Raw genomic sequence first — 57,671 nt, 5'->3', positions numbered from 1 at the left:
TGCTGTTACTGCTACCTGGTTCGTCGCTAAGTCCCCTAGCAACGCCTTTAAGTTTAGGATGGGCATTGTTGACGGCGGTAGTAACTGCTACTTTCGCAACCTTAGCAGAGGCAGTCTCGCCCCACGGCACAGATAACCTCAGCGTACCTCTAACAGCGGCGGGAGTAGCTTGGATTTTCATGCAGGGTTTTTAAGGCACTCCAATTACCTCGTATTTGTGCTGTTTATTCTGGTATTTCCCATTGATTTTTTGGATGCAGTGTCATACACAGATACCACAAGTTACTCTATTTTTTGTATCTTCTGACCTGCTGCTCTAAGCCGTATTAGGGGGTAAAACCCCCTATTGACCATCTGTATCCTTTAAGAAGTCGGGGTTCTTTTGCTCATTGGATATTAATTTTCCACTTGTTTGAGTTTTTGAAAAATTTCATCAAGTGGGGACTCAGATTCATCAGGACAAAATTCTAAAGCAAGTCTCACTTTTCCTTTTTTCCATCCTAAAGTACTAAACTGTAAAACTTCACAATTTAATCCTTGGGTATACAAATTTACTTCATCTGTTTCTTCTGCTCCAACATATTCTTTAATTGCTGTAATCAAATCACGGACTTTAAAGGTTTTAGCAATATTTAACTTATTAAATGTGTCTGGTTCTATAGACACAACTTCATCGTGATTTAGTCTCTCGAATCCATCTTCCATAAAAATCTCCATCAATAAATCTATATTTTCTAGAGATATAACAGTTCATCCGAAATAAAATAATGATTTTATAGATTTAGTGCTGCTCAAATAAAAATTCGGTAATAATTTCATCTCTGGTAAATTAGCCTATAATTCTCGCTTTACCCCTGCCCAACCCTCCCCTTGGTAAGGGGCTACGGTATATACAAAAGTCAAGTTACCCCCCTTAATCCCGCGGTTTATTGGGGGAAAAGAAATCTAGTTCCCTCCCCTTTCCAAGGCTACGGTGTACACACAAGTCAAATTACCCCCTTAATCCCGCCGTTTATTGGGGGGAAAAAGAAATCTAGTTCCCTCCCCAATACATACGCGGAGGGTTAGGGTGGGGTAAAACTGACGCAAAAAAGCAGCTGAGTAAACTATTTCAGACTTGTGTATACACCGTAGTTGGCAAGGGGAGAGTGCGCGGCAGCGCGGGTGGGGTAGTTTTATTTAAACGATTCTTAGAAAAACCAACCGTAAGAATGCAAACCTTTACCTAAAAGATTCACACCGAGATAGCAAACCCAAACCACAAGCAAGCCGGTGGCGGCTAAAATTGCGGGACGACGCCCTTGCCAACCGCGAGTAATTCTGGCGTGAAGGTAGGCAGCGAACACTAACCAGGTAATTAATGCCCAAGTTTCTTTCGGGTCCCAACTCCAGTAGGAACCCCAGGCTTCGTTAGCCCAAACGCCACCAGCAATAATGCCAATTGTCAGCAGGGGAAATCCTAGTCCGATGATGCGATAGCTGATGTTGTCGAGGGTTTCAGCAAGGCTAAGGCGCTGGGGTGAAAGAGGTTCAGCAGATGCTATGGCTTGAGATTCAGGAGTAGTTACTAAATTCAAAACAGCGGTGTTACCGTTACCGTTGCCGTTGCTACTACTTTCAAAACGGGCAAAGCCGTTATTTTCGACAGCAGGGGTTGGTGGTTGAGAAATTAGTTCAGTGGCTTTGTGCAAGCGATAGCCGTTGCTGCGATAGCCACCATTACCTACAGAACTGCCTTGGAGTTGAATATTTTGACCGCGAGTGACTATTAAGAAAGCGATCGCTAATAACGAACCCACCATCAAAGCAGAATAACTCAGCATCATAACGCTGACGTGCATCATTAGCCAATTTGACTTCAAGGCAGGTACTAAGGGTTCTGACGCTTGCATTTGCGATGGTAGTGTCATAGTAGCAAAAGCTGCGATCGCCATTGCCACCGGGGCTGTCGCAACTCCTACTAAGCGGCTACGGCTACTATTTTCCGCAATCAGATGGACGGCGGTTATTCCCCAAGTTAAGAAAAACAGGGATTCATAGAGATTACTTAAGGGAAAGTAACCAGCTTCGATCCATCGTGCCCCTAGTAGAGTAGCTATACACAAATTTGCGATCGCCATCCCAGCTGTCCCCAAAGCGGCTAGATAAGGCAGATTTGGAAAAGCCGCTCCTCCCCAATACACCAGCATTGTTAGGAATAATATGGCAAAGGACGCATTGTCCAGCCAGTTTTGGAGTACAACCAAATTCATAAAGTCTTCTCTCCGTGGATGATTTAAAATATCGATTCTGACTGTTTTGATCCTATATGTTAAGAGGGGAATCGGGAATGGGGCATTAGGAGTGCTGAGTGCTGAGTGCTGAGTTAGGAGTTAAGAGTTAAGAGTTAAGAGTTTTGTTTATCTCCTTGTCCCCTCATCTCCCTCATCTCCCTGCTCCCCTGCACCCCTGCCCCTCTGCTCCCCTGCCCACTCGCTATCTAACAGAGTTACTCTTACCCCCTTCTGGACTAGGCAATGTAGTCGCGTTAGTAACTTTTTTGAGTTCGACAAAAATATCGTAACGGTTACTGCGATTGTCGCTGATAGCAGATGTCATACCAATTGAGCGCGTTGCATCTAGCAAAATTTGTTGATTGGGAATTAGAGTTGGTAAAGGGAAATTTTTCACAGTTCGTTCCACATCCAGGAAAAATTGACCATTGGTTGGATTGGGTTCTGTAGGAACTGTTTGTTGGAAGGGAAGAGTGCCAGCTAGTGTGTAGTTAGGTTTGGGAACAATTTTATCGGTGATGGGAGCGCCCACTACCAAGAAGGCGACATCTCCATCTAACCAACCGCGGGTAGCAGTTAACGTACCATAAGGTGATACCCAGTTAACAACAGATTGACCTGCGACTTTCCCTGGTTGCACTTGAAACTGGTATTGATTTTTCATAACTTCATCCAGCTTACTGATGGATGCCTCAGCTGATTTGCGTAGGCTTTGCCCGCCGTAGGCATCGCTTGTCTGTACCATGAACAGCAAACCCGCACGAAAATCATTTGGTGAACCTTCTTTTGGAGTAGCAGGAATTACTGATAACGAAAACTCCCCTTTCATCCAACTAAGCAAATCCTTCTCTAAATCAAGATCGGTAAGGGATTTTATCCCACCTCGAATCTGTTCTGGTGCGATCGGTGACAAAGGATTTCCCTGAGATGTTAAAACATAGTCTCTCCACAATCTCTGTAAATTACCACCAGTAAGCATCATTAAGGTTTCTGCTGGTATGCGGCTTTGCATTTTCCCAGCTTTGTTTTCCACCACCAGCACACGTTGACTATTAGGGTTTAACCAAGAAACGCCCTTGAAGCGGATTCCTTCTGACTCTAAGGTTATTGTCCCGGCTAAACCTTGGTTATTTTGCAGTTGAGCTAAAACTTGAGCAGGTAAAGGGCGGTTTGGAGAAGCTGCGGCTATTTTCGCTGCTGTTGGCACATTTACATAAAACTGGGCAAAGGGTTGGTAATTGGCAATTTTCGGGAAATTCTCAGTAAAGCCTCCTGTTGTGGCTAGAGATGTTTTATTTTTATAAGCATCGATCGCTCGCTCTGTAGCTTTGGGACTATCAGTTATGACTAAAAAACGCCCATCTAGTAATGCAGTCGAGAAGTTTTGCCCTGCTTGTCCCTCACCTTCTTTGATGGCGATCCCTTGATAAGTACGGTCAATCCATTTGCCTTGTTTAAGGGTTTTGGGTTGTGCCAAAATGCTTTTGGCGATTTCTGAATTTTTTACTGGCAATACCATTACCATCGACTGCTGATCGCTAGCAGCACTTTCATTGGTGGTAACTGGTTTGGGTGCGGGTTTCTTCCCTATTGTTGGGGCAAGAATTGCGATCGTCACATCGTTGCCTACCCAAGGAGCGATATCTTTTTGGAAGTCGTAACCATTATTAGTCAGAAAGCGATCGCGTAACTGGACTAAATTTTTGTCCAGTTCTGTTTGAGTTTCTTTTGTCCCAAACTGCCGCAATTTCTGCCATTGCTGCGGATCTGTTGTTAAAGAAACCGCAAACAAGGCATCACCAGGAATAATATTTGCACCTACTAGCAAATCGCTAGAAGATATTTGTCTCTGAGCTAACAACCAGTAAGCTACGCTCCCCGCACCAATCAATAACCCAGCAGCCGAGAGCGTCAGCACCAGAGACGGTTTCTTATTTTTCTTCATCGGAACAGACACAAGAGGCGGTGCCATTGAAACCTATACCTCATATTTCCAAACTCATTACTTGCTGAATTGGTTAAGTCAACCAAAAAGTTTCTTGCGATCTAGGTAGTTAATTTCATAAATTTCTCCACCATAGACATTGATAATATTTCCGTAATCAACCTTCTCTACTGTTTCAAAGCGGTGTTTTAGTGGTTAGTTACCTTTTTTAACATGCTTTGTTAAATTTCGCAGGACACTTCCTTTAAAGGGCTGTCTTTTTCGGAAAGTCTCCGAAAGTTAACATCCTTGATTTCAAGCACTTTGAGGATATAACTAACTTGAAAAAGCTGCAAGTAATCTGTAACCCAGACTACCTTTTATTTATAGAGCCTCCATTTGTGGTGTTGACTTGATCTAAGCAAGATCAATTCAGTGTCCGGGATTTTACATAGATTACTCATCTTCAAAGTCATTAATGCAAAATTCCCATGCTCTGGGGCGCACTGTAAAAGATGAAAAACTTTTAAATAATACTATGCCTCAGCATTAACAGCACTCAACTGCATAGGCCCCAAATATTTAGTTAAATAAGGTGAAAAAACTTCATAAATTAATGTCAGTGGTTGTCCATGATGCCAAAACAAGTAGTGGCGACCCCAAAAAGGCCCAGTTATACCAAAACCGGACTCTAGTGCCAATGAGTCACCGTAGTAAATTCCTCGAACATCCCGATACAATTCTGTGCGAAGACGAGCTAAACTTGCCCAAATTGGTAATGAACGGTTTTGTAAATACTCATCGACATGACTGGCTTCCCACCACGAAGTAGCATAGGCTAATCTTTGACCAGAAGCGGTACGCAGCCATACTTGTCGCCGTAATCGCGGTTCTGGGACAGCTTGGATTAACTCAGGAGCAGCATCCAAGTCCATGCCAATCAATGACATATCAATAACATCTACTTCTATAGCCTCACCTGTGAGCAATTCTAAGTGACGTGTTGGAGAGCCGTCACCCAAAAGCATTAGCTGCCATGCAGGCGCTAGCTGAGTGTGAGGTAAACTTTGTTGAATTATTTCCTCCCCTCCTTGCCAAATCGGAGTGAGGCGATGCCAAGCTGGTGGCAGTGTTAGGTTGTTTGTTGGCGGAAAAGAAATAGTCAATGCTTTTTACAAAACTTCACCTATTTCTATAAAAGCATAAAGGACTAGTACTTTGACAAGGCAACTTTACTTAATATCTAGTAAGCACTGAAGTGCTGCGGAAGCAAACTTAATATTTAAGGGTCAACAGTCTAAGGTTTTTTGACCTGTGACTATTGACCCTATGCTTAAACAAGCAAAAATGCGGGTGGGGAGACTCGAACTCCCAAGGCAAAGCCACACGCACCTCAAGCGTGCGCGTATACCAATTCCGCCACATCCGCATGGTTTGTCTAAGAATAGACTATAGCATAAGAAAATAATTATAGTAAGGTGATATCTAAATTCAGTTGCTCAAAAATATAAATTTTCTCAAGGCGGTATCAGACTGACAGAAATTGAGCAGCTGTACAAGGGATATTGAAAAGGGTAGAGCTACTGTGTGTGTTTGGCGGGGTGCAATGGGGTATGCGTCTGCTGTAGGCGATATCTAGGAAGGGCTACGCCTATGCAAAAGTCCAGCTTGGTAGTCTAGCCAAGACTTACAGCAGCAATGTTGTTAGTGTAGTAAGACCCGTAGAGGCAGCAAGCCTGCACATCTTGCGTTTGCTTAGAATCAGGGTGGTGAATATCCTGCAATAATTTGAAATAATGTGGAAGCATTGTTTCAAGTTGGATCAGAGAAAATGTCAATCTACTGGTAATGATATCGAAACTAAAAAATGAAGTTTGACAAAATATTAATTGCCAATCGGGGAGAAATCGCCCTTCGCATTCTCCGCGCCTGTGAAGAAATGGGAATTGCCACAGTTGCGGTTCACTCCACCGTTGACCGTAATGCTCTCCACGTCCAACTTGCTGATGAAGCAGTTTGCATTGGCGAACCTGCTAGCGGTAAAAGTTATTTGAATATTCCCAATATTATTGCTGCTGCACTGACGCGCAATGCTACTGCCATTCATCCAGGCTATGGTTTTTTGGCAGAAAATGCCCGGTTTGCGGAAATCTGTGCCGACCATCATATTGCTTTTATCGGCCCAACTCCAGAAGCTATGAGACGGATGGGCGATAAATCCACTGCCAAAGAAACCATGCAAAAAGCTGGAGTACCGACGGTACCAGGTACTGAGGGATTGGTAGAATCCGAGCAAGAAGGATTAGGATTCGCCAAGGATATCGGCTATCCAGTGATGATCAAAGCTACAGCAGGTGGCGGTGGACGGGGTATGCGCCTAGTTCGTTCTGAAGACGAATTTGTTAAACTTTTTCTCGCAGCCCAAGGCGAAGCAGGAGCAGCTTTTGGGAATTCTGGCGTTTACATAGAAAAATTTATTGAACGTCCCCGCCACATTGAATTTCAAATTTTGGCGGATAACTACGGTAATGTAATCCACTTGGGTGAACGGGATTGCTCAATTCAGCGCCGGAATCAAAAGCTGTTAGAAGAAGCTCCTAGTCCGGCTCTCGATCAAGACCTACGTGAAAAAATGGGACAAGCTGCTGTCAAAGCTGCCCAATTCATTAACTACAGTGGGGCGGGTACTATTGAGTTTCTCCTGGATAGATCCGGTAAATTCTACTTTATGGAAATGAACACCCGGATTCAAGTAGAACATCCTGTAACAGAGATGATTACTGGGATAGATTTAGTTGCCGAACAAATTCGCATTGCCCAAGGGGAAAGACTCAGGCTTACCCAAGAGCAAGTAGTATTACGAGGTCATGCGATCGAATGCCGAATCAATGCTGAAGATCCCGACCATGACTTTCGCCCTTCTCCTGGACGAATCAGTAGCTATCTGCCCCCCGGAGGCCCTGGTGTGCGGATTGATTCCCACGTTTACACAGATTACCAAATCCCGCCCTACTACGATTCCTTAATCGGCAAGTTAATTGTTTGGGCACCAGACCGACCCACTGCTATTAACCGGATGAAACGCGCGCTGCGGGAATGTGCCATTACTGGATTACCTACCACCATCGGGTTTCATCAAAAAATTATGGAAACTCCACAGTTTTTACAGGGTAATGTCTATACAAATTTTGTGCAGGAAATGAACGGCTAGTACCGCAAGTCAAAAGTCAAGGCTTCGGCTTCGTTCAGCCTTGACTCTGAGCGACTTGCCTTGAGTGCAGTCGAAAGGAGTCGAAGGGTCAAAAGTCAAAAGTCAAAAGTCACGCCTGCTTTAATTTTGGGCTTTCTGGCTGTAATGAAATGGTAGGTTTATTCTGCCGACTTGTACTAGGGGGTAGGGAGCGGGCAGTAAGGAGTGGGGAGTGGGAGAAGATGAGGGAGATGGAGGGGAACCAGTGCCCTATGCCCCATGCCCCATCTCTAATTCACACGAGATAGCATAGTCAGCAATCCTTGTTGACCTAGTAATATTTCTCGCAGCAGGCTGAAGATACCAACCCAAATAATAGGTGTAATGTCCACTCCGCCTATAGGTTGTACCAGTTTTCGCAATGGCACTAAAAATGGTTCGGTAGGCCAAGCTATTAAATTAAAGGGCAAACGATTCAGATTCACTTGCGGATACCAAGTGAGAATGATCCGAAATATAAATAAAAATGTCATCACCCCTAACACAGGGCCAAGAATCCAAGCAGTCAGGTCAACACCAGTCATCGGTTTAAGGTAATATCTATCGTAAAGAAAGAAAAACTTAGGCGAACGGCAAGCCGCGCTTCGCTAACGCTGCAAAATTTGAAGCTTTGTAAAGCACTCTCATCATCATTTTAACTAAATGCTGCCATTTCCTTCTGGAATACAAAAGCAAACTTCCTCACAGCAGTTACCAAGTTTGGCTGTTCAGAGTTAAAGGCTTCTCAAGAAAGTAATACACTATTAAAATTAGGATGAAGTGTGTAAAAAAAGGTTTAGAAGTATGACGCCTTCTTTAGCAAATTTTCTTTGGAGTCTGCTATGGGGTACTGCAATTGTTGTAATCCCCGCCACAGTTGGTCTAATTTTCATTAGCCAGAAAGATAAAATTCAGCGTTCATAATGCTTATGAGAGTTAATTCAACTCTCATAATCGATTGTATGTCAGCTATCTAGTTAATTGCATCAAAAGCAGCAGTTTTTGCCGCTGGTAGCAGTTATAGCTGACAGACATAGGTTTTTTAATTTTTCGGTGAACAGCTTCAGAGCTTCTTTGCCAGAAGCTTTGAAGCTTCAATATGTTGTGACTAATTACAGTAGTGATTTTAATTGTGAGTCGCTAACATAGATTTGATATTGGGAAAACAGCAATGATAAATTTTGGGCTGAACTCAGCCAGTTTTCTGGCTCAGGTAAATTTTGGGGCAAACTCAGCCAGTATTCTAGGAATTTTTCTGGCTGTGGCTGGGGCAGCACTGTATTTTCTCCGCACTGTGCGTCCAGAATTGTCACGGGATCAAGATATCTTTTTTGCAGCAGTCGGCTTGCTTTGCGGTTTCATTCTTGTCTTTCAAGGATGGCGGCTTGACCCGATTTTACAATTTGGTCAATTGCTTTTAGTAGGCACAACTGTGTTTTTTGCAGTTGAAAGTATTCGCTTGCGGAGTATAGCTACCCAGCAAGCAAAGCGCAATACTCCGATTGTGGACGAAGATCGACCGATTAGCGATCGCTATTCGTACAATGATCGCAGAAAGTATCAAGCTGAAATGGATGCAGATTTAGAGCCACTGCCTTATGAAGACGAGGAGGAACGCCCAGTGCGTCCCCGGATTCGGGGTAGCAGGGATGAGATTTCCACTCGTGATAACTACTACGAGGAGCAACCTCCCCGTCGTTCAGAACGCCGCAACAGCAGCAGTAGTGAAAGACAGGCTCCATCTGATAGAACGCGTCGGCGGAATTCTGGTCGTCCTGTGAATCGCCCTTCTGAAAGCTCTGAAGATGAAAATTGGGGTTCTTCATCTAGGCAAGTTGATGATTGGGAAAGTTCTGGTGGGGAAGTCAGAAAACCTTCTCGCCGTAGTAATAACGGGCCCCAGCGTCCCGAAAATCGTGAAGATGATATTTCTTCCAGACCGAGAAGGCGTCGTCCACCCACTGACTCAACTCCTCGAAGACCGCGCGAAGATGATGATGCGATCCCAACTGATTATGTACCATACAGCCCAATGGAAAAACCAAATGAGGGGCTAGATAATTTGACCGATTTTGATGACGATGTTTAAAACAGTTGGCGTGTAAGTAGGTTTAAAGGCAACGGAAAACAGTTGAGGTGGAAAAATTTACGCCTACATTTTGGCTCCAAAGACCAATTCATTGGAGCCTGGTTTTTGGTTTAACAAGTTTGCTTGTATCTTGTGGTACTAACGATATTCCTATAGGGCCTACTTCTCTTAACAGTCGCTACACCGAGGAGCAACCTGCTTTGAGCGGAAATGGGCGCTTTTTAGCGTTTGTATCTAATCGGAATGGTAATCAGCAGCTACTAGTGTACGATTTGGAGAGGCAACTGTTTATTAGCACTCCGGGGATAAACCGACAGGAGACAATTGCCGAAAGTCCAAGTTTGAGCTACACCGGGCGTTATATTTCTTATCTTACTAGCGATCAAGGTAGACCAGTGGTGGCACTTTATGATCGCGCTACGCAACAGTCGCAAATTGTTACACCAATTTATCGCGGCTGGGTCAGAAAACCAAATATCAGCCCAGATGGACGTTATGTTGTTTTTGAAACCGCCACTCGTGGTCAGTGGGATATTGAAGTCCTAGACCGGGGGCCAAATATTGAGTTAGATATTCCCAATGGTGCAACCGTAGGTTCACCTCCATAGGAGTTAAAAGTCATTCAATTTTAGATTTGGGATTTTAGATTGATGGAGAAATCTAAAATCTAAAATTGGCAGAGTTAGGAGTTATGAGACTATTAACTAATGACTTATGACTAATTTATATGAAACGTGTTTTTTTTATACCTGTATTTTTTTGCTTTTTATTGACTGGATGTTTTGGCTACCCTCGGATTTTGAATTATCCGTTTGATCCGGGGGGTCGAAGTCTCAATAGTTTAGCGTCGGAATTAAACCCCCAAATTTCTGGGAGATACATTGTTTTTATTACTGACCGACGCGGTAGCCAAGATGTTTATATGTTTGATACGGTAACTCGTGATTTGGTTGATTTGCCAGGTTTAAACTCCTTTGATGCGATCGCAAATCATCCTAGTGTTTCACAAGATGGTCGTTATATTGTGTTTGCTGCTAGCCGTCAGGGGCGATCGGCAATTTTTCTCTACGACCGAGAAACACGCCAATCACGGAATTTGACTAATAACCTGCAAGCGGAAGTTCGTAACCCTGCAATTAGCGCTGATGGTAGTAGGATTGCTTTTGAGTCTAGTAACAATGGTCAGTGGGATGTTTTAGTATATGACCGTTTTGGACGACCGTTGAATATACCTCAAGAACCGCGTTGAACTACAGTTAATAAGTTAGGAGTTAGGAGTGAGGAGTTAAAATTCCTAACTCCTAACTCCTCACTTTTAACTTTTGTTTTCTACTTGCTGTACAGATTCAATGAGCGATCGCACTTGTTCTGTCCCTTCTGAAGGTTCAAATGATAGGGGAAACTTACCCCGAACAATCATCCGCAAACCGAGGGGTGCAAGACCAAGTAATCCTCTTAAATCTCGAAAATAATTACCGACTACTTGTAAACCAAATTGACGTTCATCAATCCAACCGCCTTCTTTGACTAAATCCACCAATACTTTTCGGTGACGAATTGAGCGAGTATCACTGGCTTGTTTTTGGGTGAGAATTTCTTGTTTAACTTTGGTAATTTGTTCTAATGGTGCAACTTCCATTGGACAAACTGAATCGCAGTACAAACAACGGGTGCAACCCCATACGCCTTTAGTGCCTTCGTTATAGCTTGCTAAACGATTTTCGGTATCGCTATCGCGGGAGTCTGCTACCATTCGGTAAGCTTTGGCAAGGGCATGGGGACCTACAAAGTCTGGATTAACTTCACGAGCGTTGCATTCAGAGTAACAAGCGCCGCACATAATACAGTTACCAGTTTGATCGAGCCGCGATCGCTCTTGTGGTGTTTGCAAAAACTCTCTTTCTGGTACTTGTCGTGCTGCCGTACTCACATAAGGGGCAACTGCCTCTAGATTATTCCAAAAGCTGCTCATATCTACAACCAAATCTTTAATCACGGGCATATTGCCAAGAGGTGCGATCGTGATTTCACCAATAGCATTTACTTTACTTGGGGATGATGGTATTTGTTGTAATCTGGCAAGTTCACTGCCAACATTTTCCTTACAAGCTAAAGCCGAACGCCCATTAATTCGCATAGCACAGCTACCACAAATAGTATTGCGACAATTTTTGCGAAACGCCAAAGTTCCATCTTGCTCCCACTTAATATGATTGAGGCAATCCAAGATTGTATTACCTGCTTCGGCTTCCACAAGGTAGGTTTGCACAACAGGGGAGGAATTTTGTTGCTGTCGAATGACCTTAAAAATAACTTCCATAACTACTAACCAAAATTTTAAAATTGTTTCACCAGCCTCAACAATCATGAGTTAAAGCAGGTACTTGCGAAGTGAGTTATACTTTTTCGCCCCTAATTCAAACCCTGGTGTTAACAGGCTGACGATTAAAGGGCGACTGATTCTAGTTTAAGGATAACCATTAAAATTTTACTTGTAGTAAGGTTGTAGGCAAGATTTTTGTCAAATTCTGAGTTAAAAAGCCAAAAATGTAATCACAGCTTTGCATTGAATTGACCTGTTTAGGAATGTAAAGGAAAGAGGGTTTGCTTAAAAAGTAACTTAAGTTGATCTTTGACCTAGCGATCGTATCCAAATGAAATACATATGAAGTTAGCAACATGTCTTGATGTCAACTTGAGTCAAGCAGTCCTGACAGTAAAATTCCGCCTTCGCTACCACTTGAGAGAATTTTTTGATTATATAGAAGTGTGAAAGCCCATGTTTAATATATAGTAGTGGCAATCAAGCACTAGGCAGATGTTAAGAGATTTCTTCTTCCTATAGACAGACGTGCAAAATCCTCTGACCGCTTTTGACCTGAAGATAATAAACCGAAGAAAAAACCTCACCACTTTCAAAGAAAAGTTAGAGCACCGCGAAACGCGGATGTGCGAGACTTTTCGCTTTTTGGCTTGCTCTCAATCAAGAAAATATGGGATTGAACTCATTGGTCAAAACTGCTCGTATCAATTATATAAATTTTTATAAAAGCCAGATAGCAATGCTCACGCTTGCAATAAAGGGTTAAGAAAATCGTCACTGCTTTTTTCAACTTTCAAGTCCAGGAATTTAAATAAAAATTTACCAGCAACTTTAATTCAAAATTAAACAACTATTTTGCTATTATTAGTCCATGCTAGTATTTAATATAAAATTACGAAGTAGCAAAACCAGAATCAATAGCCGTATCAGCGCGGTTACTACTGCTTTGTTAATTCGTAATGTAGAGACAAGAAAATTCGCGTCTCTACTGGTGGGACAAAAGGGTGTATGCCCGTAGGACTCTATTGAAATACTATGCTGTCCTAAGCTTGAAAGGACGAGTAGAGAAAACTCTACTTGCGCTTTAGCAAGAAAGGCAAGCACTGAAAGTGAAAAACCTGCAATTTTTTGGGTCTACGATTTATTTGCAGTAGAACCTAACCCCATTTGTAAAGGTGGCTGAAAGTTACACCGCTACAGTAGCGCCAAAGAAGAAAATAGTTTTCTTTCTGATGGCGAATAATGGTTAAAAATGCCGTAATATCACCAAAATTAATGTCTGTGGCAACTATGGCCTCTAATTGGTTGTGGACAACCATATATAGAAGTGCCTTTGGCTCCTATCGGCAGGAATTCACCCGTTACACTAGGGTCTTCAGTAGCTCTATGCAAATGCTAAAAAATCAAATGCTGGCATGAGACTACATTGTTTATCAGTTTGGAGAGAGTAAGGAAAATTTGAGCATAATGACTGAAACTGCAACCGCGCCATTAACTGGAAAAGCACTACTTGCTAAAGTAAAAGAACTTTCCACATTACCACGCCGAGAAAGAGCTAAACAGTGTGGCTATTACACTGTTACTAAGAATAATCAAGTTCGTGTGAATCTCACCGATTTTTATGACGCTTTGCTATCTGCTAGGGGAATTCCTCTAAGTCCAGAAGCACCTAAAGATGGTCGTGGTCGTGAACCGACATATCGGGTTAGTGTCCATCAAAATGGTCAGATTGTAATTGGTGCTACATATACCAAAGCAATGGGCTTGAAGGCTGGAGATGAGTTTGAAATTAGGCTGGGATACAAACATATTCACCTGATTCAACTAGGTGAAAGCGATAAAAAACTAACCTCACAAGATATAGATTCTGACGAATCAGACGAAGATTTGGAAGACGAAGAGTAAATTTGCTGATGGTAAGGATAAGTTTCAGGTGATGATAACTTGTCCTTACCCTGACAGCAAACTGGTAGCTAAGTAAAAAATACGATAAGACCCCTTGCAGAAGTCACGAAATTTAGTAGAGTCTTGATTAATCAGCAAGAAATCTATAATGCAAGAAGTCTATCGTGTTTTTTTGTTTATTTTGATAACTTTCTTTGAGTCTTCGGTCAACGTCTTACTGGCGTTTATAGAAAATGCACCGCCACTAGTTATAGTGACGGCATTTTTTGTTTGCTGGATAGTTTGCTGGTTGCCAGTAGCAACAGTATCAGCAATATTGCTTAATTGGCAACCTCCTAAACCTTTACAGCCAGAGCAAAAAATGCCGTTATTGGTGTCACTTTACCTATTAGCTCCCCTGATCTTGTGGGGAGTTGTTTGGTTGGCTAATAAATCTTTTTCAAATTACGGCTTTGTTGGCAATTTTTCAACTCTTGGTTTTTTAGCACTAGGTTTTAGTTTGGGAGTGCTGAGTCTAGCTATTGTATTTGGTGGGCAATTCGGATTAGGTTGGTGTTCTTTTGAAAAGTCTAATTTCAAGTTACTACTACCCATATTGCTACCGATTTTCTTGATAGCGTTATTAGTCGGTGGGATAGAAGAGTTAGTTTTTCGCGGTTTCCTGTTCACAGAATTAGCGCAGGATTACCCCGTTTGGGTAGCAGCAGCAATTTCTAGCTTGATTTTTGCCTTGTTACATCTGGTTTGGGAGCAACGCGAAACCGCACCCCAACTTCCTGGATTGTGGCTGATGGGAATGGTGTTGGTGTTAGCACGGTTTGCTACAAGTGGTAATTTGGGTTTAGCTTGGGGATTGCACGCGGGATGGGTATGGGCGATCGCTACCATAGAGACAGCAGAACTAATTACTTACACTGGTATTGTCTCTAACTGGTTCACAGGTAAGAACAAAAAACCCTTAGCTGGCTTGGCGGGAATTATTTGTGTATTGGGAACAGGAGTAATTATCTGGTTATTCTCTAGGTATTTTAATTTTTCATAGAAGATTTACGTTAACGTAGTTTTAAAAGTGCTGAGTGAGATTCCTTACTCAGCACCGTGATTAATCTTTATGTAGTCTTACGGAACCTGCAACCTCAGATATATATAGTGCATTAGGTAAATCAGCGCACTATATATAACTTCACTCAAAACTACTCAGACCTTTTCATTCTGTCGATTTCTCGTTGTAATTCTTCAATTTGACGGCGTAAAATTTCTGTTTCATTTGCGGAAGATTCTGCTGCAACATTTACCGATCCGGAAGCAGGCGATCGCTGATAATTTCCTCGGCGAATTTGCTGATATTCTTCGGATACTGCCCACGACCGTAAGTAATGCAAGCGTTCAACAGGGAAAGGATGGCTCAACATCATACCCTGAGCGCCATTGTAGATTAAGAATTTATATATCTGATTCAGTCCATCTTCATCCAGTGCCTGATAATTTTCTGACTGCTTAATAAACTCTTGTAAACTACATTCATTGGCATATTTGTTACTACCGCCAGAGAGTTTCATCATCGTTGACATCACAGGATTCAAGTCATCCATTACTAGTAGTGCAGCGCGATCTGACGATAACTCGGCTTTTCGCCGCCACTCAAAAAAGGCGTAAATCAAGCCTTGGGTGACAATATTACCGATACCGAAGGTCAATTCTCCCAAGGCAGAAGCAGCACTCATCGCCCACATCGCCATTTGAATTAAAATAGTATGACCACATTTAATATGCCCCAGTTCATGGGCTAGCACCGTCCTCATCTCGGCTTCGTCTAGTAAGTCTAGTATCCCTGTATTTATGACTATGTAAGGATTCTCTTGCCCCAGCGCATAGCTATTTGCTTGGGGATTTTGCGAGACAAACAGTGTTGGTTCTGGGTAAATGTCCAAATCTCGGACGCATTCCCGAAACATCTGGTAAATAGTGGAATATTGACGCGGCCCGACTTGGATGCTGTTACCCATTAGATAGACTAATTGAGGGCGTTCGTAGATAAATTCCACAAATTTACGAGCGATTAAATCAAATCCTGGTAAATTTCGTAAAGCTTGCTCGGCTTGACGATCTAGTGGATGCCTAAAGGCTTCGCTAGATATTCCTGTGTAAGTTGGCATAATTATAGGGTATTGGGTGATTGGTCATTGGTCATTGTCACTTGTACTGAGTTTCGACTGCCTCAACTACCGCGTAGTAATTGCCGCAGCTTCTCCAAGAGTTGTATTGGTCATTAGTTTTAGATCAATGGCAAAGGACAAAGGACAAAGGACAAAGGACAAATGACAAATAACAAGATAATAGAAATGGGGCAATTGGAAGTAAAAGTCACTTTGTATGGAATTGAAAGCGTGTGATTGAGGCAGAAGTTCATTTGTCACTACATAACTTTTTGCGATCGCAAGCGGGGTTCCCTTCCTGGCCCCATCATTTGACGATGGCACGGTTGGTAGCACGCGCCTTGCGCTTGGGACGTAGCGCCCTAATTCAAGTAGGGGCAGTTAGTGGCTATCAAGGGCGGTATCGTACTAGTTTCGTAGCATCAGCCCTAATGTGGCATGGCCCTGTAATTATTGTTGCTCAAGAAACTGTGCAGCAACTTCTACTGCGGGTGGAAATTCCCCGGCTACAGCAGTGGCTACCAACCAATAAATCGATTAGGACAGGTGATGCTTGGCCTGATGCTGAGTTCCAAGGGCTACTCTTAACTTCCCCAGAAGCTTGGTTAAAAGGACAATTGGCTGGTAGCTCACGCTTCCCCCAAGGCATTCCCACAATTATTGATGGAGTAGACGATCTCGAAGATTGGGTGCGTCATCAACTTACCCAAGAGATTCAACCCGATGATTGGGATCAACTCATGCTGGCTTGTCCCAATCAAGCTGAGGCAATTCGTGAAGCACGGATACAACTAACACACGAACTTTTTCAGCATCCTGTTAATCCATATCAGTGCTATCTAATTTCTCAGCCAGAAATAGAAATTTTGAGTCGCCTGTATTTGGCTTTAGATGGAGTAAATCTCCCAAATCAGTGGAAAAATTTCTGGCAACAATTTCAAACCCTTGATGAAAATCTGTCCCCCTCTGCTTCCCCTGCTCCTCCTCTTTTCTGGGCAACTATTGCCCATAGACAAGGTTTATTTTCTTTGCACTACGCCCCAATGGAATTAGGGGAAATACTCTCGCCGATTTGGCAGCGACAACCAGTAGTTTTAATTGGCAGCGCTATCGAACCGGAAACTGAAGCTCCCCTTTTTCGCCAGCGCTTGGGTTTAGAAGATTTAACTTGCCTGAAGTTCTCTTCGGAGAGCCAAGCAGAAGCAATTCAACTGTATGTACCCTATAAGTTACCTCTACCCAACACACCAGAATTTCAAGCGGCATTTATTCACAAAGTCCGCACACTAGTTTGTCTAAGTGCGACAGCACCAGGGTTAACGGTTGTCTTGGTGGGAGATGTACCACTCAAATCTCAAGTGGCAGCAATTCTGGCTTCAGAGTTTGGTTCGCGGGTGCAAGTAGAAAAAACTTGTTTAGATGAAAATGGTATTTTGATTAGCGGTTGGGAATTTTGGCGAGAACATCAACGAGTCCTGCCAGCACCCCATCTGTTAATCATTGCGACTTTACCCCTACCATCTTTAGAAAATCCTCTGGTAGCTGGTAGGGTAGCTCTTTATAAACGATCGCATCAAGATTGGTTCCGTTTATACTTGTTGCCATCTGCTTTAAATGAATTACAACGGGCGATCGCTCCAGTACGAGAAAGTCAAGGGATTGTGGCTTTGCTTGATAGTCGTGTAGTTAACCGCAGCTACGGCGCTCAAATTCTCGCAGCTTTAAGTCCACTGGCACGTATTAACTATCTCGATCCCAGCCTGTTTTCCCATACTGATGAGGAAAATTCCGCCTAAAATTCAGTTACCAGTGACGCCACTTGCTCTACTTGGGGAAACCCCAAGTAGAGCAAGTGGCTCCCCAATGCCCGATTTAAATTTTGTCAACCAAAGCGCGATCGCAAAGAAGCAAGAACTATTATCAGCTTATGGAAGGTGATGCTATTCATCGCCTCTGGAGTAGGCATGATTTCTGGCAAGATAAATTTAGAACCTAAGTAGAATTTGAGTTGCTGATTATGGGTGAAGCAAAACGTCGTAAAACCACACTAGGGGAAACATACGGTAAAGAGGCTCGGATCTTGCCTTGGATTCCGATCACAAAAACTCAAGGCGAACAATTTGTCACTTGGACTACTCGTGGTGCTTGGATAGGTATTGGTCTGATGATTGTAGGATGGGCAACAATTCGTTTTATTGGCCCAGCTTTTGGTTGGTGGCAAGTAGTCTATTAATTCTTAATTCATAATTGAATTAGTTGGAGCCTAGATATCCAACTAATTCAAGACCACTAAAAAAGACAATAGACCTCTTGCAGAAATATATTTTTGCACTCTTAGGGAAAAGGGAAAAGGTTATAGGGAAAGGATTTTGAGTTTTTTTACCCTTTTCACCTTCCCCTTTACCCCGACAAATGCCAAGAAGTCTAATGACGCATAAGCATTTTGCCAATAGTTACGAATTACGTTAGGGCAATGGTAGCGAGTTTGCCTACTCTATGGGAAAGCAAGCTAGGCACAGCCTCTTGTAGAAAGCGTTATGACGAATTACGAATTAGTTAACTGAACTATTAATAAAAAATAATTACTTTCTTTGGATAGATAATCGAAATATATTATATATTTATTAAATTTGGCAAAACCAAATTAAGATAATAATCCTTCTAAATTACCGTGCTTTGGTTCATACAACTTTTTGAGAATAATCCAAAAATACCTGGAAATATTGCCTAAATGGCAACATTACTCTGCTGCGTTTAGGTATTGTCAGTGTTAAGTTTTTCCATTGTGGATTCTACACTCACATTTGTCTACTAACTACGTTTCACCTGTATAATTTGTTGCATTTACTTTCTGGCACCTACTGGATTTATCATTTTCCCTGTCATCTGCTTAACTTTATATATCTAGGAGGAAGGAATTTGGTATAACTAATCATTTGTCTATACCAAAATCTACGTTAGAAAGAGAACAGACTAAACATCTATGCAAGAGACAGTATAACGATGTAAAACTACACTATGGTATCTAATAGCTGTGTATTTGACTGCACATAGCAAATAAAAGCCAAATATGTAGCTTTTTTGTAGTTGACTAGTGCTAGATTTAAGTTACTCTTAAAGCGGATCGCTTACTGTAGGAATGTACTCTGACAGAAGTGTATAAAGATATAGTTAAATTTAGCAATTCTGTCCGAAATTTTGAATTTGCAAACTGAATAGTTTGATACGGCTCTCAAAACTTCGATCCACTACCCTAAACAAGGTAGTCAATTAACGACTCAATATCATCTGTCTGATAATTGTAATGAATAGTTTACAATACCAATGGGTGAGAAAATCTAAAGAAAATATAAAAGAAACTCAAATTACTGTGGTGTCTGGAGGACAAAAGTGTTTCTGAGACTAGCACATCAACATCGACAATTCGTTCAAGACTTAGTAATGAACCTGCAAGCCTTGGCGATTGTATTAGAGCGTCGTGGGTATCCAGCATCCTGCTATACCTGTGGCGACCAAATGAATAGTGCATCGTTTATGGTTAGCTTGGGTGATAACCATCTGATTAGATTTTTAGTGTCCGATTACGGCATTACTTGGACAGAAATGCGCGATGACCGCGAATTAATGAAGCTAGAGGGTGCAGAGGCAATTAGCCAATTAGACGAATTGGCCGATCTTGTCAAGCAATCTATGCAAAGTGATACAGGCTCTAAAACTCTTGCCAAGAAGTATTAAGGTTTCAAAGGTCGGTAGCAAATTATAAATTGATTATCGGTAACTGTTAATCGTTAATAGTCAGTTAGTTAACGATCGCTCCTACCCGTTATCTCAATTACCATTAAGTGATTGGCCATAGCTAGCCCATCGCATATTTTTTGTAACTGCCAAAATCTCATGAGCCGGATTTTCAGCCTACTGCTGCGGTCAAAATCACGTGATTGCACGTTACTAAAATGTCAGATGGTGAATCTGGGCAGTAACAGCAATTATACTGTCAGATACGATACACCTAAAGTCCATTGCCAATTAAAATAAAGGGTGCCCAATAGTACGGATGACTAAAGTCATTAACTGCTGCTACGGGTGCGTTGTGACTTATTTCCTTCCAGTTTCCAGTAATTAATGAGACTTGAGCTTGACGTAAAGCTTCAGTTTTACTCAGCTTTTCAGTAGAGAAGATACTATAAAAAGCACTCATGAGTGCTTGCGTACCACCATCATCTACAGACCATAAAGAGGCGATCGCGGCTCTAGCACCGGTTTGTTGCATCTGATAGCCGAAGCCCAAAATTTCTTCACCATTACCTAACTTGCCTCCCAAGCCGGTTTCACAGGCGCTCAACACTACTAAATCTACATTCGGGAGTGACCAAGTGGCGACATTTCTAAAATTAACGCGATCGCCATTCCCGAATAAAATAAATGAATCTTCTGGTTTACCCATCACAAAGGCTGCATGAGTCGCAAAATGGACAATTGTATAATCATCCATTTGGGGTACAGCGACTCTGGGGGTAAAGGCATCGTCTAAAAGCTTTGTAGTTTCAGGAACCGCAGCGGCTAGACTTTCCACCTCCCGCGTTGCAAAGGGTAAACCAGCGAAAGCAACCTGTCGATTCCCAACTTTGATTTCATAATTACCTTTAGTAAAAGCACCTGCTAAAACCCGCAAAGTAGATTGTTTTGGGGTGTTTAAGTTAGTCAGGCTAGCCGATGTAATGTGATTCACATTGAAGCGCTGCACTAGCCATTGTTTGCCATCATATAAAGCAGTTAAAGGAATGTAGCGCAACCGATCGTCTGGAGCATAAATCAGAGTTTGCGTATCTGATAGCTTCAAGTCTTTCTCTATCGGTTTAATTAGCCAGTCATACAATTGGCGTGCAGGTGCTTTGATATTTCGACTGGGATTGATTAAAGCTTGGCGGAAAGCATCAATTGTTTGATGGAGGTTTTCGCGCTTGACAGCAACGGTGCGATGAATTGGTGGGGATTCAGGAGTTACCAATACCAATTCCAAACTATCTTTTAAAATCAGTGGGTAGAGTAGTGCCGATTTTTGCGGTAATCGCGCTAAATTATCTCGAAGTTCGTTGAGACTTTCCAAATCCAAATTTTGCCGCCTAGCTGTACGGCTAATTTGCTCTACCTGTGCTTTCACTGAAGGACTATTGATAAATTCGTTAAATCCATCTAGAAGTTGCTGTTGATTTAAGACTAGTTGCTCGATACGTTGTTTCTGTTCGAGCGATCGCTGTTGGGGAGAAATTTTCCGTAGTGTTGTCAGTTCTTTACCCAGCACAACAGCATTATCCACACTTTGATCCAGCTTTTGTTTAATTGGTTTTTCTGTTGCCGCTATATTAATACCTTTGACAGTACGTTGATTACCCGGCACATTCTGAAGATATTCCTCTAGTTCTTCAACTTTGAGTAAATCCATTGTCCTTTGTGCTTCAGCAACACGTCCCTGTTTCAGCAATCGTTCACCCAAAATGCGATATGTTTGTCTAACAGTTATGTTGTAAGCATCTGGTTGCCGCGCACTCAGTACTGATGGATTCAAGCGAGCTTTCTCACGATTAATCAAGCAATGCTTGTAGAAAAAAATTGCTAACTCTGATTTGTTTTGGATATCGAATAAGTAACCTATATTACTGTAAGTTTTGCCAAGTCGAACCAAATCCCCAAGTTCTTTGTTAATTAATAAGGCTTGCTGATAGGATTGAAGTGCTTCAGAATACTTTTTTTGATTTTGGTAGATTCTGCCGATGTTGTTGAATGTTACTGCTTCCCAAGAGCGCTCTCCAAGTTCTCTGCTGATGGCTAATGCTTTCTGTAATCTCTGCAACGCTTCTTGCAATTGACCTTGGCGAGATTCTTTGATAGCTTCTTCGTTGAGCCTTGCAATTTCTGAAAGTTGATTATTCTTAGGTAAAGCTTGAGCTTTTTCTCCAGATTCGTACCTCAACCTTGCATTTGTATTTACCTGATTGTTGTCTGGATACACCATCCCAAAACCTAGTAAGCTAAGTAGAGATAAAGTAATAACACTCACATGCCGGAGATTAGGCTGCATAACAAAACACTCCCTATGCTCGGAAGGTAAATATTAAATCAAGAAGTCCGGCAACGCAATTAATTTTTATGCTATTCAATAATTTGGAAAATTTATAGGCACTGAGAAATTTGAAGATGTCAGAAGAAAAACCCAGCCGACCAAAACTACCGCCAACCAGCGCCCTTGACAATCCATCCAGTCACGAGTTTGGGAATTGGTTTGAATATCCCGTCAGAGTGCAACCCCACCACACTGACTATGCAGGTGTTGTCTGGCACGGTTCCTACATAGCTTGGATGGAAGAAGCGCGGATTGAATGCTTGCGATCTATAGGGATTGAATTTGCTGATTTAGTCGCTATAGGCTGCGATTTACCAGTTGTAGAATTGTCGGTGCGCTATCATCGTTCAATTCAATTGGGTATGGCAGTGCTGGTAAAAACGCGCATGGCTGAGGTGACAGGTGTCCGCATCAATTGGGATTATGCCCTTGTCTCAACTGATGGACAAGAATTATACGTCACGGCTAAGGTGACATTAGTGGCTTTAGATCGCGACAGAGGCAAGATTATGCGTCAGTTACCGCCGAGTTTTAAGGATGCCTTAGCCAAAATTTCAGCATTAAATAACAATTGATTAAGAAAGGTTGTCATTTCATATTTTATACTTCACCTTTCATTAGCAAAAGTGAAGTATATATTTTTACTTTCCAGTTTGGATCTGCGATAGATTTTGAGCAAACTGCATTACATAATGCCAAATATCTTGGGGAGTAATGCCAAAACTAATATTTAATAAAACAAGGATTGCCGCAAGAGTTAATGCCGTACTCACGGTTGCTTTCAGCAACTTCCATAATATTATGAAGACTATCCAAGCTATAATCAACGTAATAATCATATATATTAATTCCTTAATAATTTCCCTTGTCTGAGAGTGAGCTGATTCAGAAAGGGTAAGCTTTTGTTTTGGTAATAATCACTGGTATAAAAGATGATAAAACCAATTTTTAATATTCACTAAAATGGTTTTTTGTGATAATTAGCCTGGGGATATCTTACCTAAAAATCAGATAATTATTTATATGCTATGCTGATTATTTGCAAAGTTTTTGTAAATTTTTGGAATTTTTATCTGAATATCAATTTATAGATATACATAAAAATTATGGCTGATCCGGAAGCCACCGATTATCTTCAATTGGTTTACTTTTTATAGTTAGGTGAGTATGTCTTTGCTATAAAGTGAAATGATTTCTATATTAATTGGATAAAAGGCTGGGGATTAGAGATTGGGGACTAGGCATCAATTTCTAATCCTCAGTCCAATGTGAACTGAAGGTTTTTATCGCAGAGAAATTATCCGCGAGTGAGTTTCTAACTTTTCAGTCGCTGTTAAAACTTCTTGCCTTGCCCATTTATCTGCTGCCAAAATGTCATCTAAAGAGGGATTAGCACGGTTATCATTTTGATGGCGATCGCACACCAATTCGATACACCGAGGAATATCTAAAAACCGAATTTTTTCATCTAAAAATAAAGCTACAGCTTGCTCATTGGCGGCATTCAACACCGCTGGCATCGAACCACCAGCTTTACCCACAGCATAAGCCAACTGCATACAAGGATACTTTTGGTGATCTGGTTCGCGGAAGGTTAAATTTCCAGCTTTGACTAAATCTAGTCGTTCCCAGTTTGTGTAGATGCGATCGGGCCAAGATAGAGCATACAGCAAAGGTAAGCGCATATCTGGCCAACCGAGTTGGGCTAAAACGGAAGTATCTTGCAGTTCAATCAGTGAGTGAATAATGCTCTGGGGATGAATGACAATTTCGATATTGTCATAATCCAACCCAAACAGGAAGTGAGCCTCAATTACTTCCAGTCCTTTATTCATCAAAGTAGCAGAGTCTATTGTGATTTTCCGTCCCATCGACCAATTAGGATGCTTGAGAGCATCAGCAACGGTTACATCTGCTAACTTTTCCACATCCCAGTCGCGGAAAGCTCCACCAGATGCAGTAAGCAAAATTTTCCGCAAGCCATCCTTGGGAACACCCTGGAGGCATTGAAAGATTGCGGAATGTTCGGAATCGGCAGGGAGTAATTTTACACCATGTTTTTCGACTAGGGGTAAAACCACAGGGGCCCCAGCAATCAGAGTTTCTTTGTTCGCTAAGGCAATATCTTTACCAGCTTCAATTGCTGCGATCGTGGGTAGCAAACCAGCACAACCAACAATACCAGTAACAACGGTTTGAGCATCGCCGTAACGGGCTACTTCTATCACTCCGGCGTCACCTGCCAGTATAATCGGTTGGGGATCGAGGTCAATGATTGCTTCTTTGAGCGCTGGTAATTTATCTTCTGAGCAAATAGCTACTATTTCTGGCCGAAACTGCCGAATTTGAGCAGCCAACATTTCAACATTGCTCCCAGCTGCCAATCCCACAATCCGAAACTGATCTGGGTACTGAGTGACAATATCTAAAGTCTGAGTACCAATAGAACCAGTGGAACCAACGAGAGTAATCGCTTTCACAATTGCTTAAGGATTTACAGACAACTCTCACTATAAATTGCTTGGGACTCTTTAATCACAGCAATCACTATAATCGATACACTAACGCGCCAAAAAAGAGACGTAGGGAAAATGTACCTGTGTCCTCTTGTCTATCCCTACACCAGACCCAATCCATTAATTTAAATCTATAGGACTCGTATTTGATTTATGAAAAAAATCAGTACACCCCGAAAAGGCTTCTTCCTCACTTTCTCTCTACGCAAATAATTTCAAAAATCAAAGCAGACTGGTATATTTACCTTTACTTATTAATTTTTAGTCTGATGAAAAAAAAAGATTTGGCAAAAAATACATTTGAACAAAATTATAGTTTCAAAGTTAATGGGTACTTTTTTGTAATTGCAATGTGGTTTTTGAGCAGACTTGTAATTATAGTTGCAATGCAAGTTGTTGCTCCTTTAATATATACATCACCCGTACAACCATATTGGCACCCTCCATATCCGCTAGACTTTTCTCCCGATTTTATTCCTAAACCCAGTTGGGAACTCTTCTCTCATTGGGATGGTAAGTGGTATCGGAGAATTGCACTTGAAGGTTATAACTATGTTAATGATGGAAATCAGTATTCTGTTGCTTTCTATCCTTTATTTCCGTTACTCATTCGCGGGCTGATGACGTTTGGTTTGCCGTTTGAAGTGGCTGGTACACTGTTAAGCAATCTAACTTTTCTTGGTGCGTTGCTTCTTGTGTACTCTTGGACAAAAGAACGTCATGGTATTGATGTTGCGAAATGGGTAATTGCTGTGATGGCTTGGTGTCCTTTTTCTTTATATGGCACAGTAATTTATACTGAAGGACTATTTCTATTTTTGACTACAGCAGCTTTACGAGCATTTGATAACCGTCAGTATGTATGGGCTGCTTTTTGTGGTGCATTAGCTAGTGCGACACGGCCGACAGGAATTACATTACTACCCACGTTCATTTTCGTAGCATGGATAGAACGGAGATCCCTAAGCGCCTATATAGCGGGTCTCTTTGTAGCAATGGGGATACTTTTATTCTCTGTATATTGCGCTATTACTTTTGGAGATCCCTTAGCATTCATTCATGTACAAAAGGCATGGGCGCAACCGAGTTGGTGGTATATATTTACGGATGCTATATTAGTGGGCAAAGATAGTTTGATTAAAGTTGTTATGGTCTTTGGTGGCGGCTATTTGTTGTGGCACTACCGCACCCAACTTAACAATGTTGCTACAATATACGGTTTTTGCTCTTTGTTAATGCTAATATTCTCTGGAGCTCTAGCGTCTATTAATCGTTATGCTTACGGTATTGTATCGCTCTCGCTTGCATTAGGCTTGTTGTTTTCCAAGCAGCAACGTTGGAAATATATAGTATTTATTTGGTTTATCATATTGCTCTTTGTTTATGCGATCAACTTTACTATTTGGAATTGGGTCGCTTAGGGACTTTCAAATCAAAAAATATCCACAAAACTGACCAAACAACTCTCTCCCCTTCATTTCTCTGTGTTCTCTGCGTTTCTTTGGTTCGTTCATTTGGGTAATTTTTTTATTAGCAATCTCTTATGCGAATTTCACCGAATTTAAGACAGCAATGCCTACGGCGGACTGCGCCTCAGCTCACTGCTTTGAACACGCAAACACTGATAAAAAGAAAAACTGGATAGCCTGTTAGCTCTCAATTGTCAATCTTTCAAAAAAATTAGTGTCTTAGCCGCGTAGAGTATAAATATGCTTATGCAAATTGCACTTGGCACAAAGAATTGGCAATATGGTTGGGTTCAACACCCACTTGGCGGGATTCTAGACCCATGTATCTCTTGTTATTTGCCGCGCTCGTTGAATATTAGGCGCTTTTGTGATACTACTAGCCAAAATAGCTGTAGGATTTGCCCAAGAGATTGGATTGCTTAGAGGGTTTAATCTATTATTGCTAAAAAATTGAATTTAAATTTCCTAATGAATGTATCCAATCAAACGAAGATAGCGATCGCTTCATTATTTCTAGGTGTAGGTGCCATATCTTTTGGCTCTATTTTTATGAAATTGAGCGAAATTGAACTCAGCCCCAGCGCTACTGTATTTAATCGCTTTTGGCTTGCTAGTGTGGTCTTTTTTCTGTGGCATGGATACAAGGCAGTACGGCAGCGATTTTCTGGAGACAAACCTGTAGAACAGCAGCCCTACACCAGCCAGGATATTTTGCTATTGCTAGGTGCTGGTATTCTTTGGGCTGCCACTTTAGTTTTGTTGGCTTGGTCGCTGACTCAAACTAGCGTTGCAATTTCTAGTGTGTTGCATAATCTCGCTCCCATATTTACTAGCTTAGGGGTGTGGCTGTTATTTCGTCAGCGTTTTGAGAACCAATTCCTGATTGGGATGGTTATCGCCCTTGGCGGAGCGATCGCTATTGAATTTGAGGAGTTGCAAATTGCTACAGACGAGGTTCAAGGAAGCTTGGCTGCCATCGTTTCGGCGGTTTTATTGAGTGCATACTTGGTGATAGTAGAAAAATTACGAACCAAATTTTCTCCAGCTACAATTCAATTGTGGATCTGTGCGATCGCGGCTTTAGCGATCCTCCCCATACTTTTGTTTACTCAAGATCAGCTTTTTCCTTCTACAGTCAGTGGGTGGCTTTGGGTAATTTGCTTGGCGCTAATTTGCCAAGTTTTAGGTCATGGGCTTTTGACCTATAGCCTTGCCAAGTTTTCCTCTGTGATTGTCTCCTTGGTGCATCTGTTAGAGCCAGTATTTAGCGGCATTTTCGCTCTGGTAATTTTTTCGGAAACATTAACTTTCTCAAATTGGGTAGGTTTCGCTGTAGTTTTAATGGGCTTATACTTAGCCGTATCTAGCCAAGATGCTGTTAATTTGCCGTTCCAAGAATCAGTCAAAAATATAATTAACACTTTCGTTCAAAGTATGACGATTAAAGTGTCATTCCTAAAGCAACAATTCTCCGAAACACCAGCTTTATTAGGAACTGTCTCATTATTGTTTGCTCTAATTCCCATATCTTTAGCACCATCTCTGACCAAATTGTGTCAACAAGAAATTGGTGCAAATGCTGTAGTATTTCATCGCAGTTGGATTGCGACGGTTGTCTTTGGTTTGTGGAATGGACTTGAGGCTTTCCGCTACCAACAATCTATTGAAGGAGGCAGGAGGCAGGAGGCAGAAAATAGTATTACTCCTACCTTGCTTGATAAACAATCTATAGAACAGAAGCCTTTTACAAGTCAAGAAGTGTGGCTATTGTTGGCAATGGGAACCTCTGCTGGAACCTACCTTCTATTGTGGGCTTGGTCGCTGAGTCAAACTAGTGTTGCCAACGTGGCTTTACTGTCTAATTTGAACTCCTTATTTGTTGCTTTGGCAGGGTATTTATTATTTGGTCGGCGTTTCGACAACAGATTTGTGATTGGTCTGATCGTTGCTTTGGGAGGAGCGATCGCATTTGAACTCAATAAAGTACAATTTGCAACCGATCAAATATTAGGTGATGCATTAGCATTGCTAACTGCGGTTTTCATGGCTACGTGTATGCTGCTGATAGAAAGACTCCGAGCCAAATTTAGTACTGCAACTATCATGCTGTGGCGCTGTGGAGTGACAACAATGTTTCTACTACCAGTGCTACCATTCCTCGAAAATAGACTATTCCCCTATTCCTGGACGGGTTGGTTTTTCATCATTTTTCAAGCTCTTTTCTGTCAAGTGCTGGGTCAGGGACTTTTAGCTTATAGCCTCAGTAGAATATCTTCAGGCGTTGTCGCCGTCACACTTCTTCTAGAACCAGTTCTAGCTTCTATTTTTGCTTGGTTCATTTTTTCAGAACAAGTAGGTTTGTTTGACTGGGCTACTTTTGCCGTAGTTTTAGCGGGTATCTATCTAGCCCAATCGAGTCAATCCATTGTTCAAGTAACAAACGAAGGATCGTAGCAGTGCTGATTTATCCAAAGTTCAATTTTAGAGCATATATCTCTAAAGGATAAATTCATTCAGATGAAAGAAAAAAGTAAAATATCTTACATATTTAAGTTATGGTGAAATCAGTGTAAATCCTTGAGCCGAACCGATAATTTTACTACCAGTTAAATTGATTTGCTGCAAAGCCCCATCGTCTAACAGTAAATAAGATTTATTAGATAACATTTGTTGTAAAGTGGGCACAGGTGCAGGAGTTACCTTGCAATCACAGTAAAAGTCTAAACTGGGACGCCCATAAGCAAAAGAAGTATAAATTTGTGTTCCTGTTGGAACATTTGTCCGAATTAATTCTGCTACTGGTTTAACCGGAAAAGCTTCCTTTAATTCCCAGATCCATGATTGCGAACTCATTAACAGTGCTAAAACTAAGTACATCCCAAAAAATAACACTGGAATAAAGTTGCGATCGCGTTGTTTAATTAGCCATGCTGCAATGCTCATACTGATTGCCAAAACAATGCTCATGACTATTAAAGTAGGCTCTTTCTTTGCAAGAAGAAAGTAAACACAACCTCCTAAACCAGCAATAGCAATAATAGTTATAAATATTCTCAAACTTCGCACCTTAAAATGACCGTACTGCCAAATTTCACTAAGTTTCGCACCAATTGCTAAAGCTAAAAATGGATATACAGGCATAACATACCAAGGCAGCTTAGTTCTCATTAAAGAAATAGTCCCTAAGTAAATAATTGTGCCAATAAGAATTAAGCGACCCCAGGTGGTATGACGTTTTTTCCAAGCTAGATAAAAACCTCCTGGTAAAAATAATAGCCAAGGAAAACTATATTTAATTAACTCAATTAAATAATACCAAGGTGGGCCACTATGGCCTTCAACAGATTGTGTCAGGCGATCAAAAGTTTGTGTTTGAAAGTTCACTTGGAAGAAAGTTTCGCCATAATGTTGCCATTGAACCATAAACCAAGCGATCGCAGGTGCATTTCCTAAAAATATTCCCACTAATAAATAGGGGCTTGTTAACAAAGCAAACTGCCGATCTGCAATCATGAATAGACAAGCGATCGCTCCTAGTGGCAAAACTATCATCCCTTTCGTAAGAGTGATTAACCCTAGACAAAATCCCACGCCTAGAGCATATCGACGATTCTGGCGTGCTTTTAGCAAACAAAACAACAGCAGCAAGAAAAAGGTAATAGTTGTACCATCTAGCATTGCTAGCCTTCCATGACGCAGCACAGGCAACATCGTCAGGTAAACTAAAGCGCTAAACAGAGCTGGTATTTGGTTAAAAAGCAAACATCCCACCAAGTAAAGCAAAGGCACTCCCAAAGCAGTTAACACTGCACCCGGTAGACGCGTTGTCCACTCATTCACACCTGCGATCGAGTAAGTCCAAGCAATTAATAAGTGCATCAGGGGTGGCTTATTATGATAAGGTTGTCCTCCCAAGGTGGGGTAGAGCCAATGCATTGAACCAAATGGGGCGCGCCAAATTTCACGGGCAACCTGTGCCACAGTACCTTCATCCCAATCTCGCAAAGGGGAGTTTCCCAAGAATATCAGCCATAGAAATAGAGATATTACCAGTAGGCTAAATAACCATTCTTTTTCTCGGAATAGTCGCATATCTAAAAATTGCTAAATTTTGTAAGTATCTTGGATGAAGATTTGAGATTTTCTTCTCCTGAAATAGATACTCAGGCTGATAATACTCGGAATCCAATCGTAAATCTGATGGAAGCTGTGAGTAATTAACAATGCTCCAAACTGCCAAAGTTCAATCCTCATTTTGCTGAAACTGGCTTAGTAACCAAGCGCAAACTTCAGACTGACTTATTTCACGACTTCGGCGTAAGGCTTCTTCTAAAATTGCAATTATCAATCCAGGCAATACCTGTGATTCTTGAATACGTTTACTGCCTTGATCTGCGATCACATAAGCAATGATTTGAGCATTTGTCACATCCACTACCCAGTATTCAGCAATACCTAATTCTTCATAGAGCGATCGCTTTGTACCCAAGTCATCCAGCAGAGATGTTTTCGCAATCTCAATCACTAAATCTGGTGCAGGATAGCGATCGAGGTTGACGATTCCTGTACCTGCTGGGATAGTTTGGGCGCGTTCTCTGAGGTAATACGCCACATCGGGCTGACAATCTTGAACACCAGTTTTACGAAAGGTGGTTGTGTCTAAACCTGTGGCTAGAATCCCCTTAATGGTCGCAAATAGAGTTACAGCAAAAATAATTATTACATGGTCTTTACCATGAGCAAAACTAACTGGTGGCATCTCCAGCCTCATGTGTCCTTTGTAGTAATAACTTTTTCCCTTCTCGTTGAGTAAGCTAGCGACTATCTGCTCATACTCCTCCCAAGAAGTGTAAATCCATTTATTTGTGGGTAACTGGGTTTGTAAATCACTCATTTTCTAACCCTCCCGCCAAAAGGAAAACTTTTGTTTCTCGGCAAAGTCAAAATTCGCTTGGGTTTCTTGACCTCCACAATAGTATATGACGTGAATATATGCCGTGTTGAGATAATTCTATTGAATTGGCTGCATACATTCTCAGCTTTTACTGATTAGAACAGCAAAATTGAGTCTCTGAACTTGGAAGTTGAACCTTTTTACTCGACAGTTGAGCCTCTGAACATCGCTTCCATTTGTAATCTTGACTTGGCATTTTTACTGACAAGAGGCTGAGAATATTTTTACTATGTTAACCTCACCCAACCCCTAGTGATGCCTCATCATAAACGAGCTTTTAGGATAAGATGCTTTTGCGATCGCTCTCAAAATCTCAACTTTCAACCTCTGAACTCGGAAGTTCGACCTTTTTACTCGAACTTGAGCCTCTGAACTCGGAAGTTGCACCTTTTTGCTCGACCGTTGAGCCTCTGAACTCGGAAGTTCGACCTTTTTACTCGAATGTTGAGCCTCTGAACTCGGAAGTTGCACCTTTTTGCTCGACCGTTGAGCCTCTGAACTCGGAAGTTCGACCTTTTTACTCGAATGTTGAGCCTCTGAACTCAAAAAATGAAGCTCAGAACTCGAAATGTCGTGCTTTTAACTCCAACATTTAAATTTTGAGCTTCAACGTTGCAACTTTTAAGTGCAAGTACCGAGCTATTTTCTACAACACTGCTTTTTGAGACTTGGATTTTCCAGGCTTACGAGCAAATCGTTGTCCCATTTCCACAACTACTGCATCTAAACCCGCGCCCTGTCCACTTGCTTTAGCGTAGTTATACACCTGCAACGCGGCTGCATAAGCTTCACTACCGACTGCAAAAGATGTATCATCTACCAACTCTTGTAACTGCGTCAACGACAGCAACACCGGATACAACGCTTCAAATAATTGCACATCCTTTCGCATTTCATCCAAGTCAAACGATCGCGGTAAAAACTCTGGGTTCTGCGCCGCCACCTCTAATGCAATGCTTGCAAAGGCGCGGCTCTTATCGCCCATCTTGGGTAAAGTCTGGCGATCGTCGGCACTCAAATCAACCAAAAATGGTAGCTTTTCTTTAATCGTGCTAATCGCTTGCAACACAGCATCTCTGTCTGTTTATGCCAATGTTGCACTAATTGGGGTTGTAGACATAAAAATCACTCTCCAGTAAGTTTATTTTATCTAGAGTGTCCAGATATACAATCAAAATTTTCATTCGCAGAGCAAAGCTGGTCATCGTAATAAAGACTGATTCGGCGTTAACTGGCTCTCAAAACGGCTGTAAACAATTTGGGTTGGATACCAACAAGAAAACCAGTACAAATCTTGCATAACTTTGCAAGAACTACTCTCATCTGCTAACTCAAAGTGAACCAGAGCTAAATTATTCAATCCAACTACCTCTCGTCCCTCCTGAAACCAACGAGATTTCCAAAAGATCAGAGGTTGTAACCATTTCCATTTGGCATTTTCGGCTCGCTTCCAAGGAGCTATCAAGGATAATATATCTGCTGTGTAGGTGGAAGTCTGAACACTGTTTCGAGGTATCCACTCCAGCACACAATGCCAGTCAGGGTTATTCAGTAAGTGACGATTATGGTGTAATTGTTTCTCGGAAATTTCTACCATATTGGGTGGATTAATCCAGCCGATCCAATGTCGTATCTTTTCTGGGAGGAGCCAATCTTTTAATCGTGTATGAATCAGCCGCGTCAACATCTCTTCATTCTTCAATGCACTAGCGGTTAACTGTACCAAGACAGATTGTAATTTGGAATGGGTGCGTGCATAAGATAAGTGAGCAACAGAACTGTAATGAATATCCCCAGATAGAATCACAACTTGTTGACGTTCCTCAAACAAAGTGGTTAGGAATTTCGCCAGTGCTTCAACATTAATGTTCCAGGCATCTCCAACATCTGTTGAAAAAACTTTCTCCTGGTTTAAATGCCAATGATGAATCCAATCAATCACTTGTAATCCAAATACATTTGTGGGGGCAATCACAAATGTAGTTTTAATCTGAGTTTGTTCAACTACTTCTTGTAAAGGTAAAAGTAGTTGTTGCTCAAAGGCTTTTGGACACAACAGCATCGGTGGTGCAATTGGTTTTTGATCGGCTGGATAACCCCGCCATGTACGTGTATCCAACACAATTACTTCATGGCAATCGCTTCTGACTATGTAGTGCCAAGTCAGTGCTTCCGGATGTCGATCCAGAATAAACACCGAACCGTCTCGGACTAAAATAGGTAAGTCTGTGTGGGGATCGTTGGCTGGCATACCTACATAACGAGCGATCGCCTCATTAGCCTTTACATCCGTTCCTTGAGAAGCTGACCAAGCTTGTGCAGCCGCCAACAGCTTTTCACCTGGTTTTCCTTCTGCAAATTGCCCTGGTGTATTGCCCCATCCTTGAAATACTGTATAGGCTAACAATGCATTTTGGACTATTCTTCGCCCCAATGGCCGCCCCAATACTCGCAAACACCAAGCTTGGTTTAAATTCCAGTCATCACTAACATCATGGTCATCAAAGATGCTGTGCATGGGGATATTGGCAAGGGCGCGGCGCACTTTCCAAAGCGTATAGATGAATTGTCGCAAATGCTTAACTGCGCGATTCCAGCCTTTGATAGCATGGCGATCGCGCGTTACTTGCTCTCCTTTGGGAAATGTTGTCGGCCAGCACACTGGCGACCAAGCAAGTAAATAAGTAGCGTAATATTCACCCAGGCTGAAAAGATGACTGTTGACTTTCTCAGCATTATTATGTAATCCGGCGGTCAAGCCAGCTTGATTTGTCGCCACATCAGCCCGCTCTCCAGGGGGTAGCTGCTGGGGAGTGCAGTACACTCCATTCACCGGAAGTTGTTCTTCCCAACCCAAGAGGGCATCACCAAGAGTAGTGGAAACCCACAACGACGGATCTGCTACATCATCTCCGTAAATTTGATCTCCGGTGAGAAATAGCTGATGAGGGCGGCGTTGGGGTTGATTTGCTGACGCCTGAATCATACTATCGAGAATTGGTAGTGCATCAAACCCATGCCCATGAGGTTTACGGCAGGAAGCATGGACAATTTGCAAATCTTGAAGACGGTTTGGCGGTAGAGCAAAGGTTGGTTTTTGATGATCGAAGTAGCTGATGCTGACTGGAGGAGAGGAGTTTGAACATAATGCTTGTTGCATTTGCAGGGTTTGGTCAGCAACAGTAAACTGGAGGTCGTATGCATAGATGTGACCTCCAGTTAGGCGATGTCCAATTGTAGACCGAGCCGTGATGGCAACTACATGAAGATACTTACCCAGAGCAAAGGTAGAGCGTTCTCCCTCCAATAAGCAATTTCCTAGTGTTTCACCATCATTTGTTGTGTCATAAACCTTAAGTTCTACCTGACAAGACTGTTTCAGTGCCATCCATACTGTCACAGACTCTGGCTCAGTATGTTTGAGGATTGGCCCCCCTAAAATCAGTGGTAGTTCTTGTAAAAACTCGTCCCCAACTTGATACTTCATTGCAAACAGTTGACATGATGGTGTTTTAGATGTGTTACTTTGCTCCTAAATTGGTAGCCCCAACTCATCTAATCACCAATCATGCATCAATTCTTATCTGTTTAACATCAGTTTATAGCGCAAATAGATTGCAGCCTAAAAACTTAGGGACGAGCGAGACGCGCATCCCATAAAAGTGATTATTTTAGTTATTAATTCCGGGCGATACCTTCTTCACGTGCGGCACGTTGCACAGCAGCAGCAACAGCAGTGACAACGCGCTCATCAAAGACGGAAGGAATAATATGTTCCCGATTTAAATCTGAAGGCTTAACTAAAGAAGCGATCGCACTTGCGGCTTCTAGGTACATTTTGATCGTAATTGTCTGTGCCCGACAATCTAAAGCACCACGGAATACCCCAGGAAAAGCGAGGACGTTATTGATTTGATTTGGGTAATCACTGCGACCGGTCGCGATGACAGCAACATCTTTACTGACTAATTCTGGCTGAATCTCTGGAATCGGATTTGCCATTGCAAAGATAATTGGATCTTTGGCCATCGATTGCACCATTTCTGGTGTCAAAACTCCTGGTGCGCTGACACCAATAAACACATCTGCCCCTTGCATTGCACCCGCTAATGTACCCTGACCTTTCACAGCAAATTCGAGTTTTTCTTCTGTCAAATCGGTGCGATTGGTAGAGATAATCCCTTTAGAGTCGCACATCCAGATTTGTTCTGCCCCAGCTTTACGGAGTAACCGAGCGATCGCCACTCCCGCCGCCCCAGCACCGTTAATCACGATCTTGATTTCTGCTAAGGATTTATGTACCAGTTTTAGGGAATTAAACAACGCTGCCAAGGTGACAATTGCTGTACCGTGCTGATCATCGTGAAAAACGGGGATATCTAACTCTCGGCGTAATCTTTTTTCAATTTCAAAGCAGCGAGGTGCAGCAATATCCTCTAAATTCACGCCCCCAAACACCGGAGCGATATTCTTAACTGCTTGGATAATTTCTTCTGTATCTTGGGTGGCGAGACAGATAGGAAAAGCATCCAGCCCCGCAAATTCCTTGAATAGCATGGCTTTGCCTTCCATGACTGGTAGGGCGGCGGCTGGCCCGAGATTTCCTAAACCCAAAACAGCACTACCATCGGTAACAATAGCAACAGTGTTTTGTTTGATGGTTAAGTTGTAAACTTCCTCTGGGTCTTGAGCGATCGCAGTACAAATTCGACCGACTCCGGGCGTGTAAGCCATTGCTAAATCAGACACACTCTTCAGGGGAATTCTGCTAGCAATGCTGATTTTGCCACCGCGATGCAAATTAAAGGTGCGATCGTAGACACTAAGTAATTTGATATCTGGCAACACCTTGATTGCTTGTACAATCGTTTCAGCGTGTTCAGTACTGGCAGCATCCACAGTAATATCGCGGGTGGACTCTTTGCGGGTTTGCTCAATTAAATCAATTTGACCAAGATTACCGCCAGTAGTTGCGATCGCCTGAGTTACCGATGCCAACATTCCTACACGATTTGGAATCTGCAAGCGCAGTGTCAAACTAAAACTAGAATTAGGAGTTAGGTTTGCCATGTTGATTTTGGATTTTAAGTTTTAGATTTTATATTGAATTGAGACAAAAATTAAAATCTGAGATTTGTAGTCTGTGGAAACACAATAGACTTCTTGCAAAAGTCGGGGTAAAGGGGAAGGGGAAAAGGGTAAAGAAACTCAAAATCCTTTCCCTTTAACCTTTTTCCTTTTCCCTAAGAGTGCAAAAATATATTTTTGCAAGAGGTCTAATGTATGTATCCAGGGATAACCTTCAGTAGTTAGTTTACTCACTGCTTACAGTTTTGATAATTATTTTTATTTATACCAATGCATTTACTAATATAAATGAGCAACAATTTAGTAATTGTACCCAAATACACCAGATATTTTTTTATATTTTATCTATGTAAATATTTGTATAACTATAGCTTTATGCATGAAAAAAGCGCCCTCTAGACAGAGAGCGCAGTGAATTTTAAATTACAATTAACCGTGAATTACAGGTACAATCGTTGCCAGAGGTACTGCCTCACCCGCCGCCAAATCCAGTGGGAAGTTGTGAGCATTGCGTTCGTGCATCACTTCTATACCCAAATTGGCCCGGTTCAGTACATCAGCCCATGTATTAACTACATGACCTTTGGAGTCAAGAATTGATTGGTTAAAGTTGAACCCGTTAAGGTTAAACGCCATCGTACTGATGCCCAATGCCGTCAACCAGATACCAACTACAGGCCAAGCTGCTAAGAAAAAGTGCAAGGAACGCGAGTTGTTAAAGCTGGCATATTGCCAGATTAACCGCCCAAAGTAACCATGAGCCGCTACAATGCTATAGGTTTCTTGTTCTTGCCCAAACCTGTAACCATAGTTTATAGATTCAGCTTCTGTTGTCTCTCTGACTAGAGAGGAAGACACTAAAGAACCGTGCATTGCTGCGAAAAAAGCACCGCCGAACACCGCAGCTACACCGAATTCATGGAATGGGTGCATAAGAATGTTATGCTCGGCTTGGAATACCAACATGAAGTTAAATGTGCCGCTAATCCCCAGAGGCATCCCGTCAGAAAAGCTACCTTGACCAATCGGATAAATTAAAAAAACCGAAGTTGCAGCAGCTACAGGAGCAGAGTAAGCTACGCAAATCCAAGGACGCATTCCTAGACGATAGCTTAACTCCCATTGCCGACCAAGCCAGCAGAAAATACCAATCAGAAAGTGCAGGACAATGAGCTGATAAGGGCCACCGTTGTAGAGCCATTCATCCATTGAAGCAGCTTCCCAAATGGGGTAAAAGTGCAAACCAATCGCGTTAGATGTAGGTACAACAGCACCAGTGATGACGTTATTGCCGTATAATAAAGAACCAGAAACTGGCTCCCTAATTCCGTCAATATCAACGGGTGGTGCAGCAATAAAGGCAATAATGAAACAAATGGTAGCGGTCAATAGGGTAGGAATCATTAAAACCCCGAACCAGCCGATATAAAGCCGATTGTCGGTGCTAGTAATCCATTGACAGAAACGATCCCACAGGCTGCCGCTTTCGCTTCTTCCTAAAGTTGTGGACATAACTGTGTTGTTTATAAGCTGACAACAAACTTTCCCAATTCTCAGAAATTGAGACTTATAGTGTTTTCAAGGACTTTCGCCAAATACTTTCTCCCTAATAGCCGGGACTCTCTGGAATTTACCTCGCACCAAAAATGCTGTTAACTAACTTCCCCAGGGAGACTGTGTAAAAAAGGGAAAACTTTCCCGGCTCCTAATATCACGTTTTACATTAATAATTTGTATTTTTCAAGACATTATTTTTAAGTTTTGCTAAGTTAAATCCTGAACAAACTCTAGCGTGTTCTTTTGAATTTAAACCTTGTTGCAGTACTGCTAAAACTGTCGTCATATCACCTGTAATTAGTAGACTTATTGCAAAAGTCGGGGTAGAGGGGAAGGTGGGGCCCCCTCTGGGGATAAGGGGCAGGGGAAAAGGGTAAAGAAACTCAAAATCCTTTCCCTTTACCTTTTTCCTTTTCCCTAAGAGTGCAAAAATATATTTTTGCAAGATATCTAGTGAGGTGGCAGCTAACCACAAACCTGGAAATACTCTACTTTTAATCACCCTATCTGCATCTGGTGCGATAGCTTGAATCTAACAAAAAAAGCGCCCTCCATTTGTGGAGGGCGCTTTTTATCTAACTAATACTGAAGTATTAACCGTTGATAGCAGGAGCAGTCATTGCTACAGGTGTAATTTCACCAGCAGCCAAATCTAGAGGGAAGTTGTGAGCGTTACGCTCGTGCATTACTTCCATACCCAAGTTAGCGCGGTTGATTACGTCTGCCCAGGTGCTGATAACGCGACCTTGGGAGTCAATGATTGATTGGTTGAAATTGAAACCGTTCAAGTTGAATGCCATCGTGCTGATACCCAAAGCGGTGAACCAGATACCGACGACAGGCCAAGCTGCTAGGAAGAAGTGCAGTGAACGGCTGTTGTTGAAAGAAGCGTATTGGAAGATTAAACGACCGAAGTAGCCGTGGGCTGCAACGATATTGTAGGTTTCTTCTTCTTGACCGAACTTGTAACCGTAGTTTTGTGATTCGGTTTCGGTGGTTTCACGCACCAAGGAAGAAGTTACCAATGAACCGTGCATTGCAGAGAACAATGAACCGCCAAATACACCAGCCACACCTAACATGTGGAAGGGGTGCATCAAGATGTTGTGTTCTGCTTGGAACACAATCATGAAGTTGAAGGTTCCAGAGATACCCAAAGGCATACCATCAGAGAAAGAACCTTGACCAATTGGGTAGATCAAGAATACTGCGGTAGCGGAAGCCAAAGGCGCGCTGTAAGCTACGCAGATCCAAGGACGCATACCTAAGCGGTAAGAAAGTTCCCACTGACGACCAAGGTAGGCAGCGCAACCGAGCAAGAAGTGTAAAATTACTAACTGGTAAGGACCGCCATTGTACAACCACTCATCTAAGGAAGCTGCTTCCCAAATTGGGTAGAAGTGCAAGCCGATGGCGTTTGAAGAAGGAACAACTGCACCAGAGATGATGTTGTTTCCGTAGATCAAAGAACCTGCAACTGGTTCGCGGATGCCGTCGATGTCCACAGGAGGAGCAGCGATGAAAGCAATTACGAAGCAGGTTGTAGCAGCTAGTAGGGTTGGGATCATAAGTACACCAAACCAACCGATGTATATGCGGTTGTCGGTGCTGGTGATCCACTCGCAAAAGCGATCCCATACATTAGCGTCGGAGCGCCGTTGTAAGGTTGTGGTCATTGTTTTATAAGTGCTATGGATTGTTAAATATGGAACAAGCGGAGTTTATTTCGCCTGCTGAAATACAGTCTACATGAATTTACTTTGATGCAATCTGTGACTTAATATTCTGTAATATAATTATTTAACAAGCTCATCGAACTGTAAAGTTTTCCTACTATAAATAAAGCCATACAAGGTAGTGAATTAAAGCTTTTTAAGCCACTTCAACAACAAACTAGCTATCACTTTTAAGGATGCGATTGCCTAGTTTTGTCCCTTTACACTTCTTTACAATTTACCATTTAGAAACATTTGAAGTTTTGCTGATTTGTAACAAGATAATAAGTTCTATATTGTCTGATAGTCCAGTTAAAAATCAAAGTAGATGTAGGGCAAACTGCCTTCCGGAGCTAATAACCAAACAGCATAGAAACATAGAGGAACGAATACAAGCTTAAGAGGCCAGTTAAACTGTAACTTCAGGATTCGGTTGAAGGCGTAGACTACAGCCATAAGGGCAGCTAAAGCTACAAGTACCCAAGTGAGTTGGGATTGGCTCATATTTAAGGCTTCCACATAGACCTTTTCAGCAAACTGGGCGTCAGCCGGATAACCCCAAAGATGCCGAATTACCAAAGAAGAGTCTTGGAGATTAGGTAGACGGAACCAAATCCAAGAGGTAAAAACCATCAATTGAGTTAAGAACCAAGCGACAAAGATACCCAGAGGATTTTGCCAGAATTGTTCTAGATTTTCAGAGCGATCGCTTATAGAATCTGTAAGTCGATGAGCCACCAAGGCCAATCCGTGGAATATGCCCCAAACGACATAACCCAAAGCGGCACCGTGCCAGATACCAGCAATTAGCATCACAATAAATAAATTCCAGCAGGTACGGACTAAACCCCGCCGGGAACCACCCAAAGGAAAGTAAACATAGTTACGTAGCCAATCTCCCAGAGTCATGTGCCAGCGCCGCCAAAATTCTGAAATATTGGTGCTGAAATAAGGAAAGTCGAAATTTTCAGGTAGAACCAAGCCAAAAAGCATAGCACTACCACGGGCAATGTCTACGTAACCGTTGAAATCTAGATATAACTGCAAGCCGTATGCGAATGTAGCTAACCACAAATCGGTACTACCCGCCCGTTGCAAATTACCGAAACATAAATCGACAAAAATTCCCAAGTGGTCTGCAAAAATACCTTTTTTGACTGCACCCCTAGCAATCAACCACAGCGCTTCAGTTACTCTATTAGTATCGGGTAATTCTAGTGTATTAAATTGATTTGCTAAGTTGTGATAGCGCGTAATCGGCCCTGAAATCAGTTTGGCGAAGAATAATTTGTATGTAGCAAATTTGAGAAAATTATCAGTAGCAGGGGCACCACGATAGACATCTATTAAATAAGCAATACATTCAAAGGTGAAGAATGAAATTCCTAAGGGTGCAATTAATTTAAAAGAGTTATCTGGTGAGTTTGTTTGGACATGAAAAACAAACTTGAATAAAGGAGTAAAATACTTAAAAGCTAATAAAAGTAAAACATTTAGACTTATACCCAGCCACAAAACTTTTAGACGCCGACGATTCCAATCAACTTGAGCAAATTGCCACTCTTCATTAGAAATTTGCCAGTCAAGAGAATGTTTTCCTGGTGATGTATTGTTCCCAATTTCTAGCCCTACACGGAAATTAATAAACGTCAATGCTAATAGTAATGGTATGTATTGGATATGCAAAGATGCATAGAAAACCAAACTGGCAATTAGCAGCGTCCACAATCGCAATTTATGTTGTGCTAAAGACCAGTAAATTCCTAACACACTCAACAGGAACAGCCCATAGAAAATTGATATAAAGTTCATTTTTTAGTCATTAGTCATTTGTCATTGGGCATTGGACATTGGGCATTAATCAATAATTCTTCCTCTGCCTCCCCTGCTCCCTCATCCCCATCCCCCACTTCCTACTTCACTGGCCAAGGAATCATCGGATCGTTAGCTAGCTTTTTCGATACTTCGTATGCACCAAAGCGGTTGAGGTGACTAGGATCAGAAAAGAAGTCATTTACTTTTAGCCACTGTTGGCTCAAATCACGATAAATAAAGTTGGGATTAGTGGCCAAATGCAACATATATTGCTGAAATTGTTGCTCATATTGTTTACGCACTGGATCTAAATAATCTCCCGTCAGAGGCATGTTGACAAACACTAAGGAGATTTTCTGAGACTGGGTAAACTGAAGCACTTCTTGAAACGCAGCATCTTGCTGTCCTTCTACTTGAAAAGATTTATAGTCGTTGTCATAATTTCCGGGAACTCTAGAATGTTTTTGATAGTATCTCGCGGGATTAAACCGAATAGACAAGGGTAGAAAGCCATCAAAGTCAACTGCTTGCTGAGAAATACTTTCATCTGAAGTACCGTCTGTCAATTGTTTTTGTGATGCAACTGTCTGATTATTACCAAATATGAGCAGTTGTTTTTGCAGTAAACTTTTAATTTGGTCGCGGTTTTGATAGCTACCAGAAACAGATGCTATAGCCTGATTTAATGACTGATTGACAGCTTCATAAGTACTAATCTCCTGTTTTTCTTCCTTTGTTTTTTCTTCTCCCGAATTTATTGTATTTTCTAAATCATTGCTACTTGCCGTTGTTGGTGTTTTTTGGAATGCTTGTTTATAACCAGCTGATGCAGCCAGCGATTTAAAGGTAATATCCTCGCGCCCACCGTTGAAAGCACGCGCACCATCTGCCCAAATAATTATTTTGGGTAGTTCTGATGGTTCTAGTACGTGACGAATCACAAATTCTACAACTTGTGCTGTAGCACCGTTGATCCCAAAGTTAAACACGTCAAGATTTGGATAGCCTTGAGTTGCTAAAGCTTTAGAAAGCGCTGCGGGATCTACTCCTCTGAGGGCGCGGGAGGAGCCAATAATCAAGACATCTGGGGGACTACCAGTTCTAGCTAAACGCTGTTTATACAGTGCTAATTGCTCGTCTAACTGCCTGACATTAAAACTTGGCATTTGCGATCGCGCTGCTAAAAGAATAGCTGTTGCGGTTGCTTTTTCCTTCAATGGTGCGGCTGCCAAATTATTTTTTGGGGTATCATCACTTTGGGTAAATTCCGAAGCGTTAAATACAGAACTCTGATTTGGAGGAGATTTTTTCTTGGAAGTGCTACTAAAAAATGTCGTTTTCTCAGTCTGATTTTTCCCAGATGTCAAAGATACCTTTTGCTCGGAAGATGAAGATGGGAGGGTGGCACTAGCCACTTTTGGCGAACTGGGCGTATTAAGTGCAATAATTCGACCCAATACCCAATCCGTTTGGAGGGTGAGTAATAATCCCAGCGTTCCCCAAACCAAAGCAATTTTAATTCCTTGAACATCATGGTTACGTTCCGCTGACTCGTTGCTTTCGGTAAATAGCTGGCTTTTCAACAGGAATTTTCTCGCAGTTGAACTCGCCGTTGCTATCCAATCTCGCGCTACTTCTGTTACAAAATTTTGAACTTCTTCTGTCGTTAAGTCTGGGCGCAAAATTGGCTCACTAGTCTCAGATGTTACTAAATCGTTGATGTATATAGAAGTAGCAGCAAATTCTGGGGTTGCTTCTGGCACTAAACGTTGGCGATGTTCAAGATCGACGCCATAATGCCAAAAAGGTTCTTTATTCCCAGCCCGGCGACCGTAGATACGTACTCCTATAATACCGGAAATTTTTAACTGACGGATAAACTGCGTAATTTTACTTGCTACTTGTTGCCGCTGTGGACAAACAGGTGCATCACACATAATGTGCAATAAACCATTTTTGTTCAGTAGAAGTACGCGAATTCCACCTGTCAATAATCGCCAATCCAAATCAGGATTGAGTAAGCGCTCTATTAAAAATACGATCGCTGGTTCATCACCAGTATTTGCCAAATCAAGTGGTGATATGGCAAAGGCAGGATGGGTTGCTGCGGGTAAAGCCAGCCAATCAATCCAAGTGGGTTCCTTGTCGCCTGCTTTTTGTCCGTATATGGTGGCGGCGAGAATGCCTTGAGGAGCGATCGCTTCTAGCTGCGGTAAAATTGCCTCTAAGCACACTACCTTGTCTGGGATCGGGGCTGTTCCTAAAGGATCGAAAGCTGGGATACAAAATATATGTAGCGTTGATTCTTTCAGAGAAACTTGCACACCAACTTTTAATCCTGATAGTACTTCAGCTAATAATCGAGCGATCGCTTGGACATCCCCCCAACGCGCCCACTCCTTCAGCATCACCTCTGGTGGTGTCAAATCCACTCGCAGCAGCCAATCAGGAGCAGTTTCGCCCCTCACCTGAGAAACAATTACGGCATCTTGGTAGCCGGAAAGCTTGAGATAACGCAACTTTTGTGCTATCGGTTCAGCAAGCAACGATGCATCAGGGCTATAGCTTGAATGGCAAAATATCCACAGGCGATTTTCTTCTGACTGAGAATTCTTTGGCTTATACAGCTTAATCTTTACCTGTACTGATACACCTAGCGTACTCAGAGTTTCGCTCAGATATCGAGCGATCGCTTCTGGATTGCCTTGGCGTGCCAAACTTTCGTTAGAGACAATTAGCGCCCCACCCGATTGTTTTGATTTTTCCGAGTCTGCAAGCAGCGCTTGTTGCACTTGATCGAGATGCTTATCTATTTGATTCAAGTGAACTCGATGGCACCATGAGGGACGCTGTTCCCCTTTTCTGCGGCCATAGACAAATACTTGATATATTGAGGTTTGTTCGCTGCTTGTGAGAATATCTAAGTTTGTTTGCTGTAGTGCTTGCAGCAAATCAGACAAAGTGCGCCAACGCTGCGGACATTCTGTACCTTCACAAAGAATATGAAGGTCATTTCCCCGCAACCGGACTTTCACTCCGAAAGTGTTGATCCCTGTTGCTTGGCTCACCCATTGCACTAAGGATTGCTGGCGATCTGGTACTACTGTTTTCATGCTCAGTTAACTTTACAGGAAGCGAGGGTTGGGGGATAGTGCCTGCACTTGTAAACTAGAACCATAGGTCTATCACACTCTGACGGTTTTTTTTAACAATTTTGTTACCTTCGTAGCTCACAAAATCGGACAAGATAGTCTTGTATAGGTTGCAAGTCTGACTAATGTTGAGTTTTGCGTTTATTTTACTAATAGGGAGTCAACAATCAGAAGTTAGGAGTTAGGAGAGACGCCATTAATCACATCTGTACAGGAGCCAGGAGTCAGAATAATTCTATATGACTGACTGATGACTTGTCCTTTAAAGCCGGACTTGTATCCCACTGCGCTAATGCCTCTGATGGGCGAAACAAACAATAAGCTTATCTCATTTCAACTCCATCCCTTGATCGTTGGAGTCATCCTAACTCCTAACTCCTAACTCTTGTACAGACGCGGTTAATCGCGTCTCTCCTCACAGACGCGATTAACCGCGTCTCTACTCTTAATTCCCATAACCAAAAATTAGCAATGCCTCCTACCAACCAACAGTCTTCACCTAAACCCGCATCCAATCTGGATTTATTTCCCATTCCTCAATCGTTCCTTTTACAAATAGGTACAGCGTCTATATTACTGCTGCTAATTACTGGAAAAGCTACAGTAAGAGCACTAGAAGCCGTAGGAGAAGCCAGTGAAGAATTATTTCGAGGCGATCGCCTACCCAATTTAGACTTCCCATTAGACTTCCCAGATGAACACGAAATCAATCAAGATGAGAAGATATACACCAAATAATTATTTGCTCAGGAACAACCCGGTGAGCATTAAGTGCAAAACCTAGAACCGTAAACAGTAATTAGCTTTACAAGAATAGAGAATATGGGTTCCCTTTTATACTCTTCGTCTCAAACTGCTGATATATACCCGGTGTCAGAATTATTTTTGCGCCATCGTCTCCAGGTAGTGGAAGAATTGTGGGAGTCAGTTCTCCGGCAAGAATGTGGTCAAAATATGGTGGAGTTGTTGCGTCAGTTGCGCGATTTATGTTCACCAGAAGGACAAGCAACAAATGACCAAGCATCCTCAGCCGTCAAATTAATTGAACAACTAAATATCAACGAAGCAATTCGTGCGGCTCGTGCTTTTGCTCTATATTTTCAGCTGATTAACATCATAGAGCAGGAATACGAACAACGGCAGCAATTGAGCCGCTATGAAGCAGATACAGAGGAAATAGAGCCGGAAATACCATCCAATGTTAACTATTCGTCTAATCAAAGAGAAGATGACGCGCCTGTTAGCAAAGGAATAGCAGCAGACTTCCTCAAAAAGAATTATCTCGAAAAAGCGCAAGTCAAACCAAAAGGTACTTTTGCTGCCTTGTTTCCCTATTTATTCAAACTAAATGTCCCACCCCAGCAAATTCAACGTCTAATTGCACATCTGGATGTGCGGTTAGTTTTTACAGCGCATCCAACAGAAATTGTTCGTCATACCATCCGCGATAAGCAGCGACAGGTGGTACAACTTTTGCAAAAACTGGATACTTTGGAAAATCACTCTGGTAGCACACCAGGAGCATATCCTTGGGAAGCAATAGATGTCCGCGAACAATTGCTCGAAGAGATTCGCCTGTGGTGGCGTACAGACGAACTTCACCAGTTCAAACCCACAGTGCTAGATGAAGTAGATTATGCCCTGCACTACTTCCAAGAAGTTTTATTTGATGGCATTCCGCAACTGTATAAACGTTTCAAACATACTCTATCTAATACCTTTCCTTGGCTAGAACCACCGAGTAAAAACTTTTGCTCTTTTGGCTCCTGGGTAGGCTCAGACAGAGATGGAAACCCATCAGTCACACCTGAAACTACCTGGAAAACGGCTTGCTATCAGCGCAAAATGGTGCTGGAGAGATATATTCAGTCAGTGAGAAATCTGATTGAATTATTGAGTGTGTCGATGCACTGGAGTGATGTTTTACCAGACTTACTGGAATCTCTAGAATTAGATCAATCCCAGTTGAGCGAAGTCTACGACGCACTGGCGCTACGTTATCGACAAGAACCGTATCGGCTCAAACTAGCTTATGTACTGAAACGGCTGGAAAATACTCGCGATCGCAATCTCGCTTTGTACAATCGGGAAACGCCAACAAATCAAGATAGCCCTCTGTATCGTTCGGGAGCCGATTTTTTAGCAGAGCTGCGAATGATTCAGCGGAACTTGACAGAAACAGGTTTAAGTTGTCGAAATTTAGAAAATCTCATCTGTCAGGTAGAAATTTTTGGCTTTAACTTGACACAGTTAGATATCCGCCAAGAATCATCTCGCCACGCCGATGCGCTAAATGAGATCCTCGAATACCTGCAAATATTACCTCAACCTTACAACGAACTATCCGAGGAGCAAAGAGTTGCTTGGCTCACAGGAGAACTGCAAACCCGCAGGCCATTAATTCCGGCAGAATTACCATTTTCGGGAAAAACCAATGATGTAATTGAAACCTTTCGCGTCGTGCGATCGCTGCAACAAGAATTTGGTCTCAACATCTGCCAAACTTACATTATCAGTATGTGTCGCGACGTGAGCGACGTGCTGGAAGTACTACTGTTAGCCAAAGAAGCCAGACTTTTTGACCCCGCCATTGCCGTCGGAACTATTCAAGTAGTCCCCCTATTTGAGACAGTAGAAGATTTACAACGCTCCAGAAGCGTCATGCACAACCTGTTTGAACTGCCGTTATATCGCGCTTTATTAGCTGGCGGTTACGAACAGACAAAACCAGAAGATGCAGATGAAAATTTATCCCCCCCTGCTCCTCTGCTCCCCTGCTCCCCTGCTTCCTCCCCCCTCTCCACGAACTTGCAAGAAGTAATGCTGGGGTACTCTGACAGCAACAAAGATTCTGGTTTTTTAAGCAGCAACTGGGAAATTCATAAAGCCCAAAAATCATTGCAAAAAATCGCAGAAAACTACGATCTGAATTTGCGGATTTTCCACGGACGCGGCGGTTCTGTGGGACGCGGTGGCGGCCCCGCTTACGAGGCTATTTTGGCTCAACCTGGTCATAGTATCAATGGGCGAATCAAGATTACCGAACAAGGAGAAGTTTTAGCTTCCAAATATTCCTTGGTGGACTTGGCTTTGTACCACATGGAAACCATCACCACTGCTGTGATTCAAGCCAGCCTCCTGCAAACTGGGTTTGATGATATTGAACCCTGGAATGAGATTATGGAAGAATTAGCAGTGCGATCGCGTCAACATTATCGTGCTTTAATCTACGAACAGCCTGATTTTGTTGATTTCTTCCACGAAGTAACTCCCATTGAAGAAATTAGCCAACTGCAAATTAGTTCCCGTCCCGCACGTCGTCCATCTGGTAAGAAAGATTTAAGCAGTTTGCGAGCTATTCCTTGGGTATTTAGCTGGACGCAAACTCGCTTTTTACTTCCTTCTTGGTATGGCGTTGGCACAGCGTTACAAGAATTCTTGAACGCAGAACCAGAAGAACACTTGAAATTACTGCGCTACTTTTATGTTAAGTGGCCCTTTTTCAAGATGGTGATTTCTAAGGCCGAGATGACTTTGGCAAAAGTAGACATGCAAATGGCACACCACTACGTCCAAGAACTGTCAAAACCAGAAGATCAAGTTCGCTTTGCCAAGGTGTTTGACCAAATTGCTAGCGAGTTCTATCTGACAAGGGATTTGGTGTTAAAAATTACCGATCACAATCGACTATTAGATGGCGATCCTGTATTGCAACGATCTGTGCAGTTACGCAATGGGACAATTGTCCCCTTGGGATTTATCCAAGTTTCACTACTCAAGCGTCTACGGCAGTCCCAAAATACTACTGCTACTTCTGGAGTAATTCACTCTCGTTACAGCAAAGGTGAGTTACTACGAGGAGCATTGTTAACTATTAATGGTATTGCTGCTGGGATGAGAAATACAGGTTGATTGGGAATGGGGAATTGGGCATAGGGCATAGGGCATAATGACCAATGACCAATAACCAATGACTAATGACAAAAAACAGAATTTTAATTTGCACTTTGTTGGCACTGTCATCAGGTTTTTTTGGCGCTTACACTAGTGGGCAAATCACCATGATGCTGCATAGCCAAAAGTGCCAAAGCCAACCTTGGGGTTTAAAGGAGATGTGCAATGCTTGGATGACGCCAGGAGCAATATGGCAAGGTAGCACAACAGGACTTTGGACAGGTACTATCGTAGGGGCTTTTATTGGTGGCGTGATGACGCGACAAGCTCGTGATTAGCCGTAGGGGCGCAAGGCCTTGCGCCCCCATAACACATGTGGTTCAAATACTGAAAACTTCTGTAAACGTGAGTTCGGGCAACTTTGGTGTCAGTAAGGCTGGTAAAATCTAGCCATAGCGAAGAAGAGAAAATCATTATGCCTACCGAAACTAACCCAGGGAATCAAACTACTACAGGAGCTGATGCGATTGACGAAGCGATCGCACAAGGAATTGATTTTGATGGTTCTCCCATTCCACCTGCCAAGCTAGAACTTTATGGTAAAGTTATGGCGCTAGAAGGCAATAGACAGCGCAGTGGTGTATCTAATACGATGCGATCGCGCATTGTGCGAATTGGCGCAAAACACATTCCCCAAGCAGAACTCGACCAATTACTCGTAGATGCTGGTTTCGCGCCTCTAAAAGAGAAAGAAATTGCCTTTTTCTATAGTGGTAAATAAATAAAGTTAGGAGTTATATGATGTCCGGTAAATTGCCCATAATTAAACCGCCAGTTTTGGCCACCAGTGAAAATTGGTTAAGCCGTGTACAAAATCAGGCTGGTCAATAATTTGACGACAACGTTGAATTAATATCTGCTCAACCTCGTCAAGACTTTCAAAACTGCGATTAGCAATTGGTTCATTTGTAAGTGTCCACAAACGTTCTGCTGGTTGTAATTCTGGTGAGTGGGAAGGTAAAAACGATAAATGGATGCCATCTGGTAGTTTTACCTTGTCACTCGTATGCCATCCAGCTCGATCTAAAACCAAAACAACTTGCTTAGTTTTACCAATACCAAAGTGACGCGCAAAATCATCAAGGACTCGGTTAAATAATTCAATGTTGACGTAAGGTAGAATCCACCAATATGTCTGTCCAGATTTAGGGTGAACAAAAGCATACAACCATAACCATTTAAATCGCCAGTTGACGTTTGCAATTGGTACTGCAAACTCATCAACCCAAATACGGCGAATGACTGGTTTGAGTCCAACACGGTGTTCATCCATTGCCCACACCTCCACGTCGCAGTCTGGTTGTATTTGCTTGATTTGTTCGACTTGGGTCGCTAAATTTTTTTTTCCATTCCTCTTGCTCAGTAGGACTTGAATCTGTGTGTTCAGGACGTGGGACTCGCAATCGATAGCGCATCTGTTTGAGATATTCCCATCCTCTTTGACGACTAACACGACGACCAATGAATTGGGCAATCCAGTCTGCGACTTTACGACCGTTCCACAGTCCTCCTTCCGCTGGTGGTTCCTGTAATGCTTGCCATAGATAAGCTTGCTCGACATCATTAAGCAATGGTTCTATCCCACCTTGATTTTGTTCCCGGTGATCTCCCAATGTCACAGGCCCAATCCGGTTATACCCCCAAACCAATTCGTAAATCCAGCTACGACTGTACCCTGTTACTGCGGCAACTTCTTGTGTCCGCAACCCTTTGGCTAGCAACCAAATAAGTTGATAATGTGTTCGCTCAACAGGTTCTTTTGCTTGGCGATATCGGATCTCCAACTCATCAAGACTAAGATGCTGCTCGATTTTGATTTGCTTCGGCATTGCGATCGCCCTTTAAATGCACCCTTCTCTTTTATTATGGTTGATTGCCCGGACATCATATTAGGAGTTCGTTGAGATAAGCTACTTTCGCAATGGCTGACGACAAACTCTGACACTCCTGACCACAGTGTAATGCTGCTAAATCCTTACTGCCACACGTTTGGGCTTAACACATCAATTCAATTCTTTATTTCACACATCTTAAATCTAAACATAGAAGTTCCTTAGCTGTTATTTTGGATTTCCTCTAACTTGGCACGCACTGCCTGGATATCTTGCCACATTAACCATTTCGGCGCACCTCTTTCCTTAGAAGGATTACGCAGCAAGTAGGAAGGATGAAAAATTGGCATACATAAGCGCCCTTCCCACTCCAGCCACTGTCCGCGAATTTTCGTAATTCCTCGCTTATCGCCAGTGATACCTTTGACAGCAGTTGCACCCGTTAACAGAATTATTTTGGGGTCGACTAAGCGAATTTGTTCTAGTAGGTATGGTAGACAAGCCGCCACCTCTACAGGAGTGGGAACTCTATTATCTGGTGGGCGGCATTTATTGATATTGGCAATATATACATCATGCTCAGTAGTGAAATTTACTGATGCCAAAATTTTCTCTAGCAATTGTCCCGATCTGCCTACAAATGGTAAACCCGTTTCATCTTCATTTTGACCTGGCGCTTCTCCCACAACCATAATTGGTGCTTTGAGATTGCCACGTCCGACAACAGCATGAGTACGAGTGTCTCCCAATGCACAACGGTGGCAGCGATCGCAATGCTGTGTCAACTCCGTTATGTCAGAATAAGTTCCGGGAGCGATCGGAATTTTCGCGTCTGTAGGAATCAGTTCTCGTTGGTTAAAAGTTGAGTCGTCGAAGAGGCTGAGTTGGGTTTCGCTGCTCATGAAAATCAGGATTTTGGCATCAGCACCAGCTGTTATATCTGAGTTAAATAGCCTTTTGGTTGGATATTTATCAGAACAATAAACTTTTGCTGAATACTTAATTATTTATACAAATCTTATTGTATCAGTTAATTTGAGACAAAATTCAGTCATGATAAAAGCATTGCCGTCTTAAGATGCTGGGGGAAAACATGACACAGACCCCACTTTTCGCCGATCGTACCCATGCAGGTGAGTTATTAGCACGAGTAATTCATGATGTTTTGACTCAGCAAACTATTGATTCTGGGGTAAAGCCTGTACCAATTATTTATGCTTTGCCAAGAGGAGGTGTACCAGTAGCAGCACCAGTAGCACGTCTTTTGGATTGTCCGTTGACAATTGTTGTCGCAAAAAAGATTAGCCATCCAGAAAACCCAGAGTTAGCAATTGGTGCAGTGACTACTTCTGGAAATGTTCTTTGGACCGATCAAAAGCTATTTCGCTCTAAACATGATGTGCGGTGGCGAGAAGTGGCTTTAAATAAAGCAATAAAGCTTGCTAAGTCTCTTGAGGCTCAATTAATTCCTACTTGTCCGCAAGTAAATGCAGAGAATGCTACGTTGATCTTAATTGATGATGGTATTGCTACAGGTATGACAATAGCGGTAGCAGCAACTGCTATGAGAGCGCTTTCTCCAGCAGCAGTTTGGCTATGTACTCCAGTAGCGCCGCAAAAATTGCTACCTTGGTTAGAACAGTGGGGCGATCGCACAATAGTCTTGGAAACACCCGAACCATTCTGGAGTGTGAGTAATTTTTACGCAGAATTTCCCCAAGTAGAAACATTAGAAGTTCTCGTATATCTCCAACAACAAAAAACAATCGGAGAAATTGATCTGTGCGAGTAATTTTGAATTGTTTTCCGGTCTTGCTTTTTAACTATTTGAAGATGTTCCCTGCTGATATTGCATAGCTTTGGCATAATCACCCAAAGCGTAGCAAGCGACTTTCAGGCTGGCAAGAGCTTGTTCTTCACTGCGACGATCTTTGATATTTCTAGCTAACAACAAACGTTCTTCATAATATGTAATTGCTTTGTTATAATCACCCAAAGCTTCACTAGCAACTCCTAAACTACTTAAAGACTGTTCCTCACTACGCTTGTCTTGAATTTCTTTGGCTAATTGCAACCGATCTTCATAATACTTAATCGCTTTAGTATAATCACCTAAAGCATAACAAGCATTGCCCAGATTTTTTAACACTTGAGAAGCACTGCGAACATTTTTTAATGAGCGTGATAGTACTACACATTGCTCATAATACGCGATCGCTTTTTGGTAATTGTTCAAAGCATACCAAGCATTACCTAAATTCTTGAGTACCTGTTCTTCGCCCCAATTATCTTTGAGTTCCCGCACAATCGCTAGACTTTGCTGCTGATACTCAATGGCCTGTGTAAAGTTGCCTAAAGATTTATACACCAATCCTAGATTATTCAGTGCTGCCACTTGACTTCGTTTGTCTTGGAGTTGCTGCGTTATTTTCAAACATTTTTCTAGATACTCAATAGCCTTTTTATGGTCATTCAGGTGACGGTATGCATTGCCTAAATGGGAAAGAGATTGCATTTGCAATACTAAATCTGAAGTGTTATTGAGCAACGAAAGACACTGTTGGGAGTAAGAGATAGCACCTTTGTAGTTTCCAGCGCTGTAAGTTACCAATCCTAAAAAAGAAAGTACCTGTGCCTGTTTTTCTAAATCACCAACTGCCTGAAACAGCCCCAAGGATTGCTGTAAAGACTTCATAGCCGTTATTAATTCGCCACCTTGCTGCTGTTGAATTCCTTGCCTTAGTAGCTTGGACGCTTCTGACAAATGGTCATCACTTTCTTGTAGAGGTATTATTTCTGCTTGTGAACCAGAGTCAAATTCATGGGTAATTGTATTACGCTTCACTGGTTTTAGGTATGTTATGGGTAATTGTAAGGGAACTGTATTTTTAAATCTGTTATTCCATTCACCTTTAGACATCAACTTCTTCCTGTGAAGTCTAGTCCTAAATCTAGTGTTCCCAAAACCAGGATATATCTTTCACCAGCTGGTTTACCACAGCCTAAGTTTAGGAAAAGTGAGAGTTTATATAGCGATCTCTATAGAATACTTAATCGAGGATTTTAGATTATCACTCATGAAGAGTAATAACTATATAGCAGTTTTAGATTATTTGCGATCGTCTCTGTTTCTTGACTATTTGTATTCTTTATGTCTGGAGTACTTTTATTAAACAACTATTTTTAATAAGCTTATTTAATAGTTTTGTTATCAATATATCCTATAGGTATGGTGCAGAATATCCCGCACCTCAATTAAAATTTTTCCTAGCATATTTTTACCACTCCCATCCGCTCCGCAACCCCAGTAAAAATCGATAGGCGAGTTTTCAACAATTTCTATATTGTTTGTAGAAAGTAAAATATCTCTAATATCTGTATGAGTTTGAAATTTGCACAGCACAGCTTGCCGCATGATGTCATCTTTAACTTGTTCCCAATCTTGGCGTAAGGGACGCGTTCTCTCACGCCCCATTCTTGCTGCATCTTTAGGTGTTTTAACTAGGCGGATTTGTTCTACATGGGGTGTACCCACAAACTTTTGCGCCTGAAAGTAGTGTTCGCTAGTTGACCAATACAATCCATCTAATTCAAAGCCGTGGGACGAAAAGTTAGAGAAACAGCCATACTCTTCACGAGTACTATAAAAATAAATTGTCATAAAAATTAATTTAATTTTCTTGAATTTCCTGAATTTGTAAGTTTTTTATAAAACAGATGACTTATTTTCTGTTGATTCAATAAATGCCTCAAACTGACCATTAGGTGTCCATTGAATAGCCCCATCTCGTCCTGTAAAAAATAGTTTAGTTTGACTTTGATTCAGTTCAGATAAAGTTTTTGGATCAAAGTTGGCAGAAGAAGCGATCGCTACTTGTGGTTGCAGAGCAATAACTAAATCCTTCAATGACTCAGGAGCACACCAAAGCACTTGCGGGCGAGACAAACTTCCGTTTTTAACGAGTTGTTGCACCTCTTTAGACTTAACATTACCTACTAACAACCAATTCTGATCTAAAATTTGCAATTGTAAAATAGGTAATTGGTCGTTGATTAACTGCGCTACTATCGAACCAGTTTTCACAGCTTGCCCAACTGCCAAAGTTTGATAAATTCCTTGATGTTTTTGTAGCTCCTGTTGAATTGCTTGAGTTGTAATAGAATTATCTGTTTGGTTGGAATATTCATAAAAATTATTAATTGGTAAACGTTGCATTAATTCAAACCAAGCATTACTTTCATTACCTTGAAAATCAGTTGCGATCGCCCAGTTTATTTGATTTACACCCTGCTGTTGTAAAAACGGTAAAATTGTAAAACGTCCTGTACCTTCATCACCGCTATTAATTACAGTTACAGTACCTCGATCTTGAACAACTACAATTGGTTCTGTCCCAGATTCTAAAACTGTTATCCTAAACAATGTATTTTTAGAATGCCAAAGCGGGATGAATATTAAACCAATCGCAATCATATTAGCAAACCACCATCGCCTTTGCCACCAACGCACTAGCCAGACCAATATAATTAGTATATAAATCGCCAAAAGCTGCCAAGTAGATATACTGCCTACAACAACAGAATTTCCAGGCAACTTGCTAAAAAATTCCACTAGTTTAATTAGCCAATCAGTAGGATAATGTAACACCCCGGCTACGAAGCTTCCTGCTTCAGTCCAAACTAAACCTACTAACGCACTGATAATTCCACCTATACTAATGATCGAAATTAATGGAGTACTAACCACATTCAACAACAGACTATAAGATGGTACAACTCCAAAGACAAAAAGTTGTACAGGTAAAGTCCAAATAGTGGCAGCTAGGGGAACAGCAATCAAAGCAGCGATCGCAGGTGGTAGCCATGCTAGACGATTGACTAATGCGGGTACTGTTACAACTAATCCTAATGTCGCTAAAAAACTCAATTGAAAACCTAAATCCCAAATCCATAGAGGATTAAATACTAATAGTAAAGTTGCTGCCAATAGTAACGATCCAAACTGTTTTACTTTCCTTTTTAATAGCAAGCCAACTAATGCCGCAAAACCCATAAGTACGGCTCTGAGAACCGCAGGTTGAAATCCTGTTAAACTCAGAAAAATAATTAAACCCAAAAAGCCAAGGGTAAATTGCGTTCCTTTACTTGCCCGCCTCGTTAACTGTAAAATTACACTCAAAATCAAAGAAGTTTGGAACCCAGAAGCCGCTAAAGCATGAGCTAATCCAGCTTGTACAAATAAGTCGCGGATATCGTAGGGTAAATCAACGGCTTTACTGCCTAAAACCATTGCACTGACAAGAGGCCCTTCAGGAATACCCAACCAACGAACTTGCGATCGCACAATTCGCTCCCGAATTTGCCACCATCCCCATTTACGTTCCCGATCCAAAACATTTATTTGTCGCCCAATCAAACCAGCAAACGTTCCTTCCTGCTTGAGAAACTTCTGAAAATCGAAACCACCAGGATTGGAAGCCGCCTTTGGTTTATACAAAATCCCAGTCACAGCAATTTCTTGACTAGGGTATAACCCAGTAGCCTGAAGTATAGGGACTGTTACATACAATTTCCCTGTAACCCCTTGTGGGACACCTGCTGAACCTTGATCATTTTTGACTTCATCTAACTGAGTCGTTTCCAGCCAAAATTGTCCTCGCTGATTGCGAGTTAAGCGAGGGTTACTCACCACTTCGCCGCGTACAATCACAAGTTGTTCTTGATTGCTGCTATTTCCAGGCGGGACAAACTGACTAATATCTTTTGCATCCGGTTGTGGCATTCGCCATTGAAAATATAGAGTTGCCAGTAATCCCACCAAGCCAGCAGCTAACCATATTCGAGGATGGGGAGTACTTTGCCAAATATTAGGCGCTGCCTTATTTTTGCTTCCAGTATTTTCCGGTTTCTGAGCAAATTGTTGCAGTGTGGTGCGTTTTCTAAAAAGTATTGCTCCCACAATCCCCACAACCAAAATCCCCACACCACCCCAAGGAACTGCTGTAAGCAGCAACCCAAAAATGTAGCCAAGACAAATAATTACACCACTGGTTTGAATCATAAGATTTTTGTAAAAGCACCTGGCAATCCGAATTTGCAGATGGTTTAAATATAGATAGGGCAGCAATAAAGAAAAATCGACGTTGCTGAATTTGGTTATGAAATTCAAAAATAAAATATTTCAAACTCTTATTATCTGTGTTTGGAGCACCCCTGCGTGAGCTTTGTATCTCTTTAATTAACAACAGCGAAAAATTTTTCTGCTTGTGGTGAGTATAGTACATCAAGTTTATATAAACAAAGCCCGCACAGGCGGGCCTTATCCTTGTATCTTGAATTTTCTAGACTCAATATTTAACCGTATTTCTGTTCTTTTGCAAAAGCTGCATTAAAAAGATATACCTAGCTTAAACCTCAGACCACAAGGATAAACAGAACATAAAATCGTAGTGAATTGAATTTGGCATGACTCTGCGTACCTTTGCCTTTACTCTGCGTTTAAAACGCTATTGTTTTACACAAAGATGTACTTAGTTCGTGTAGACGCACCCTTTAGTATATTGGGCTTCCTGTTGAACTCACAGTATCTTTGAGCAACGGAAAACCCAACTTCTCCCTTTGCTCAACATATAAATGAGCTACCTTCCTAGCCAAATGCCGAATCCTGGCAATATAGCGAGTTCTCTCTGTCACCGAAATCACACCTCTAGCATCCAGCAGATTGAATGTGTGTGAACACTTCATTACATAATCTAAGCTAGGCACTACCAATCCTCGCTCCGTCAATTGGGTAGCTTCCTGCTCATACAAATTAAATAATGTCAGTAGCAACTCAGGATTTGACGCTTCAAAGTTGTATGTACATTGCTCAATCTCACTTTGCAGGAAAACATCACCATAAGTAGTGTTATCTGTCCATTGGATCTTAGTAAATGCTTCTACTTGCTGGAGATACATTGTCAGCCGCTCTAACCCGTATGTAATTTCAATCGACACCGGACGGCAATCAATTCCTCCACACTGTTGGAAGTAGGTAAATTGAGTAACTTCCATCCCATCTAACCATACTTCCCACCCAGTGCCCCAAGCTCCCACAGTTGCATCTTCCCAGTTATCCTCTACAAACCGAATATCGTGGTCTTGAGGACGAATACCTAAAGCTCTTAATGAATCAAGATAAATCTCCTGAATATTATCTGGTGATGGCTTAATCAGAACTTGATATTGATAATAGTGTTGAAAGCGGTTGGGATTTTCGCCGTAGCGTCCATCAGTAGGACGACGACAAGGCTCAACGTAAGCAACAGCCCAAGGTTCCGGCCCCAATGCTCTTAAAAAAGTCTGGGGATTCTTAGTACCAGCCCCCTTTTCAATATCGTAGGGCTGGGCAATAAGACAACCGCGATCGCCCCAAAAATGATGCAATAGACTTATTACCGACTGAAAATTCACGCTTGTTCTATCCTTAGTCAACACAGTGCATAAACCATTGTTGCCTAGAACCTGGCACTGTGGGCAATTTCAGGAGATGCAGAAGCGAGCCAAAAATAATTTGGGAAAAATAGTTGACACAATGAATTAGGTTCGTTATATTGAATA

45 protein-coding genes, 1 tRNA gene and 1 pseudogene (1 of these 47 running past the window's edge) are annotated in these 57,671 nt (G+C 42.0%); 19 read left to right on the top strand and 28 right to left on the bottom strand.

The annotated features are described in order from the left end of the window. Positions 1–194, top strand: partial view of a phosphatidate cytidylyltransferase gene (locus tag RMY27_RS02505; RefSeq protein WP_322660176.1) — the end only. It extends 514 nt beyond the left edge of the window; the window shows 194 of its 708 coding nt (coding positions 515–708); its start codon lies off the left edge, out of view; its stop codon occupies positions 192–194. A 202-nt stretch (positions 195–396) separates the two neighbouring features. Here RMY27_RS02505 and RMY27_RS02500 read toward each other — a convergent pair whose 3' ends face one another. From RMY27_RS02500 to RMY27_RS02480, 5 genes are all read right to left on the bottom strand, one after another. Continuing rightward, complete coding sequence (locus RMY27_RS02500) at positions 397–705, bottom strand: KGK domain-containing protein (RefSeq protein ID WP_094350095.1); 309 nt, start codon at positions 703–705, stop codon at positions 397–399. A gap of 485 nt (positions 706–1,190) precedes the next feature. Beyond that, positions 1,191–2,252, bottom strand: coding sequence for a c-type cytochrome biogenesis protein CcsB (gene ccsB, locus RMY27_RS02495; protein ID WP_322660173.1), 1,062 nt, complete (start codon positions 2,250–2,252; stop codon positions 1,191–1,193). Positions 2,253–2,475: 223 nt separating this feature from the next. Then, positions 2,476–4,245 (bottom strand): DUF3352 domain-containing protein, encoded by a 1,770-nt coding sequence (locus tag RMY27_RS02490; RefSeq protein ID WP_322660171.1) that lies wholly within the window; start codon positions 4,243–4,245, stop codon positions 2,476–2,478. Between the two features lie 488 nt (positions 4,246–4,733). Then, positions 4,734–5,363: a chorismate lyase gene (locus RMY27_RS02485; RefSeq protein WP_322660169.1), complete on the bottom strand. Its 630-nt coding sequence runs from the start codon at positions 5,361–5,363 to the stop codon at positions 4,734–4,736. A gap of 182 nt (positions 5,364–5,545) precedes the next feature. Then, positions 5,546–5,626 (bottom strand) — tRNA-Leu (locus RMY27_RS02480). 438 nt (positions 5,627–6,064) lie between these two features. Here RMY27_RS02480 and accC point away from each other — a divergent pair. Continuing rightward, the gene (gene accC / locus RMY27_RS02475; RefSeq protein ID WP_322660167.1) at positions 6,065–7,408 is read left to right on the top strand and encodes an acetyl-CoA carboxylase biotin carboxylase subunit; all 1,344 of its coding nucleotides are present in this window, start codon (positions 6,065–6,067) and stop codon (positions 7,406–7,408) included. A 269-nt stretch (positions 7,409–7,677) separates the two neighbouring features. Here the strand turns inward: accC and RMY27_RS02470 are convergent, their stop codons facing one another. Further along, positions 7,678–7,971, bottom strand: a complete 294-nt coding sequence (locus tag RMY27_RS02470; protein ID WP_265276153.1) for a YggT family protein — start codon at positions 7,969–7,971, stop codon at positions 7,678–7,680. A 259-nt stretch (positions 7,972–8,230) separates the two neighbouring features. On the opposite strand from RMY27_RS02470, the gene psbX reads away from it, so the two are divergent. The 4 genes from psbX to RMY27_RS02450 all read left to right on the top strand — a co-directional run bounded on the left by psbX (position 8,231) and on the right by RMY27_RS02450 (position 10,764). Continuing rightward, positions 8,231–8,350 carry a photosystem II reaction center X protein gene (gene psbX / locus RMY27_RS02465; RefSeq protein WP_174709687.1) on the top strand — a complete coding sequence of 40 codons (120 nt, stop codon included), beginning with the start codon at positions 8,231–8,233 and terminating at the stop codon, positions 8,348–8,350. 247 nt (positions 8,351–8,597) lie between these two features. Further along, on the top strand, positions 8,598–9,515 hold the full coding sequence (locus RMY27_RS02460; protein WP_322660164.1) for a Ycf66 family protein: 918 nt from the start codon (positions 8,598–8,600) through the stop codon (positions 9,513–9,515). A 47-nt stretch (positions 9,516–9,562) separates the two neighbouring features. After that, positions 9,563–10,123, top strand: a complete 561-nt coding sequence (locus RMY27_RS02455; RefSeq protein WP_194045223.1) for a TolB family protein — start codon at positions 9,563–9,565, stop codon at positions 10,121–10,123. 119 nt (positions 10,124–10,242) lie between these two features. Continuing rightward, entirely contained in the window at positions 10,243–10,764 is a 522-nt protein-coding gene (locus RMY27_RS02450) for a Tol biopolymer transporter periplasmic protein (RefSeq protein ID WP_322660161.1), read from the top strand. A 66-nt stretch (positions 10,765–10,830) separates the two neighbouring features. Here RMY27_RS02450 and RMY27_RS02445 read toward each other — a convergent pair whose 3' ends face one another. Then, positions 10,831–11,835, bottom strand: coding sequence for a succinate dehydrogenase/fumarate reductase iron-sulfur subunit (locus RMY27_RS02445; protein WP_322660159.1), 1,005 nt, complete (start codon positions 11,833–11,835; stop codon positions 10,831–10,833). Positions 11,836–12,995: 1,160 nt separating this feature from the next. Further along, positions 12,996–13,157 (bottom strand): hypothetical protein, encoded by a 162-nt coding sequence (locus RMY27_RS02440; protein ID WP_322660157.1) that lies wholly within the window; start codon positions 13,155–13,157, stop codon positions 12,996–12,998. 148 nt (positions 13,158–13,305) lie between these two features. Between RMY27_RS02440 and RMY27_RS02435 the strand changes: the two genes are divergently transcribed. Continuing rightward, positions 13,306–13,743: an AbrB family transcriptional regulator gene (locus RMY27_RS02435; RefSeq protein WP_094350106.1), complete on the top strand. Its 438-nt coding sequence runs from the start codon at positions 13,306–13,308 to the stop codon at positions 13,741–13,743. Positions 13,744–13,891: 148 nt separating this feature from the next. After that, positions 13,892–14,785, top strand: a complete 894-nt coding sequence (locus RMY27_RS02430) for a type II CAAX endopeptidase family protein (RefSeq protein ID WP_322660155.1) — start codon at positions 13,892–13,894, stop codon at positions 14,783–14,785. 151 nt (positions 14,786–14,936) lie between these two features. Here RMY27_RS02430 and RMY27_RS02425 read toward each other — a convergent pair whose 3' ends face one another. Next, positions 14,937–15,899, bottom strand: coding sequence for a M48 family metallopeptidase (locus tag RMY27_RS02425; RefSeq protein WP_322660153.1), 963 nt, complete (start codon positions 15,897–15,899; stop codon positions 14,937–14,939). A 233-nt stretch (positions 15,900–16,132) separates the two neighbouring features. Between RMY27_RS02425 and RMY27_RS02420 the strand changes: the two genes are divergently transcribed. The 3 genes from RMY27_RS02420 (at position 16,133) to RMY27_RS02410 (ending at position 19,634) form a co-directional block, all read left to right on the top strand. After that, on the top strand, positions 16,133–17,695 hold the full coding sequence (locus RMY27_RS02420) for an ATP-dependent DNA helicase (protein ID WP_322660151.1): 1,563 nt from the start codon (positions 16,133–16,135) through the stop codon (positions 17,693–17,695). A gap of 221 nt (positions 17,696–17,916) precedes the next feature. Next, complete coding sequence (locus tag RMY27_RS02415) at positions 17,917–18,132, top strand: DUF2839 domain-containing protein (protein ID WP_322660149.1); 216 nt, start codon at positions 17,917–17,919, stop codon at positions 18,130–18,132. Positions 18,133–19,289: 1,157 nt separating this feature from the next. Beyond that, positions 19,290–19,634, top strand: coding sequence for a DUF1815 family protein (locus RMY27_RS02410; protein ID WP_094350113.1), 345 nt, complete (start codon positions 19,290–19,292; stop codon positions 19,632–19,634). 274 nt (positions 19,635–19,908) lie between these two features. Here the strand turns inward: RMY27_RS02410 and RMY27_RS02405 are convergent, their stop codons facing one another. Continuing rightward, on the bottom strand, positions 19,909–21,978 hold the full coding sequence (locus tag RMY27_RS02405; RefSeq protein ID WP_322660147.1) for a CHAT domain-containing protein: 2,070 nt from the start codon (positions 21,976–21,978) through the stop codon (positions 19,909–19,911). A gap of 116 nt (positions 21,979–22,094) precedes the next feature. On the opposite strand from RMY27_RS02405, the gene RMY27_RS02400 reads away from it, so the two are divergent. Next, the gene (locus tag RMY27_RS02400; RefSeq protein WP_322660145.1) at positions 22,095–22,595 is read left to right on the top strand and encodes a thioesterase family protein; all 501 of its coding nucleotides are present in this window, start codon (positions 22,095–22,097) and stop codon (positions 22,593–22,595) included. Positions 22,596–22,661: 66 nt separating this feature from the next. Here RMY27_RS02400 and RMY27_RS02395 read toward each other — a convergent pair whose 3' ends face one another. Continuing rightward, a complete protein-coding gene (locus RMY27_RS02395; RefSeq protein ID WP_228013002.1) occupies positions 22,662–22,859 on the bottom strand; it encodes a hypothetical protein in 198 nt (65 codons plus the stop codon). A gap of 444 nt (positions 22,860–23,303) precedes the next feature. Next, the gene (gene dxr / locus RMY27_RS02390; protein ID WP_322660143.1) at positions 23,304–24,500 is read right to left on the bottom strand and encodes a 1-deoxy-D-xylulose-5-phosphate reductoisomerase; all 1,197 of its coding nucleotides are present in this window, start codon (positions 24,498–24,500) and stop codon (positions 23,304–23,306) included. 182 nt (positions 24,501–24,682) lie between these two features. Here dxr and RMY27_RS02385 point away from each other — a divergent pair, with 182 nt between their 5' ends. Both RMY27_RS02385 and RMY27_RS02380 read left to right on the top strand, forming a co-directional pair. Continuing rightward, positions 24,683–25,957: a hypothetical protein gene (locus RMY27_RS02385; protein ID WP_322660141.1), complete on the top strand. Its 1,275-nt coding sequence runs from the start codon at positions 24,683–24,685 to the stop codon at positions 25,955–25,957. A 516-nt stretch (positions 25,958–26,473) separates the two neighbouring features. Continuing rightward, the gene (locus tag RMY27_RS02380; RefSeq protein WP_322660139.1) at positions 26,474–28,459 is read left to right on the top strand and encodes a DMT family transporter; all 1,986 of its coding nucleotides are present in this window, start codon (positions 26,474–26,476) and stop codon (positions 28,457–28,459) included. 99 nt (positions 28,460–28,558) lie between these two features. Here RMY27_RS02380 and RMY27_RS02375 read toward each other — a convergent pair whose 3' ends face one another. From RMY27_RS02375 to RMY27_RS02330, 10 genes are all read right to left on the bottom strand, one after another. Next, positions 28,559–30,097, bottom strand: a complete 1,539-nt coding sequence (locus RMY27_RS02375; protein WP_322660138.1) for a glycosyltransferase family 39 protein — start codon at positions 30,095–30,097, stop codon at positions 28,559–28,561. 151 nt (positions 30,098–30,248) lie between these two features. Further along, positions 30,249–30,899 (bottom strand): Uma2 family endonuclease, encoded by a 651-nt coding sequence (locus tag RMY27_RS02370; protein WP_322660136.1) that lies wholly within the window; start codon positions 30,897–30,899, stop codon positions 30,249–30,251. A 706-nt stretch (positions 30,900–31,605) separates the two neighbouring features. Then, a complete protein-coding gene (locus RMY27_RS02365) occupies positions 31,606–32,028 on the bottom strand; it encodes a hypothetical protein (protein ID WP_322660135.1) in 423 nt (140 codons plus the stop codon). 132 nt (positions 32,029–32,160) lie between these two features. After that, positions 32,161–34,446, bottom strand: coding sequence for a PhoD-like phosphatase (locus RMY27_RS02360; protein ID WP_322660133.1), 2,286 nt, complete (start codon positions 34,444–34,446; stop codon positions 32,161–32,163). 191 nt (positions 34,447–34,637) lie between these two features. Beyond that, a complete protein-coding gene (locus tag RMY27_RS02355) occupies positions 34,638–36,029 on the bottom strand; it encodes a malic enzyme-like NAD(P)-binding protein (protein ID WP_322660131.1) in 1,392 nt (463 codons plus the stop codon). Positions 36,030–36,476: 447 nt separating this feature from the next. Continuing rightward, a complete protein-coding gene (psbA, locus tag RMY27_RS02350) occupies positions 36,477–37,559 on the bottom strand; it encodes a photosystem II q(b) protein (RefSeq protein WP_322660129.1) in 1,083 nt (360 codons plus the stop codon). Between the two features lie 211 nt (positions 37,560–37,770). After that, positions 37,771–38,049: a hypothetical protein gene (locus RMY27_RS02345; RefSeq protein WP_322660127.1), complete on the bottom strand. Its 279-nt coding sequence runs from the start codon at positions 38,047–38,049 to the stop codon at positions 37,771–37,773. 148 nt (positions 38,050–38,197) lie between these two features. After that, complete coding sequence (psbA, locus tag RMY27_RS02340) at positions 38,198–39,280, bottom strand: photosystem II q(b) protein (protein WP_322660126.1); 1,083 nt, start codon at positions 39,278–39,280, stop codon at positions 38,198–38,200. 351 nt (positions 39,281–39,631) lie between these two features. Further along, entirely contained in the window at positions 39,632–41,131 is a 1,500-nt protein-coding gene (locus RMY27_RS02335) for an MBOAT family protein (RefSeq protein ID WP_322660124.1), read from the bottom strand. Positions 41,132–41,232: 101 nt separating this feature from the next. Next, positions 41,233–44,247, bottom strand: coding sequence for a DUF1574 family protein (locus RMY27_RS02330; protein ID WP_322660122.1), 3,015 nt, complete (start codon positions 44,245–44,247; stop codon positions 41,233–41,235). A 510-nt stretch (positions 44,248–44,757) separates the two neighbouring features. Here RMY27_RS02330 and RMY27_RS02325 point away from each other — a divergent pair. The 4 genes from RMY27_RS02325 to RMY27_RS02310 all read left to right on the top strand — a co-directional run bounded on the left by RMY27_RS02325 (position 44,758) and on the right by RMY27_RS02310 (position 48,961). Next, on the top strand, positions 44,758–45,024 hold the full coding sequence (locus RMY27_RS02325) for a hypothetical protein (protein WP_322660120.1): 267 nt from the start codon (positions 44,758–44,760) through the stop codon (positions 45,022–45,024). 84 nt (positions 45,025–45,108) lie between these two features. After that, entirely contained in the window at positions 45,109–48,198 is a 3,090-nt protein-coding gene (locus tag RMY27_RS02320) for a phosphoenolpyruvate carboxylase (protein WP_322660118.1), read from the top strand. A 65-nt stretch (positions 48,199–48,263) separates the two neighbouring features. Continuing rightward, positions 48,264–48,518: a hypothetical protein gene (locus tag RMY27_RS02315; protein WP_322660116.1), complete on the top strand. Its 255-nt coding sequence runs from the start codon at positions 48,264–48,266 to the stop codon at positions 48,516–48,518. Between the two features lie 137 nt (positions 48,519–48,655). Beyond that, a complete protein-coding gene (locus RMY27_RS02310) occupies positions 48,656–48,961 on the top strand; it encodes a DUF4090 family protein (RefSeq protein ID WP_100898458.1) in 306 nt (101 codons plus the stop codon). 42 nt (positions 48,962–49,003) lie between these two features. Here the strand turns inward: RMY27_RS02310 and RMY27_RS02305 are convergent. Both RMY27_RS02305 and RMY27_RS02300 read right to left on the bottom strand, forming a co-directional pair. Continuing rightward, positions 49,004–50,069, bottom strand: a pseudogene (locus tag RMY27_RS02305) (IS630 family transposase). Between the two features lie 224 nt (positions 50,070–50,293). Further along, the gene (locus RMY27_RS02300; RefSeq protein WP_322660114.1) at positions 50,294–50,974 is read right to left on the bottom strand and encodes a uracil-DNA glycosylase; all 681 of its coding nucleotides are present in this window, start codon (positions 50,972–50,974) and stop codon (positions 50,294–50,296) included. Between the two features lie 191 nt (positions 50,975–51,165). Between RMY27_RS02300 and RMY27_RS02295 the strand changes: the two genes are divergently transcribed. After that, positions 51,166–51,864 carry a phosphoribosyltransferase gene (locus RMY27_RS02295; protein WP_322660112.1) on the top strand — a complete coding sequence of 233 codons (699 nt, stop codon included), beginning with the start codon at positions 51,166–51,168 and terminating at the stop codon, positions 51,862–51,864. Between the two features lie 27 nt (positions 51,865–51,891). Here the strand turns inward: RMY27_RS02295 and RMY27_RS02290 are convergent, their stop codons facing one another. From RMY27_RS02290 to glyQ, 4 genes are all read right to left on the bottom strand, one after another. Next, positions 51,892–52,992, bottom strand: coding sequence for a tetratricopeptide repeat protein (locus RMY27_RS02290; RefSeq protein WP_322660110.1), 1,101 nt, complete (start codon positions 52,990–52,992; stop codon positions 51,892–51,894). Positions 52,993–53,283: 291 nt separating this feature from the next. Next, entirely contained in the window at positions 53,284–53,733 is a 450-nt protein-coding gene (locus RMY27_RS02285) for an NADAR family protein (protein WP_322660108.1), read from the bottom strand. A gap of 45 nt (positions 53,734–53,778) precedes the next feature. After that, positions 53,779–56,133: a ComEC/Rec2 family competence protein gene (locus tag RMY27_RS02280; RefSeq protein ID WP_322660106.1), complete on the bottom strand. Its 2,355-nt coding sequence runs from the start codon at positions 56,131–56,133 to the stop codon at positions 53,779–53,781. A 491-nt stretch (positions 56,134–56,624) separates the two neighbouring features. Continuing rightward, entirely contained in the window at positions 56,625–57,524 is a 900-nt protein-coding gene (gene glyQ, locus RMY27_RS02275) for a glycine--tRNA ligase subunit alpha (RefSeq protein WP_322660104.1), read from the bottom strand. Positions 57,525–57,671: the final 147 nt, after the last annotated feature.

This window comes from Nostoc sp. DedQUE09, from assembly GCF_034530915.1.
Lineage (GTDB): Bacteria > Cyanobacteriota > Cyanobacteriia > Cyanobacteriales > Nostocaceae > Nostoc.
This window is presented reverse-complemented; position numbering and strand designations above follow the sequence as displayed.

Bases quoted from the DNA above. Each gene is read 5' to 3' on its own strand.
- RMY27_RS02315 (WP_322660116.1), top strand. From the start codon at position 48,264: ATGACAAAAAACAGAATTTTAATTTGCACTTTGTTGGCACTGTCATCA.
- accC (WP_322660167.1), top strand. From the start codon at position 6,065: ATGAAGTTTGACAAAATATTAATTGCCAATCGGGGAGAAATCGCCCTT.
- RMY27_RS02300 (WP_322660114.1), bottom strand. From the start codon at position 50,974: ATGAGCAGCGAAACCCAACTCAGCCTCTTCGACGACTCAACTTTTAAC.
- ccsB (WP_322660173.1), bottom strand. From the start codon at position 2,252: ATGAATTTGGTTGTACTCCAAAACTGGCTGGACAATGCGTCCTTTGCC.
- RMY27_RS02280 (WP_322660106.1), bottom strand. From the start codon at position 56,133: ATGATTCAAACCAGTGGTGTAATTATTTGTCTTGGCTACATTTTTGGG.
- RMY27_RS02415 (WP_322660149.1), top strand. From the start codon at position 17,917: ATGGGTGAAGCAAAACGTCGTAAAACCACACTAGGGGAAACATACGGT.
- RMY27_RS02335 (WP_322660124.1), bottom strand. From the start codon at position 41,131: ATGAACTTTATATCAATTTTCTATGGGCTGTTCCTGTTGAGTGTGTTA.
- RMY27_RS02295 (WP_322660112.1), top strand. From the start codon at position 51,166: ATGACACAGACCCCACTTTTCGCCGATCGTACCCATGCAGGTGAGTTA.
- RMY27_RS02500 (WP_094350095.1), bottom strand. From the start codon at position 705: ATGGAAGATGGATTCGAGAGACTAAATCACGATGAAGTTGTGTCTATA.
- RMY27_RS02325 (WP_322660120.1), top strand. From the start codon at position 44,758: ATGCCTCCTACCAACCAACAGTCTTCACCTAAACCCGCATCCAATCTG.
- RMY27_RS02490 (WP_322660171.1), bottom strand. From the start codon at position 4,245: ATGGCACCGCCTCTTGTGTCTGTTCCGATGAAGAAAAATAAGAAACCG.
- RMY27_RS02425 (WP_322660153.1), bottom strand. From the start codon at position 15,899: ATGCCAACTTACACAGGAATATCTAGCGAAGCCTTTAGGCATCCACTA.
- RMY27_RS02440 (WP_322660157.1), bottom strand. From the start codon at position 13,157: ATGGTTGTCCACAACCAATTAGAGGCCATAGTTGCCACAGACATTAAT.
- RMY27_RS02435 (WP_094350106.1), top strand. From the start codon at position 13,306: ATGACTGAAACTGCAACCGCGCCATTAACTGGAAAAGCACTACTTGCT.
- RMY27_RS02285 (WP_322660108.1), bottom strand. From the start codon at position 53,733: ATGACAATTTATTTTTATAGTACTCGTGAAGAGTATGGCTGTTTCTCT.
- RMY27_RS02360 (WP_322660133.1), bottom strand. From the start codon at position 34,446: ATGAAGTATCAAGTTGGGGACGAGTTTTTACAAGAACTACCACTGATT.
- RMY27_RS02375 (WP_322660138.1), bottom strand. From the start codon at position 30,097: ATGCGACTATTCCGAGAAAAAGAATGGTTATTTAGCCTACTGGTAATA.
- psbA (WP_322660126.1), bottom strand. From the start codon at position 39,280: ATGACCACAACCTTACAACGGCGCTCCGACGCTAATGTATGGGATCGC.
- RMY27_RS02330 (WP_322660122.1), bottom strand. From the start codon at position 44,247: ATGAAAACAGTAGTACCAGATCGCCAGCAATCCTTAGTGCAATGGGTG.
- RMY27_RS02320 (WP_322660118.1), top strand. From the start codon at position 45,109: ATGGGTTCCCTTTTATACTCTTCGTCTCAAACTGCTGATATATACCCG.
- RMY27_RS02450 (WP_322660161.1), top strand. From the start codon at position 10,243: ATGAAACGTGTTTTTTTTATACCTGTATTTTTTTGCTTTTTATTGACT.
- RMY27_RS02290 (WP_322660110.1), bottom strand. From the start codon at position 52,992: ATGTCTAAAGGTGAATGGAATAACAGATTTAAAAATACAGTTCCCTTA.
- RMY27_RS02400 (WP_322660145.1), top strand. From the start codon at position 22,095: ATGTCAGAAGAAAAACCCAGCCGACCAAAACTACCGCCAACCAGCGCC.
- RMY27_RS02460 (WP_322660164.1), top strand. From the start codon at position 8,598: ATGATAAATTTTGGGCTGAACTCAGCCAGTTTTCTGGCTCAGGTAAAT.
- RMY27_RS02430 (WP_322660155.1), top strand. From the start codon at position 13,892: ATGCAAGAAGTCTATCGTGTTTTTTTGTTTATTTTGATAACTTTCTTT.
- RMY27_RS02355 (WP_322660131.1), bottom strand. From the start codon at position 36,029: ATGGCAAACCTAACTCCTAATTCTAGTTTTAGTTTGACACTGCGCTTG.
- psbX (WP_174709687.1), top strand. From the start codon at position 8,231: ATGACGCCTTCTTTAGCAAATTTTCTTTGGAGTCTGCTATGGGGTACT.
- RMY27_RS02370 (WP_322660136.1), bottom strand. From the start codon at position 30,899: ATGAGTGATTTACAAACCCAGTTACCCACAAATAAATGGATTTACACT.
- RMY27_RS02405 (WP_322660147.1), bottom strand. From the start codon at position 21,978: ATGCAGCCTAATCTCCGGCATGTGAGTGTTATTACTTTATCTCTACTT.
- RMY27_RS02470 (WP_265276153.1), bottom strand. From the start codon at position 7,971: ATGACTGGTGTTGACCTGACTGCTTGGATTCTTGGCCCTGTGTTAGGG.
- RMY27_RS02310 (WP_100898458.1), top strand. From the start codon at position 48,656: ATGCCTACCGAAACTAACCCAGGGAATCAAACTACTACAGGAGCTGAT.
- RMY27_RS02395 (WP_228013002.1), bottom strand. From the start codon at position 22,859: ATGATTATTACGTTGATTATAGCTTGGATAGTCTTCATAATATTATGG.
- RMY27_RS02445 (WP_322660159.1), bottom strand. From the start codon at position 11,835: ATGGAAGTTATTTTTAAGGTCATTCGACAGCAACAAAATTCCTCCCCT.
- psbA (WP_322660129.1), bottom strand. From the start codon at position 37,559: ATGTCCACAACTTTAGGAAGAAGCGAAAGCGGCAGCCTGTGGGATCGT.
- RMY27_RS02380 (WP_322660139.1), top strand. From the start codon at position 26,474: ATGAATGTATCCAATCAAACGAAGATAGCGATCGCTTCATTATTTCTA.